The 57,671-nt window shown below is 45.8% G+C and carries 53 protein-coding genes, 5 tRNA genes, 1 rRNA gene and 2 pseudogenes (2 of these 61 cut by a window edge); 10 read left to right on the top strand and 51 right to left on the bottom strand.

All coding sequences use genetic code 11. The features are described 5' to 3' along the window. From AR383_RS09490 to AR383_RS09505, 4 genes are all read right to left on the bottom strand, one after another. Window positions 1–1,300, bottom strand: a 16S ribosomal RNA gene (locus AR383_RS09490) (it extends 241 nt beyond the left edge of the window). Between the two features lie 420 nt (window positions 1,301–1,720). Next, entirely contained in the window at window positions 1,721–2,218 is a 498-nt protein-coding gene (locus tag AR383_RS09495; RefSeq protein ID WP_055732915.1) for an NlpC/P60 family protein, read from the bottom strand. Further along, window positions 2,215–2,829, bottom strand: coding sequence for a flavin reductase family protein (locus AR383_RS09500; RefSeq protein ID WP_055732916.1), 615 nt, complete (start codon window positions 2,827–2,829; stop codon window positions 2,215–2,217). The genes AR383_RS09495 and AR383_RS09500 overlap by 4 nt, the downstream gene beginning before the upstream one ends. A gap of 64 nt (window positions 2,830–2,893) precedes the next feature. Then, window positions 2,894–4,015 (bottom strand): pyridoxal-phosphate-dependent aminotransferase family protein, encoded by a 1,122-nt coding sequence (locus tag AR383_RS09505; RefSeq protein ID WP_055732917.1) that lies wholly within the window; start codon window positions 4,013–4,015, stop codon window positions 2,894–2,896. 756 nt (window positions 4,016–4,771) lie between these two features. Between AR383_RS09505 and AR383_RS09510 the strand changes: the two genes are divergently transcribed. Both AR383_RS09510 and miaA read left to right on the top strand, forming a co-directional pair. Beyond that, window positions 4,772–4,981 carry a DUF1127 domain-containing protein gene (locus tag AR383_RS09510; RefSeq protein ID WP_055732918.1) on the top strand — a complete coding sequence of 70 codons (210 nt, stop codon included), beginning with the start codon at window positions 4,772–4,774 and terminating at the stop codon, window positions 4,979–4,981. Between the two features lie 129 nt (window positions 4,982–5,110). Beyond that, window positions 5,111–6,037 carry a tRNA (adenosine(37)-N6)-dimethylallyltransferase MiaA gene (gene miaA / locus AR383_RS09515; protein ID WP_055735010.1) on the top strand — a complete coding sequence of 309 codons (927 nt, stop codon included), beginning with the start codon at window positions 5,111–5,113 and terminating at the stop codon, window positions 6,035–6,037. Here the strand turns inward: miaA and AR383_RS09520 are convergent. Beyond that, window positions 6,034–6,279, bottom strand: coding sequence for a DUF3624 family protein (locus tag AR383_RS09520; protein ID WP_055732919.1), 246 nt, complete (start codon window positions 6,277–6,279; stop codon window positions 6,034–6,036). The two genes, miaA and AR383_RS09520, sit on opposite strands and share 4 nt — an antisense overlap. A gap of 32 nt (window positions 6,280–6,311) precedes the next feature. Beyond that, on the bottom strand, window positions 6,312–7,706 hold the full coding sequence (locus AR383_RS09525) for an aldehyde dehydrogenase family protein (RefSeq protein ID WP_083481563.1): 1,395 nt from the start codon (window positions 7,704–7,706) through the stop codon (window positions 6,312–6,314). A gap of 86 nt (window positions 7,707–7,792) precedes the next feature. On the opposite strand from AR383_RS09525, the gene AR383_RS09530 reads away from it, so the two are divergent. Genes AR383_RS09530 through AR383_RS09540 form a run of 3 tightly spaced genes read left to right on the top strand, consistent with a single transcriptional unit; the run spans window position 7,793 to window position 9,976 of the window. Beyond that, window positions 7,793–8,824, top strand: coding sequence for a hydrolase (locus AR383_RS09530; protein ID WP_055735011.1), 1,032 nt, complete (start codon window positions 7,793–7,795; stop codon window positions 8,822–8,824). Beyond that, the gene (locus AR383_RS09535) at window positions 8,821–9,069 is read left to right on the top strand and encodes a YheU family protein (protein WP_055732921.1); all 249 of its coding nucleotides are present in this window, start codon (window positions 8,821–8,823) and stop codon (window positions 9,067–9,069) included. The genes AR383_RS09530 and AR383_RS09535 overlap by 4 nt, the downstream gene beginning before the upstream one ends. Before the next feature lie 37 nt (window positions 9,070–9,106). Continuing rightward, window positions 9,107–9,976, top strand: a complete 870-nt coding sequence (locus tag AR383_RS09540; protein ID WP_055732922.1) for a phosphoribulokinase — start codon at window positions 9,107–9,109, stop codon at window positions 9,974–9,976. Here AR383_RS09540 and AR383_RS09545 read toward each other — a convergent pair whose 3' ends face one another. Then, window positions 9,977–10,381: an OsmC family protein gene (locus AR383_RS09545; protein WP_055732923.1), complete on the bottom strand. Its 405-nt coding sequence runs from the start codon at window positions 10,379–10,381 to the stop codon at window positions 9,977–9,979. A 211-nt stretch (window positions 10,382–10,592) separates the two neighbouring features. Between AR383_RS09545 and crp the strand changes: the two genes are divergently transcribed. Beyond that, entirely contained in the window at window positions 10,593–11,231 is a 639-nt protein-coding gene (gene crp / locus AR383_RS09550) for a cAMP-activated global transcriptional regulator CRP (protein WP_016403770.1), read from the top strand. A 49-nt stretch (window positions 11,232–11,280) separates the two neighbouring features. On the opposite strand, the gene AR383_RS09555 is transcribed toward crp, so the two are convergent. From AR383_RS09555 to rpe, 8 genes are all read right to left on the bottom strand, one after another. Then, window positions 11,281–12,075, bottom strand: a complete 795-nt coding sequence (locus AR383_RS09555; protein WP_055732924.1) for a DUF1338 domain-containing protein — start codon at window positions 12,073–12,075, stop codon at window positions 11,281–11,283. Between the two features lie 15 nt (window positions 12,076–12,090). Further along, window positions 12,091–13,560: a succinylglutamate-semialdehyde dehydrogenase gene (astD, locus tag AR383_RS09560; protein WP_055732925.1), complete on the bottom strand. Its 1,470-nt coding sequence runs from the start codon at window positions 13,558–13,560 to the stop codon at window positions 12,091–12,093. Between the two features lie 40 nt (window positions 13,561–13,600). Further along, window positions 13,601–14,629 (bottom strand): arginine N-succinyltransferase, encoded by a 1,029-nt coding sequence (gene astA / locus AR383_RS09565; RefSeq protein ID WP_055732926.1) that lies wholly within the window; start codon window positions 14,627–14,629, stop codon window positions 13,601–13,603. Between the two features lie 108 nt (window positions 14,630–14,737). Next, window positions 14,738–15,949, bottom strand: a complete 1,212-nt coding sequence (locus AR383_RS09570; RefSeq protein ID WP_055732927.1) for an aspartate aminotransferase family protein — start codon at window positions 15,947–15,949, stop codon at window positions 14,738–14,740. A gap of 288 nt (window positions 15,950–16,237) precedes the next feature. After that, on the bottom strand, window positions 16,238–16,822 hold the full coding sequence (locus tag AR383_RS09575) for an anthranilate synthase component II (protein ID WP_055732928.1): 585 nt from the start codon (window positions 16,820–16,822) through the stop codon (window positions 16,238–16,240). A 248-nt stretch (window positions 16,823–17,070) separates the two neighbouring features. Next, window positions 17,071–18,075, bottom strand: coding sequence for a tryptophan--tRNA ligase (gene trpS / locus AR383_RS09580; protein WP_055732929.1), 1,005 nt, complete (start codon window positions 18,073–18,075; stop codon window positions 17,071–17,073). A gap of 30 nt (window positions 18,076–18,105) precedes the next feature. Next, entirely contained in the window at window positions 18,106–18,801 is a 696-nt protein-coding gene (locus AR383_RS09585) for a phosphoglycolate phosphatase (RefSeq protein WP_055732930.1), read from the bottom strand. A gap of 9 nt (window positions 18,802–18,810) precedes the next feature. Next, a complete protein-coding gene (rpe, locus tag AR383_RS09590; protein ID WP_055732931.1) occupies window positions 18,811–19,488 on the bottom strand; it encodes a ribulose-phosphate 3-epimerase in 678 nt (225 codons plus the stop codon). Window positions 19,489–19,617: 129 nt separating this feature from the next. Between rpe and AR383_RS21260 the strand changes: the two genes are divergently transcribed. Continuing rightward, entirely contained in the window at window positions 19,618–19,785 is a 168-nt protein-coding gene (locus AR383_RS21260) for a DUF2970 domain-containing protein (RefSeq protein ID WP_083481564.1), read from the top strand. Here the strand turns inward: AR383_RS21260 and AR383_RS09595 are convergent. From AR383_RS09595 to pilM, 10 genes are all read right to left on the bottom strand, one after another. Next, entirely contained in the window at window positions 19,774–20,601 is an 828-nt protein-coding gene (locus AR383_RS09595; protein WP_055732932.1) for a Dam family site-specific DNA-(adenine-N6)-methyltransferase, read from the bottom strand. The two genes, AR383_RS21260 and AR383_RS09595, sit on opposite strands and share 12 nt — an antisense overlap. Window positions 20,602–20,603: 2 nt before the next feature. After that, window positions 20,604–21,161, bottom strand: a complete 558-nt coding sequence (locus AR383_RS09600) for an SPOR domain-containing protein (RefSeq protein ID WP_055732933.1) — start codon at window positions 21,159–21,161, stop codon at window positions 20,604–20,606. Further along, window positions 21,107–22,069, bottom strand: a complete 963-nt coding sequence (locus AR383_RS09605; protein ID WP_055732934.1) for an ATP-binding protein — start codon at window positions 22,067–22,069, stop codon at window positions 21,107–21,109. The genes AR383_RS09600 and AR383_RS09605 overlap by 55 nt, the downstream gene beginning before the upstream one ends. Before the next feature lie 10 nt (window positions 22,070–22,079). Further along, a complete protein-coding gene (gene aroB, locus AR383_RS09610; protein WP_055732935.1) occupies window positions 22,080–23,156 on the bottom strand; it encodes a 3-dehydroquinate synthase in 1,077 nt (358 codons plus the stop codon). A 7-nt stretch (window positions 23,157–23,163) separates the two neighbouring features. Continuing rightward, window positions 23,164–23,679, bottom strand: a complete 516-nt coding sequence (gene aroK / locus AR383_RS09615) for a shikimate kinase AroK (RefSeq protein ID WP_055732936.1) — start codon at window positions 23,677–23,679, stop codon at window positions 23,164–23,166. A 171-nt stretch (window positions 23,680–23,850) separates the two neighbouring features. After that, complete coding sequence (gene pilQ, locus AR383_RS09620; protein ID WP_055732937.1) at window positions 23,851–25,923, bottom strand: type IV pilus secretin PilQ; 2,073 nt, start codon at window positions 25,921–25,923, stop codon at window positions 23,851–23,853. A gap of 10 nt (window positions 25,924–25,933) precedes the next feature. Further along, window positions 25,934–26,458 carry a pilus assembly protein PilP gene (locus AR383_RS09625; protein WP_055732938.1) on the bottom strand — a complete coding sequence of 175 codons (525 nt, stop codon included), beginning with the start codon at window positions 26,456–26,458 and terminating at the stop codon, window positions 25,934–25,936. Further along, window positions 26,458–27,054 (bottom strand): type IV pilus inner membrane component PilO, encoded by a 597-nt coding sequence (locus tag AR383_RS09630; RefSeq protein ID WP_055732939.1) that lies wholly within the window; start codon window positions 27,052–27,054, stop codon window positions 26,458–26,460. Before AR383_RS09630 ends, AR383_RS09625 begins: the two co-directional genes overlap by 1 nt. Continuing rightward, entirely contained in the window at window positions 27,054–27,629 is a 576-nt protein-coding gene (locus tag AR383_RS09635) for a PilN domain-containing protein (RefSeq protein WP_055732940.1), read from the bottom strand. The genes AR383_RS09630 and AR383_RS09635 overlap by 1 nt, the downstream gene beginning before the upstream one ends. After that, a complete protein-coding gene (gene pilM, locus AR383_RS09640) occupies window positions 27,622–28,698 on the bottom strand; it encodes a type IV pilus assembly protein PilM (protein WP_055732941.1) in 1,077 nt (358 codons plus the stop codon). The genes AR383_RS09635 and pilM overlap by 8 nt, the downstream gene beginning before the upstream one ends. A 158-nt stretch (window positions 28,699–28,856) precedes the next feature. Between pilM and AR383_RS09645 the strand changes: the two are divergent. Next, a pseudogene (locus AR383_RS09645) lies at window positions 28,857–31,420 on the top strand (penicillin-binding protein 1A). On the opposite strand, the gene oxyR reads toward AR383_RS09645, so the two are convergent. Beyond that, window positions 31,417–32,307 carry a DNA-binding transcriptional regulator OxyR gene (gene oxyR / locus AR383_RS09650; RefSeq protein WP_055732942.1) on the bottom strand — a complete coding sequence of 297 codons (891 nt, stop codon included), beginning with the start codon at window positions 32,305–32,307 and terminating at the stop codon, window positions 31,417–31,419. The pseudogene AR383_RS09645 and the gene oxyR sit on opposite strands and share 4 nt — an antisense overlap. A gap of 210 nt (window positions 32,308–32,517) precedes the next feature. On the opposite strand from oxyR, the gene AR383_RS09655 reads away from it, so the two are divergent. Together AR383_RS09655 and AR383_RS09660 are read left to right on the top strand one after the other, a co-directional pair. Further along, window positions 32,518–33,663 carry a hypothetical protein gene (locus tag AR383_RS09655; protein ID WP_055732943.1) on the top strand — a complete coding sequence of 382 codons (1,146 nt, stop codon included), beginning with the start codon at window positions 32,518–32,520 and terminating at the stop codon, window positions 33,661–33,663. Window positions 33,664–33,731: 68 nt separating this feature from the next. Further along, the gene (locus tag AR383_RS09660; RefSeq protein WP_055732944.1) at window positions 33,732–35,063 is read left to right on the top strand and encodes an Ig-like domain-containing protein; all 1,332 of its coding nucleotides are present in this window, start codon (window positions 33,732–33,734) and stop codon (window positions 35,061–35,063) included. 470 nt (window positions 35,064–35,533) lie between these two features. Here the strand turns inward: AR383_RS09660 and tuf (AR383_RS09670) are convergent, their stop codons facing one another. From tuf (AR383_RS09670) to coaA, 25 genes and pseudogenes are all read right to left on the bottom strand, one after another. After that, a complete protein-coding gene (gene tuf, locus AR383_RS09670; protein WP_055732946.1) occupies window positions 35,534–36,718 on the bottom strand; it encodes an elongation factor Tu in 1,185 nt (394 codons plus the stop codon). A gap of 66 nt (window positions 36,719–36,784) precedes the next feature. After that, window positions 36,785–38,878: an elongation factor G gene (gene fusA / locus AR383_RS09675; protein ID WP_055732947.1), complete on the bottom strand. Its 2,094-nt coding sequence runs from the start codon at window positions 38,876–38,878 to the stop codon at window positions 36,785–36,787. 77 nt (window positions 38,879–38,955) lie between these two features. Continuing rightward, entirely contained in the window at window positions 38,956–39,426 is a 471-nt protein-coding gene (rpsG, locus tag AR383_RS09680) for a 30S ribosomal protein S7 (RefSeq protein WP_055732948.1), read from the bottom strand. Between the two features lie 94 nt (window positions 39,427–39,520). Then, window positions 39,521–39,895, bottom strand: a complete 375-nt coding sequence (rpsL, locus tag AR383_RS09685; protein ID WP_016404065.1) for a 30S ribosomal protein S12 — start codon at window positions 39,893–39,895, stop codon at window positions 39,521–39,523. 143 nt (window positions 39,896–40,038) lie between these two features. Beyond that, window positions 40,039–40,314: a sulfurtransferase complex subunit TusB gene (gene tusB / locus AR383_RS09690; protein ID WP_055732949.1), complete on the bottom strand. Its 276-nt coding sequence runs from the start codon at window positions 40,312–40,314 to the stop codon at window positions 40,039–40,041. 1 nt (window position 40,315) lies between these two features. Beyond that, window positions 40,316–40,579, bottom strand: a pseudogene (locus AR383_RS22650) (DsrE family protein); the annotation flags it as partial. A 91-nt stretch (window positions 40,580–40,670) separates the two neighbouring features. Continuing rightward, window positions 40,671–41,060 (bottom strand): sulfurtransferase complex subunit TusD, encoded by a 390-nt coding sequence (gene tusD, locus AR383_RS09700; RefSeq protein WP_055732950.1) that lies wholly within the window; start codon window positions 41,058–41,060, stop codon window positions 40,671–40,673. Window positions 41,061–41,062: 2 nt separating this feature from the next. Then, complete coding sequence (locus AR383_RS09705) at window positions 41,063–41,446, bottom strand: RidA family protein (protein ID WP_055732951.1); 384 nt, start codon at window positions 41,444–41,446, stop codon at window positions 41,063–41,065. Between the two features lie 205 nt (window positions 41,447–41,651). Then, on the bottom strand, window positions 41,652–45,860 hold the full coding sequence (rpoC, locus tag AR383_RS09710; RefSeq protein WP_055732952.1) for a DNA-directed RNA polymerase subunit beta': 4,209 nt from the start codon (window positions 45,858–45,860) through the stop codon (window positions 41,652–41,654). A gap of 81 nt (window positions 45,861–45,941) precedes the next feature. Continuing rightward, window positions 45,942–49,976, bottom strand: coding sequence for a DNA-directed RNA polymerase subunit beta (rpoB, locus tag AR383_RS09715; RefSeq protein ID WP_055732953.1), 4,035 nt, complete (start codon window positions 49,974–49,976; stop codon window positions 45,942–45,944). Window positions 49,977–50,200: 224 nt separating this feature from the next. Further along, complete coding sequence (rplL, locus tag AR383_RS09720) at window positions 50,201–50,566, bottom strand: 50S ribosomal protein L7/L12 (RefSeq protein WP_055732954.1); 366 nt, start codon at window positions 50,564–50,566, stop codon at window positions 50,201–50,203. A gap of 54 nt (window positions 50,567–50,620) precedes the next feature. Beyond that, on the bottom strand, window positions 50,621–51,115 hold the full coding sequence (rplJ, locus tag AR383_RS09725) for a 50S ribosomal protein L10 (RefSeq protein WP_055732955.1): 495 nt from the start codon (window positions 51,113–51,115) through the stop codon (window positions 50,621–50,623). Window positions 51,116–51,355: 240 nt separating this feature from the next. Then, window positions 51,356–52,057: a 50S ribosomal protein L1 gene (gene rplA, locus AR383_RS09730; RefSeq protein WP_055732956.1), complete on the bottom strand. Its 702-nt coding sequence runs from the start codon at window positions 52,055–52,057 to the stop codon at window positions 51,356–51,358. Between the two features lie 4 nt (window positions 52,058–52,061). Then, the gene (gene rplK / locus AR383_RS09735; protein ID WP_055732957.1) at window positions 52,062–52,490 is read right to left on the bottom strand and encodes a 50S ribosomal protein L11; all 429 of its coding nucleotides are present in this window, start codon (window positions 52,488–52,490) and stop codon (window positions 52,062–52,064) included. A gap of 123 nt (window positions 52,491–52,613) precedes the next feature. Then, window positions 52,614–53,159 carry a transcription termination/antitermination protein NusG gene (nusG, locus tag AR383_RS09740; protein ID WP_055732958.1) on the bottom strand — a complete coding sequence of 182 codons (546 nt, stop codon included), beginning with the start codon at window positions 53,157–53,159 and terminating at the stop codon, window positions 52,614–52,616. Next, window positions 53,159–53,536: a preprotein translocase subunit SecE gene (gene secE / locus AR383_RS09745; protein ID WP_055732959.1), complete on the bottom strand. Its 378-nt coding sequence runs from the start codon at window positions 53,534–53,536 to the stop codon at window positions 53,159–53,161. The genes nusG and secE overlap by 1 nt, the downstream gene beginning before the upstream one ends. 53 nt (window positions 53,537–53,589) lie before the next feature. After that, window positions 53,590–53,665, bottom strand: a tRNA-Trp gene (locus AR383_RS09750). Between the two features lie 175 nt (window positions 53,666–53,840). Next, window positions 53,841–55,025: an elongation factor Tu gene (gene tuf, locus AR383_RS09755; RefSeq protein ID WP_055732946.1), complete on the bottom strand. Its 1,185-nt coding sequence runs from the start codon at window positions 55,023–55,025 to the stop codon at window positions 53,841–53,843. 95 nt (window positions 55,026–55,120) lie between these two features. Beyond that, a tRNA-Thr gene (locus AR383_RS09760) sits at window positions 55,121–55,196 on the bottom strand. 4 nt (window positions 55,197–55,200) lie between these two features. After that, a tRNA-Gly gene (locus AR383_RS09765) sits at window positions 55,201–55,275 on the bottom strand. A 36-nt stretch (window positions 55,276–55,311) separates the two neighbouring features. Next, window positions 55,312–55,394 (bottom strand) — tRNA-Tyr (locus AR383_RS09770). Between the two features lie 42 nt (window positions 55,395–55,436). Next, window positions 55,437–55,512, bottom strand: a tRNA-Thr gene (locus tag AR383_RS09775). A gap of 111 nt (window positions 55,513–55,623) precedes the next feature. After that, a complete protein-coding gene (birA, locus tag AR383_RS09780; RefSeq protein WP_055732960.1) occupies window positions 55,624–56,583 on the bottom strand; it encodes a bifunctional biotin--[acetyl-CoA-carboxylase] ligase/biotin operon repressor BirA in 960 nt (319 codons plus the stop codon). Then, window positions 56,570–57,637, bottom strand: a complete 1,068-nt coding sequence (murB, locus tag AR383_RS09785; RefSeq protein WP_055732961.1) for a UDP-N-acetylmuramate dehydrogenase — start codon at window positions 57,635–57,637, stop codon at window positions 56,570–56,572. The genes birA and murB overlap by 14 nt, the downstream gene beginning before the upstream one ends. Further along, on the bottom strand, window positions 57,634–57,671 hold the final stretch of the coding sequence (coaA, locus tag AR383_RS09790; protein WP_055732962.1) for a type I pantothenate kinase. The gene runs 916 nt beyond the window's last position; 38 of the gene's 954 nt are visible here — the last part of the coding sequence; its start codon lies beyond the right edge, outside the window; it ends in the stop codon at window positions 57,634–57,636. Before coaA ends, murB begins: the two co-directional genes overlap by 4 nt.

Raw genomic sequence — 57,671 nt, forward strand, 5'->3', positions numbered from 1 at the left:
ACTACGACATGCTTTTTGGGATCCGCTTGCTCTCGCGAGGTCGCTTCCCTCTGTACATGCCATTGTAGCACGTGTGTAGCCCTGCCCGTAAGGGCCATGATGACTTGACGTCGTCCCCACCTTCCTCCGGTTTATCACCGGCAGTCTCCCTAGAGTTCCCACCATTACGTGCTGGCAAATAAGGATAGGGGTTGCGCTCGTTGCGGGACTTAACCCAACATCTCACGACACGAGCTGACGACAGCCATGCAGCACCTGTATCTGAGCTCCCGAAGGCACCAAGGAATCTCTTCCAAGTTCTCAGTATGTCAAGGGCAGGTAAGGTTCTTCGCGTTGCATCGAATTAAACCACATGCTCCACCGCTTGTGCGGGCCCCCGTCAATTCATTTGAGTTTTAACCTTGCGGCCGTACTCCCCAGGCGGTCTACTTAATGCGTTAGCTGCGTTACCCACGAGTTAAACTCACAGACAACTAGTAGACATCGTTTACGGCGTGGACTACCAGGGTATCTAATCCTGTTTGCTCCCCACGCTTTCGTACATGAGCGTCAGTTCTTGTCCAGGTGGCCGCCTTCGCCACTGGTATTCCTTCAGATCTCTACGCATTTCACCGCTACACCTGAAATTCTACCACCCTCTACAAAACTCTAGCTTCCCAGTTCCAAATGCCATTCCCAGGTTAAGCCCGGGGATTTCACATCTGGCTTAAAAAGCCGCCTGCGTACGCTTTACGCCCAGTAATTCCGATTAACGCTCGCACCCTCCGTATTACCGCGGCTGCTGGCACGGAGTTAGCCGGTGCTTCTTCTGTTGCTAACGTCAAATTATATGGGTATTAACCACACAACCTTCCTCACAACTGAAAGTGCTTTACAACCCGAAGGCCTTCTTCACACACGCGGCATGGCTGCATCAGGCTTGCGCCCATTGTGCAATATTCCCCACTGCTGCCTCCCGTAGGAGTCTGGGCCGTGTCTCAGTCCCAGTGTGGCTGATCATCCTCTCAAACCAGCTAGGGATCGTCGCCATGGTAGGCCATTACCCCACCATCTAGCTAATCCCACTTGGGCACATCTGAAAGCGAAAGGTCCGAAGAGCCCCTCCTTTGGTCCGAAGACATTATGCGGTATTAGCAGTCGTTTCCAACTGTTGTCCCCCACTCTCAGGCAGTTTCCCAAGCATTACTCACCCGTCCGCCGCTCGTCATCTTCTAGCAAGCTAGAAATGTTACCGCTCGACTTGCATGTGTTAAGCCTGCCGCCAGCGTTCAATCTGAGCCATGATCAAACTCTTCAATCAAAAGTTCTTTCGCTCAAGTTAAAAACTGAAATAGTACTGTGTTTTACAGTGCAAGCATCCAGTTCACTTAAGCTTAATTTTTTCGCTTAATGCCCTGTGAGTGCTCACACAGATTGCTTGATAAATTGTTAAAGAGCGTTGCTTCTTGCCGAAGCGAGGTGCGCATTCTACGCCATCCTCTGTGACTGTCAACCGCTTTTTTAAAACATTTTAAAAACCAGTTTGAAAGTCGCCAACTCAGCCCTAGGCCTTGTCAGCCCTGACTTGCATCCTCATCGCTGCGAAGCGCTGTGTGCCGTGTCAGTGGAGGTGCATTATAGGCATCGAATCTTTCGGCGCAAGCGTTTTTTGAAGAAAATCACAAGATTTAGTTCAAGTGCTCAGTTAATAGACAAAACGAGCTTTTGATGACCTTAAACGCTAAATAAACGGTCGTTTTATCAACAAAATCCTAGCAGACCAATAAGGGTTATCTAAACGAGAAAAGATCACGCCTTGAGATGTAGACGCATGCAAGAAGTAATCTTGGTCATAGATTACCCCAACGTGCCTAACTTTATGACTGGTTCTAAAAAAGATTAAATCACCGGTTTGGGCTTCTGCTAACGAAACACTGATACCCAAAGCTAACTGCTGCTCGGTTGTTCGAGGCAGTAAGCTATTATAGAGGCGATCATAAGCATGCTGCACAAAGGCTGAGCAATCGACCCCTTGTTTGTTAGTTCCGCCTAATTTATAAGGAGTACCTTGCCACTCTTGCTGGATCTGCACCAGCAACTGCTGCTGTTGAGCAACTAACTTAGACGTTTGAATAGGTGGGTTTGGAGCAGTGGTTTGACGATTATTGCTGCAGCCGCTCAACACTAAGCAGCCACAAAGCGCGAGATATACAGACCAAAGCTTAAATTGCGACTTCATTTTGGCCGCGTTATGCTAAAACTACTACCATTTGCCCAATACTCTCCTCCCCCTAAGCGCCCTAGTGGATTTAGCTGGTTGCTGTTCACTTCGACTCGCTCTTGTTGCATGGTCACCACACTGTCATCTATATAGAGCTGTAATACTTTCAGCAGGATCATCGCTTGTGGGGTATTACCTACTGCTTGGATCTCATAGAGTTCACAAGCCATGGCAATGGGTGCATCTTTTAGGCGAGGCAGGTGAAAACCAGTAAAAGCACAAGTAGTAAGCTGCTGTGAGTCTAACTCGGACTCACCATGCGCCAAACTTCGCGCAGACTCGGTGACTTGAGGCGCTAGCGCCGCATTAGCAATATGCACTACACAATGCTTACGCTGTTTAATGTTAACGGTGGTGTCTTTATCACTACCATCGTCTTTTTTGCCAATCGACAGCATAATTAAAGGAGGATTAGAGCTGACCGCCGTAAAATAAGAGAAAGGAGCAAGATTATAAGACGCCGCAGTGCCATTATCACTTAGTACCCATGCGATGGGTCTTGGCACAATGGTTTGGGTCATACAGTGATAGACCTGATTAGGACTTAAACCTTCGAAATCTAAGTACATTGCTGTCTCCAAGATAACCATCAGCCCACCGAAGCGGGCGTAATTAAAGATTCATTATATAGGTTTAAGATTTAAGCACATCATTAAGCGCTGCTAAACATAGAGTCACATTTTCTTGGCGCGCAGCATAACCCATTAAACCAATCCGCCAAGCCTTACCGGCAAATTGACCTAAGCCAGCACCAATTTCCAAGTTATAGTCATTCAATAGTCTAGCTCGAAGCGCTGCCTCATCGACCCCTTCAGGCACAGCTACCAAATTGAGCTGAGGTAAGCGGCATGACTCATCAACCATTAACTCAAGGCCTAATTCACTTAATCCTTGAGTAAGTTGCTGATGGAAATCGGCATGACGTTGCCATGATACTTCTAGGCCCTCGTTATAAAGCGACAACAAGGCTTCATGCAAGGCATATAAGGCCGTAACTGGCGCAGTATGGTGATAAGAGCGTTTTTGTTCACCCGACCAATAGCCCATCACTAGGCTTTGATCCAAAAACCAACTCTGCACTTTAGTTTTACGCTTAGTCAACTTATCGATAGCGGCTTGGCTAAAACTCACCGGCGACAAGCCCGGTACACAAGACAAACACTTTTGGCTGCCAGAATAAATAGCGTCAATGCCCCATTCGTCAACCTTAAGAGGAATACCACCGAGTGAGGTCACCGCATCAACAATGCTTAAACAATGGTGCTGTTTAGCTAACGCACATAACGCCTGGGCATCAGAAGCCACGCCGGTTGAGGTTTCGGCGTGTACAAAAGCTAATACTTTTGCATCCGGGTGTTGTTCTAAAGCCTTTTCAACTTTACTGATAGAAACAGGCTCACCCCAGCTATCTTCAACAACAACGGCTTCACCGCCACAACGCTCAACATTTTCCAGCATCCGTTGGCCAAATACGCCATTGATACACACAATGACTTTATCTTCAGGTTCCACCAAGTTAACAAAGCAGGTTTCCATGCCTGCCGACCCCGGTGCAGATACGGCAAAAGTGTGCGGATTGCTTGTTTGAAAGGCGTACTGCAATAAAAACTTTATTTCGTCCATCATGCCAACAAACAAGGGATCTAGATGACCCACAATGGGGCGGCTTTGAGCTTGTAATACTTGAGGGGAAATATCTGAAGGGCCGGGGCCCATTAAAATACGACGAGGCGGGTTAAAGGAAGTGATGTTCATTCTTAATATCCTTTTAAGTGGGTCAATTTAGTCTAAAGACTTATTTTTGTTATAGGTACAGCCCCCACACTCTAACACCGCACCTCTGAAAACTGAATACACAGCCCAATAGGCTACCAATACTGAAAACCAAGCCGAATATATGAGCAAGCAATCGTCACTTCTCAAACATAGAAATAGGATTAAATAAACTAAACCAAAATAACTTAAATAACGCAGAGGTGAATTGTAGAAAACACCACTCTTAATGCAACTCAATGAATAAGATCAAAATCACCCCAAATTAGTAACATTAGATTTACAAAAAAACACAAAAAACCAACTAAAAAGAAAGTAACACCTAAAAAATGACTTAGTAAAATTTGATCAAAAACAATAAAATGTTGGTTTATCAGCCAACCAAAAATAACCGACGAACCCAAGCACAAAAGGCATTCACCCTCTTTAAAAACAAGCAAGAATAATTACTCATTATTGATTTTCACTTCACAAACTATCGCTTAAGAACACCTTCCTGCTCTACACAAGGCATGCATGCTCAATTAAGCAACAGTTATGGTTGTTTTAATGTTTCACCCGCTTAAACACCATTCACCAAAATGAATAATTATTCATGATTATTTTGCCACAAAAACACCGTTCACAAACACCAAATAAAGATTAGTTTTTCTAATCCAAAAATAACGTTTTTACTTGTTTGAGGATCTACCAATAGCGCACTATGATCAAATCATCAATTAAGATGAGGTCAACAACATGAGCATTAACGCAACCACTATTGGCAACCGCAAAAATACGTCTTTCTTCCACTTTTTTGCTGACGCTTACCAACTTTGTAATACTTGGATAAATCGCCAGAAAACTCGCCGTCAATTGGCACAACTTCCAGCTTATTTACTACGCGACATAGGTTTAACTGAGGCCGACCGTTACCAAGAGTCACGCAAGCACTTCTGGGAAGACTAATACCGCTAAAAACGTTGTTTTGCCAAGGACCTCAGGCTTACATTTAAATTGACGGCATGTGCTTTGCACATGCCGTTTTTGTTTTTTCTTGTTACCATTCACGCTTTGTTATCTGAGATGAATCACAGCATGCCAACACTCGCCCCCAACCTTATCGTTGTATTAGGCCCGACAGCCTCGGGTAAAACTCAACTAGGAGTATACCTAGCGCGCCACTACGGAGGGGAAATACTGTCTGCTGATTCTCGTCAGGTATATAAAGGTTTAGATCTGGGTTCTGGCAAAGACTTAGCCGAGTATCAAGAAATTCCTTATCACCTGATTGATATTGTTGAACCCGATAGCGAATACAGCGTATTTCACTTTCAACGCGATTTTTTTGCAGCCTACCAACAGGTTAAACAAGCCAATAGGCTGCCAATCATGGTCGGCGGAACAGGCCTTTACATTGACGCAGTCACCCAGAACTTTCAATTAAGTGAAGTGCCGGTTAATCAGCCGCTCAGAGAACACTTAGCCGAGTTATCGCTGGAACAATTACAACAGCGCTTATTGCAGTTAAAACCACAGCAACATAACAGCACCGATTTAACGGTGAGACCTCGTTTAGTCAGAGCCATTGAGATAGCAGAAGCCGACCAAACTGAGACACAAAACAAGCCCCAATACCCCGAGATTTCTCCGCTGTATCTTGGTATACGCTGGGATAGAGCGATTTTAAGGAAGCGTATCACCCTGCGTTTAAAACAACGTTTAGAAGAAGGCTTAATAGAAGAAGTTCAGCAACTCCACCAAGACGGGGTGAGTTACGAAAAGTTAGAATTCTACGGTTTAGAATACCGAATGGTGGCGCAGTATCTACAACACAAACTTAGCTACAATGACATGTTCCAAAAGCTTAATTCACAAATCCACCAATTCGCCAAACGTCAAGATACTTGGTTTAGAAAAATGGAACGCCGCGGAGAAGTAATCCATTGGTTAGATCCTCAGCATGACTTGGTAGCGCAAGCCCAAAGCATCATTGAGCCCCACTTAGCCAGCTTAACAGCTTAGGTTTTAGGAGGCTTGGCAGCGAACCAGCGGTAATAAAAAAACATTAACCAGTGGGCGAGACTTAGCCCAGCAAAGGCAATAAAACCAGACCACAAGGCGAGGCGATATACAGCAACATCGCCTTGATAAAGCAAACTGGGGATTAACAACGCTAAGCAGCCTAAATTAGCCAACAACATACACTGTTTACAACGCCCTAGTTTTTCAACAAACCAGGCTTTCTGGCAAAACGGACAACTCACAATATATTTCCTAAGTGGCAATGCTCGCTCGATTATCCACGCAGCATAATTTTGATCAAGCGCTTGCTCAGCTTGTTATAAGGCGGGCGCAATAGCTTAAGTGCAGAAAAGCGACTTTGACTAAAGATCGGTAGCATTTTTGAAAACTGCACAAAACCATCATAGCCATGATAGTGCCCCATACCACTGCTCCCCACCCCACCAAAAGGCAGCTCATGTTGGGCCACATGTAACAGTACATCATTAATGCAAACCCCACCGGCTGAAATTTGCTGAATCAATTGTTGCTGAATGGCGCGCTGATAAGAAAAGATATACAAGGCCAAAGGATGACTGTGTTGTTGAACATAAGCGACAGCTTCATCGAGTTGCTGATATTCCATTATCGGCAGCAAGGGACCAAATATTTCTTGCTGCATCACCTCAGCCTCACTCGGCACATTAAGCAGCAAGCGCGGAGCAAACTTACCAGCACAGTCACCGGCAATGAGCTTAAATTCTTCGGCCCCTAGCTCAAGCGCTTGTTCATTCAACGAGTTGAGACGAGCTAAAAACTTCTCTGAAATAATGCTGGAGAAGGCCTCGTCAGCCATGCTTTGATAGTGCTTTTGACAATAGCGAATGCAGGCATCAACAAAGGCTTGGCGGCGTGAGCTGGGCAGCAGCACATAGTCTGGCGCCACACAGGTTTGCCCTGCGTTAAACAATTTACCCATCATAATCCGCTCAGCCGCCAGCTCTATTGGAAAGTCATCGCTAATAATCACCGGAGACTTCCCTCCCAGCTCTAAAGTCAGTGGCGTTAATTGGGTAGCCGCGGCCAGCATCACTTTACGCCCGGTTGCAGTAGAACCGGTAAATAACAAATGGTCGAAAGCCAAAGCCGAAAAAGGCGCGCCTAGCTGGCCATCTTCATCGGCATATACTCGAACCACCTCTTCAGCAAGATATAATGGCATTAAGCGGATTAGCAGTTGGCTTAAGGCGGGACTTAACTCCGACATTTTCAGCATCACTCGGTTGCCCGCGGCTAAGGCATCGGTAAGCGGCCCGAAGGCAAGATATAGGGGATAGTTCCAAGGCACTATCACGCCGACTACCCCCAAGGGCTTAGCCACTACACGATTGCTCGCCCCGGCAAACCAAATGCTGGTTGCCCTTCGCTGAGGCTTTAACCAAGACTTTAAATGTTTTTGAGCATAACGGATCCCCGCAATCGCAGGAAATAACTCCAGTACTCGGGTTTCTTCAGCACAACGTTGGCCAAAGTCGCTCGCAATGGCAGCAATAATGTCCTGCTGATTTTCCAATAACAAGTTCAACAATTGTTGCAAGTAATGCTTGCGCTGCTGCAAGCTTGGTGCCCCTTGCGCCAATGCTAACTGCTTTAAATGACCTAAATCTTGCTGAAGCTTCACGCCAGACATTGTTATTCCTCATCATTACTCACTTTACTCAGGCTAGGTTACTCTGGGTAACTTGTAAACTAAAACAGAAATGCTTGAACATTTTCATGGCAAACAGCATAGTTGAGCGCAACCACCCATGCCGGAGAATTGGTATTAAGCACGCTCCCTTTGTAGCCCCTTGGTGGGCTAGAAACACCCATATTCAAACCTTGTTACCCACCTTTTTAAGGCGTAAACAAAAGCTTAAACTCACTTGGCAACAGCTGAATTTAGCCGACGGTGATTTTGTCGATCTCGCCTGGGTAGATAGCCCGCAGCAAAGCTCGGCTGAACAGCCGATAGTGGTACTTTTTCACGGCTTAGAAGGAAGCGTAGATTCCCCCTACGCCAAAGGCATGTTGCAAGCTAGCCAGCAGCGAGGTTGGCGCGCTGTAGTGATGCATTTTCGAGGTTGTAGTGGTAAACCCAACAAACAATGGCGGGGCTACCACAGTGGCGAAATCGGCGATGCCAGCGCTTGTATTAACTACTTAAATGAACAATTCCCAAACGCACCACTGTTCGCCTTAGGTTATTCCCTAGGTGGCAACATGTTAGTTAACTACTTAGCGAAAACCCCCAACTCACCGATTAAGGCCGCGGCCATAGTGTCGCCGCCGCTAGATTTAGCCGCCTGTTCGGAACGTTTGCAGCAAGGTTTTTCGCGCGTCTACCAGCATCACTTACTCAGCCGAATGAAGCGTAATCTTCGGCATAAAATCGGCCTTATAGACAAGGCTCCACTTAGCGAGGAACAAGTTAAAACTTGGCGTAATTTCACGCAATTCGACGAGCACTATACCGCTAAAGCCCACGGCTTTGCGGGAGCGGCCGATTATTACCAGCGCTGTAGTGGGCTAGCACTGCTAAAAGACATTCGCCACCCCACCTTGTTAATTCACGCGGCGGACGACCCCTTCATGGATCAACGAGTAATCCCCCAAGGCCACCAGCTAAGCCCCTGCGTTGACTACCGCTTGAGCCATCGCGGTGGACATGTGGGATTTGTTAATGGTAGCCTGCTGCGCCCAAATTTCTGGTTAGAAACCACCATACCAGAATGGTTTCAGCAACAACTGGAGCGCCCAGCAAAATGATCATTCCATGGCAACAATTAGAACCCGCAACACTCGACGCTTTATTAGAGAGTTATGTACTGCGCGAAGGCACCGACTATGGCGAACAGGAACTCAGCTTAAGTGACAAACTCGCACAAATTAAGCAACAAATTACTAATGGCACGGTTTTAATCGTATACTCTGAACTTCATGAAACAGTAAACTTAATTGCCAAAGAGCAATTTGATGCCTCTGCCAAGGAAGGGCAGCAGGATGATCAGTAAACCCGGTTTATAGTCATCAGCAACAGATAAGGCCATTATGTCAGCTAAGCATCCCATTATTGCCGTCACCGGTTCCTCAGGAGCAGGCACCTCAACCACCAGCGAAGTCTTCGCTCACTTATTTAGACAGCATAAGCTCAACGCGGCCTTCATCGAAGGCGATAGTTTCCATCGTTATACTCGCCCAGAAATGGACGTAGCCATTCGTAAAGCGCGTGAACACGGCAAGCACATTAGCTACTTTGGCCCTGAAGCCAACGACTTTAATCTGCTCTATGAGTTTTTCCGCCAATACGGCGAAACGGGCGTAGGCCAATACCGACGTTATCTGCATACCTTTGATGAAGCCGTACCCTACAACCAAATGCCGGGCACCTTTACCCCGTGGCAAGATCTACCAGAAGAAACCGACGTGCTGTTTTATGAAGGCTTACATGGCGGGGTGGCTTATGAAGATAAAAGCGTGGCTTCAAAAGTCGACTTACTAATTGGCATGGTGCCGATTGTAAACTTAGAGTGGATCCAAAAATTAGTGCGCGATACCACCGAACGTGGCCATTCTCGCGAAGCGGTGCAAGAATCCATCGTGCGTTCGATGGATGATTACATCAACTACATCACCCCGCAGTTTTCACGCACCCATATCAACTTTCAGCGCGTGCCTACGGTTGATACCTCCAACCCCTTTAGCGCCAAAAGCATTCCTAGCTTAGATGAGAGCATGCTGGTGATCCGTTTTCGCGGTTTAAAAAATGTTGATTTCCCCTACTTGTTGCAGATGATTGATGGCGCTTATATGTCACGGCAAAACACCATTGTGGTTCCGGGCGGAAAAATGGGCTTTGCCATGGAATTGATCCTGTCGCCAATGATCCAACAGTTATTAGAGACAGGAAAAATACGTTAACTAGGCGGCTTCAATTCGGTAGCTGTGGCTAATTTCACAAGCCTTGCCCAACATCAGAGAAACCGAGCAGTACTTGTCCATGCTTAGTTGCACGGCTCTGGCCACATGTTTCTCGCTTAAGTCTGTACCGCTAACCACAAACTCTAAATGGATATGAGTAAAAACACGAGGCGTGCTGTCGGCTCGTTGCGCTTCTAGATTGACCTTACAGTCACTCACTTGTTGTCTGGCTTTGCTCAAAATGGAAATCACATCCACCGAGCTACAACCTCCGGCCGCCATTAGTACATATTCCATAGGGCTAGCCGCAGCTTTTGCACCATCACCATCCATTAATATTTGGTGACCCGAGCTACTTTCACCAATAAATTGCAGTTCTTTAGACCAAGAAACGGTCGCTTTCATGTTAATATCTCCCAAGGAATGTTTCGTGTTGCAGCTTAATCTAGGTCAAGGTGTAAGGCTAGACTATGCCTCATACTAAAGGCGTATAAATGCCTTGCAGCAAAGCCAGAAGCCTTTTATGCTAGAGGCGGAATGGACAACAATTAAAATAAATACAGTTTGTTAGTGTGCAACTAACGACTAATTAAAAAAGACAGAGGATTTCTTTAATATGGTAATTGGCAAACCTCAAGCTGATCCGGTGATGGAATGGTTTCTTTCTCACTGCCACATTCATAAGTACCCTTCAAAAAGTACTTTGATCCATGCTGGTGAAAAAGCAGAAACCCTTTACTACATCGTAAAAGGTTCAGTGGCTGTATTGATCAAAGACGAAGAAGGCAAAGAGATGATCTTGTCTTACTTGAATCAAGGCGACTTCATGGGTGAGCTGGGTCTTTTCGAAGATACTGAAAACCCTATTCGTACCGCTTGGATCCGAGCCAAAAGCCCGTGTGAAGTGGCAGAAATTTCCTACAAGAAATTCCGTCAACTTATTCAAGTCAATCCTGAAATTCTGATGCGTCTGTCTGGTCAAATGGCTAACCGTTTGCAAATCACCAGCCAAAAAGTAGGTGACTTAGCGTTCCTAGATGTAACAGGTCGCATTGCGCAAACCTTGTTAAATCTTGCTAAGCAGCCTGACGCGATGACTCACCCAGATGGCATGCAAATTAAGATCACTCGTCAAGAAATCGGCCAAATTGTAGGCTGTTCTCGTGAGACAGTGGGACGTATTCTTAAGATGCTGGAAGAACAAGAATTGATTACCGCGCACGGTAAAACAATCGTTGTTTACGGCACGCGCTAGTCGCAGCTACACCATCGAAAAAGCCGCTTTGATGCGGCTTTTTTTATGCCTACTGCCGGCTGTCGGTACTACTGAAGATTTTGTCTGCCGACGCTTCAACAAAACCTGAGTACAATTCTCCATCGGCTTGTTTATAACGTAAGGCAAATTCATAAAAGCAGCTAGGGATGGACTGTTTGCAGTCACTAAAACTAACTTCAGCATGGTCCGCCAAAGTCGAAGACTGCTCTAACAACACCTCGGGTGAACCTTTAATTTCTCCACCCACGCTGTTTAAGACAAAACCCGCATCAAGTAGTGCTTGATTGACGTGCTGTAAGCTTTGATAGCCCACGAGTTGATTTACCGATACGGTAAAGTGGTTGGCTCGATAACCATAAGCCGCCAACCAGGCGGCATACTCACTTTCTTGCAATAAGCATTGATAATCAGCATAACTCAGCTGCCACGGCCGACCCGAGAAAAACACTTCAGGACGAAGATACAGTTCTGGGTTAACCTGACTAGCCAAATTTTTCACCAATTGCTGCGCCTGCGGCGATAAGCTCTCAACCTGCAGCTCACTAATAAACACTTTAGGCACACAGGGATCGCTATGTTCAAAATGCGCCGCGTCTAAATGTTTAGCTGCAAAATGATAAGTCCCACCTTGGCGGTAGCCCATGGCCAACAAATGTTGAGCAAAAGCCTCAACGCCGGTTCCCGGCAGATTAAAACTACGCACCGCAATATGGTCGTTAACTATTGGCTGGCCGCCACCCAAGAGTTGATGGATTTTCTCAGCACTGGGGGTTACCGCCAAATACTGTTGCCAAAGCCGCTCAAAAAACAGCGTCACGTTCATCTGCTTATCCTCCACTTAAAAGTGTAAGCCGGGACTTAAGTTTTCGGGTAGCACACTGCTGCTACCTTCCATGGACGCTACCGGGTAAGCACAGTAATCGGCGGCATATTTTGCGCTGGCGCGATGATTTCCCGATGCACCAACACCGCCAAACGGCGCGGCACTAGAGGCGCCAGTAATTGGACGATTCCAATTAACAATGCCAGCTCTAGTACGGTGACGGAAATTTTCCCACTTGGTGGGCTGATTACTTAACAAACCCGCCGATAAGCCATAGCGAGTATTATTGGCTAATGTTATGGCCTGCTCCCAATCATCATAGAACAGCACTTGTAATAGCGGGCCAAAGTATTCCTCATCGGGTAGTTCAGCCACCTTAGAGACGTCGATAATACCGGGAGTGACAAAACCTTTAGTACTGTCGGCTTGAACCAAGGGCAGCAAGGGCTTGCCACCTATAGCTTGCAGCCGCTGCTGAGCTTGCACCATTGCCGCGGCGGCTTTGGCCGAGATCATCGCGCCAATGAAGGGCTGCTGTTCGGCATCGTATTCACCAACTTCAATAGCTTTAGTCACCTCTAACAAGCGCTGCAGAATCAATTCGCCTTGTTCGCTCTTCGGTAGCAATAAACGACGCGCACAAGTACAACGTTGCCCAGCCGAAATAAATGCCGACTGAACGATGTCATGTACCGCCGCGTCTACATCGTCCACCTCGGCCACCAATAAGGGATTATTGCCGCCCATCTCCAAGGCTAAAATCTTATCTGGCTGGCTAGCAAACTGTTGATGCAATACATGACCAGTAGTAGAGCTGCCAGTAAAAAATAGACCGTCGATACCTGGATGCGAGGCCAAGGCTTTGCCGGTTTCAAGCTCACCCTGAACCAGGTTTAATACACCGTTGGGCAAACCCGCCTGCTGCCATAATTGGACGATACGCTCTGAAGTATAAGGGGTGAGCTCCGAGGGCTTTAATACCACACTATTGCCAGCGATGAGAGCCGGTACAATATGCCCATTAGGCAAATGTCCAGGGAAGTTGTAAGGGCCAAACACTGCCACTACACCATGCGGTTTATGACGTAATACTGCGGTGGCGGCGGGCAACTCGGTGCTCGACTCGCCAGTGCGCTCTAAATAGGCTTTCTCAGAAATAGCCACCTTGCCGATCATCGCGGCAATTTCAGTCTGAGTTTCCCATAAGGGTTTGCCGGTCTCAGTGGCGATTAACAAGGCTAACTCTTCTTTATGTGTTTCGAGTAACGAGGCGAATTGTTTGATGGTGGCCATACGCTGCTCTAAGCCGCTCATATACCAAGCAAACTGGCTATGTCTAGCGGCGCTCACGGCACTCTCTACTTGCTCAGGCGAGGCGGTTTTCCCTTGCCAAATCACTTGGTTCTTTGCCGGATCAATGGATTTGAGCAGCGCTCCTTGCCCTGCTAGCCATTGACCATTAATAAACTGATTTAACTCTGCCATTTTTACCTCAATCCTTAGCCGCCAACCGTGGGCTAGCACATTATTCGAAACGCAAAGCGCCTACTCGAAGGCTATCACCCTCACTCACTTGTAGGGCGTTAGCCGTTTGTTGGGAAATCACCGCCCTTGGTTGCTGCCGATGTAGTTCGATCTGGGCAACACAAGCTCGGAAATCTTTTAAGCGCGCATTAGTCAGTAACATCTGTTGCGCATCCTTACTCGGCTCGCCAATGCTTAAGCTCACCTTAAATGATTGCTTAACACTTTCGATGAGTTGTAAGGGACACTCCACGGTGGGTCCAGCGTCAAAAATATCAACATAACCATGCTTACAAAAACCTTCAGCTTCCAGTAAGCGCAAAGCCGGTCGAGTCTTCTGATGCACTTCGCCAATCACCGCCTGCGCCTCTTTACTCAGCAAATTCACATAAATGGGATACTTTGGCATTAATTCGGCAATAAACTCTTTTTTACCCACGCCGGTTAAATAATCGGCGGTAGGAAAATCCATGCTAAAGAAATTGTCTTGTAACCATTGCCAAAAAGGTGAGCGCCCCTGCTCGTCCGACACACCGCGCATTTCAGCAATCACCGAGTCATTAAATCGATGTGGATGCTCAGCCATCAGTAAAAAGCGACATTTAGACAACAAACGGCCATTTTGGCCTTGCCGATGAGATTCTTGCAAAAATAGCGTACACAGCTCGGTGACGCCGGTGTAGTCGTTAGTAAGGGTTAAGGTTTCCACCACGTTGTAGATATTTAAACTGCGCGAAGCATGAACCACCTTACCCAAATGGTAGGTGTAGAAGGGACTATTCAAACCAACTGCCGCATCGATGGCAGTGGTGCCCACCACCTCGCCGCTGTCGGTATCTTCTGCCACCATCAAATAATGCAAATCACCGGGATGGTCGATATCACTGGCAAACGAGCGAATGGAATGAGCGAGTTTTTCTCGCAATAAGGGTTCATCTACCGGTAAGGAGGTAAAACCAATCCCTGAGCTCACAGCCATCTGTAATAACGCAGGATAGTCCGTTTCCTGAATAGGACGGATCACTAACATGGCTATTTCTCCTATGATCAAATAGCACTGAGCAGTGGCTAAGCCTTAGCCACACATACAACTAATAAGCCTGCTAGGCTGGCAGCCTAAGCACCAGCCTGCAAAACCTTATGCCTCTACAACCTTGGCTACTGCGTGTTCAAAACGCTGCATGCCCAGCTCAATATCTTGCTGGGGAATAATCAAAGAAGGAGTAAAACGAATCACGTTGGCTCCGGCAACCAATACCATCAGGCCTTGCTCTGCCGCCGCAGTTAAAAAGTCCCGAGCACGTCCTTGATATTGCTCATTAAGCACCGCGCCTAACAATAGACCCTTACCACGCACTTCAGAAAAAACCTGATATTTTTGATTGATGGCATTAAGCGCATCGCGGAACCATTGTTCGCGTTGCTTCACGCCCGCTAAGACTAGTTCACTGTTCACAATATCAAAGGCCGTCTCGGCAACAGCACAAGCTAGAGGATTACCGCCATAAGTGCTGCCATGAGTACCCACCTTCATCGACGCAGCAATCGCCGTAGTGGTTAGCATGGCACCAATTGGGAAGCCGCCACCTAAGGCTTTCGCAGAACTTAAGATATCAGGAGTCACGCCTAAGCCCATGTAAGCATACAGGTCGCCAGTGCGGCCTACACCGGTTTGCACTTCATCAAAAATCAATAACGCATTGTGCTTATCACACAGCTCTCGCACCTTTTTTGCAAAGGCTAAGTCAGGACTAATAATACCGCCCTCACCTTGCAAGGGCTCCATCATCACCGCACAGGTTTGTTCATCGATAATGGCTTCTAAGGCCGCTAAATCGTTATAAGGAATATGCTCGATATCACCGGGTTTTGGACCGAAGCCATCCGAGTAACTGGCTTGACCGCCCACGGTTACGGTGAAGAAAGTCCGCCCATGGAAGCCTTGTTCAAAGGCAATGATTTTAGTTTTATCGGCTGAGCCATGTTCAATGGCATAACGACGCGCTAACTTCAGTGCGGCTTCGTTGGCCTCGGCACCAGAGTTACAAAAGAACACTTTCTCCGCGAAAGTAGAGTCCACCAACTTTTTAGCTAAGCGTAAGGCTGGCTCGTTAGTCAGAACGTTACTTAAGTGCCACAGAGTTTGGCCTTGTTCGGTTAAGGTTTTAACCAAGGCTGGATGACAGTGCCCTAAACAATTAACTGCAATACCACCAGCAAAATCCACATACTCACGACCTTCTTGGTCCCACAGTCTAGAGCCCTCTCCCTTCACTGGGATAATGGCTGCTGGAGCATAGTTTGGAACCATAACTTCATCAAATAACGCACGAGTAACAGCGTGTGACATAAAGTGTTCTCCTTCCACTTCCTAGCAATCCGTTATTCATAGCCAGAAAGGTTAATAACTTGTAAACAGTTTGGCGATTATGGCAAATCTCAAGAGCCTTGTCTGAGCAATCACCGCGAAGACCATATAAAATATGGCCATTTTTACGCATATTTAGTGCATAGTTCTAAAACAATTTAAGCCCGCAGACTCCGCCACTGGCCAAAAACCGCTCTACCAAGCATAAATATGCATTGTTTATTCATTCTACATAATCAATATATAAGAGAGTATAACAACGAATACGTTCTATTTTTTAGAAGCAACAAAGTTCGCTAATAAGCTTAAACCCTGTTGAGTAAGAATACTTTCCGGATGAAACTGTACTGCATGGATCGGTAGTTCACGGTGCTTAAGCCCCATAATCTCATGCTGTTTTCCCTCATCATCATGGCTCCAAGCCGTCACCTCTAAACACTCCGGCAGACTGTGCTTATCTACTACTAGCGAATGATAACGAGTCACCTTTAGTGGATTATCTAGCTGCTTAAACACCGACTGCTGTTGATGATAAACCGGTCTAAGCTTACCGTGCATCGGCTCAGCCGCGCGAACCACTTGAGCCCCAAAATGCTGTGCAATACACTGATGGCCTAAACACACCCCCAGTATTGGCAAACGCTCGGCAAAGTGGGCGATCACATCCAGTGAAATACCCGCTTCGTTGGGCGAGCAAGGGCCGGGTGAAATCACCAAATGACTGGGCGCCAGTTGTTCAATTTGCTCTAGGCTTATCTGATCATTACGGCGAACTGCAACTTGAATGCCTAACTGAGAGAAGTATTGAAACAAGTTGTAAGTAAAGGAGTCGTAGTTATCGATAATAAGTAGCATCTAGCTCAAATCACCCGTATTGCTTCTAAATAGTAATAGGCAGATATAGTAGCCGATTTCAAAACAATACACAGCGCAAAATCAAGGCTGTTTTCGCTTGCCTTGAGTTATCAAACCGCGCAGCGGAAAGCAACAGAATTATTTGTAGCGAGGTAAGGTATGAGTTCATCCCTACGCCAGCCATTAACACCAGTTTTAGCCTATAAAAAAGCCCAGCATTTAGCTGGGCTCTTAAGCGTTTAATAGGCTTATTTTAAACGAATAAAGCCTAGCACATCATATACCTTACTCAGTGTCTTGCTGGCTTGCTCACTGGCTCGCGCAGCGCCTTTAGCCATAATCGCTTGTAGCGCGGCTTCATCTTCACGTAAGGCTTGGTAACGTTGCTGAATGGGTTCCATCATCGCCACCACCGCATCGGCAGTATCAACTTTAAGATGACCATACATCTTACCTTCGTAACCGGCAACCAGCTCATCGATAGACTTACCAGTAGCTACCGATTGCAAGGTAAGTAAGTTAGACACACCGGGCTTTTCATCGCGGTCAAAGTAAATACGCGCTTGTTCGTCGGAGTCGGTCACTGAAGCTTTAATCTTCTTGGCAATCTGCTTAGGAGTATCGCTAAGCAAAATAAAGGCCTTCGGATTATCATCCGACTTAGACATTTTCTTAGTGGGCTCCTGCAAAGACATTACCCGCGCACCAAACTGAGGAATAAATGGCTCTGGTACGGTAAAGATTTCACCGTAAAGGTTATTAAAACGATTGGCGATATCACGAGTTAACTCTAGGTGTTGCTTTTGATCATCCCCCACCGGTACCGCATTAGCCTGATACAATAAAATATCAGCAGCCATTAAAGCGGGATAAGTATATAAGCCCGCATTGGTATTATTGGCGTACTTGGTCGACTTATCTTTGAACTGAGTCATTCGATTGAGCTCGCCCATTTGGGTGTAGCAGTTTAATGCCCAAGCCAGTTGTGCATGTTCCGGCACTTGAGACTGAACAAAAATGGTGCTTTTTTCTGGGTCTAAACCACAAGCGATGTACATGGCTAAGCCATCTAAGACTTGATTGGTAAACTGCTTAGGCTCTTGGCGAACGGTGATGGCATGTAGATCGGCCAACATGAAATGGCAATCGTAGTCATTCTGCATGTCGATCCATTGGTTAATTGCCCCAATATAATTACCAATGGTTAATGAACCAGATGGCTGAATGCCACTTAATACAATCGGTTTACTCATGATCTTCCTATATAAACTTTTACTATTGGCTTAAGCCGTCACCGAGCCATCAATTAACTCGACCAATTCTACTAGGCTATCTGCCACAAAATCGGGGCCACTAAGGGCGATATCTTCACCGTAGTTATATCCGTAGGTCAAGCCCAGCGAGCGACAACCCACGGCTTTTGCAGCCTGAATATCATTTTTAGAGTCGCCCACCATCATCATTTGCTGATTAGCCAATTGATAATGGTCCAACAGATGCTGCAAAGGCAGCGGATCTGGCTTCTTCCGCGCTAAACTATCACCAGACAACACCACATCAAAATAGTCGGCAATGCCTATTTGCTTTAACAAACCAGGGGTGAACAAACTAGGCTTGTTGGTAACAATGGCCATCGGAATATTACGTTGGCTAAAGGTGGCTAGGCTTTCCGCAACACCGTCATACAAACGGCTAGCAATACACAAGTTTTCGCAATAATGTTGCTCAAACAAGCCTCGAGCTTGGCGATAAAGACTCTCAGGTAATGTGTTGTCCACTGTAGAGCAACCAGACAAGGCCCGCTTAATTAACACTTCGGCGCCGTTGCCAACCCAATGACGAACCGTGAGTTCATCAAAAACTTCACGCCCCAAATCCACTAACATCGCATTAATGGCTAGAGCGAGATCCGGTGCGCTATCAACCAAAGTACCGTCAAGGTCAAAGGCAATCAGTTTTAGTTCGTCTAATGACTTCATTGGCATTCCCTATTGAGCAACTTTAGCTAACTCAGCTCGCATTTTGTCGATCACCGCTTTGTAATCGGGCTGATTAAAGATGGCCGAGCCCGCCACAAACATATCGGCACCCGCTTCTGCTATCTCGGCAATATTATCGGCAGTGACACCACCATCTATTTCTAAGCGAATATCGAAGCCACTTTGGTCTATGCGTTGTCTTACCGCGCGCAATTTATCCAAAGTACTGGGAATAAATTTCTGTCCACCAAAACCGGGGTTCACCGACATCAACAGGATCATATCCAACTTATCCATCACATAATCAAGGCAATGTAGTGGCGTAGCAGGGTTAAGCACTAAGCCGGCTTTACAACCTAACTCTTTAATGAGCTGCAAACTGCGGTCGATATGCTCTGATGCCTCTGAATGAAAGGTAATCATGCTGGCTCCAGCCTTAGCAAATTCGGGAATAAGTGCGTCAACCGGCTTAACCATCAGGTGAACATCAATTGGGGCGCTAATACCGTAATCACGTAAGGCCTTACACACCATTGGACCAATGGTTAAATTGGGCACATAGTGATTATCCATCACATCGAAGTGCACCACATCTGCGCCGGCAGCCAATACGTTCTCAACTTCTTCACCAAGGCGGGCGAAGTCTGCGGCTAAAATAGAAGGGGCGATTAAAAAGGATTTGCTCATTGTGGTAACCATCGGATTTTAAAGTGCGCAATTTTAACGCAGCTTGGGTAGTTATCCAATCTCTGTACAAAGATTGTTTTTGTGCCATGCTCTAGCTAAGAGTTTTACAGCAAAATACAGCAAGCACTTATGTCTTTACTGAAAAGCATACTTGGCGCCTTCTTTGGCGTTCAGTCGGAACAACAACGTCAACATGATTTCCAGCACGGTAAGGCTTGGAAGTTTATTCTATTGGGGATTGTAATGCTGAGCCTATTTGTGCTCAGCATTGTTTTATTAGTGCGTTTAGTTGCTTAGAGAGTGGGCCTGATAATAAGCCAATAGCTCGGCAACCTTTAGACGCTGCTGGCCTTTACGGCTTATCGTACGACGCACCTTTAACTGGCTCAATTCACTGGTTTGATAAATATCACGGGTTAGTGGTAAGTCATGATTACTGATCAATACCGAAGCCCCGCGTTGCTGAGCGTCTAAAGCTAATGCTCCCAAACGCTGCTGATCTGCTAGGTTAAATCCCTTACTGGCGTAATTAGTAAAACTAGCCGTTGGGCTTAACGGCGCATAAGGGGGATCGCAATAAACAATATCCCCAGCCTTTACCTGAGCAAAGGTGTCAACATAACTACAGCAACGGAACTCGGCTTGCTTCGCCTTAACCGCGAAAAACTCCAGTTCAGCCTCAGGAAAATAGGGCCGTTTGTAAGAGCCAAAAGGAACATTAAACCCGCCACTTCGATTATAACGACACAGGCCGTTATAACCATGACGGTTTAGATACAAAAACATCAACGAGCGCTGATATTCATCACTGGTAGCATTAAAGCGCTGGCGCAACTCATAGTAGTAATCACTTTGGTTACACTCTTGATTAAAATAGTGTTTAGCATCGCAAATAAACTGCTGAGGTCGTCGCTGTAAGATTTGATACAAGTTAATCAAATCTGGGTTAATGTCAGTTAATAGATAACGCGAGTAGTTTGTATTGAGAAATACCGAAGCCGCCCCAACGAAGGGTTCAATCAATAAGTCGCCTTCTGGCAGCTGCTGTTGAATATCTTCAATAAGGCCATATTTACCCCCGGCCCACTTTAAAAAAGCACGTGTTTTTTTCATTATTAGCGCGTCAGTTCAAACTGGACCTGTTTAAATTGCTTAATTAAAGAATCCAATTTTTGCTGCTGCAATTGCTTACGCGCCGCTTGGGCGTCTTCGCGACTAACGAAATCACCATAGATGATTTTATAAGGCACATTGGGGTTAGCGCTAGAGCGATATACCCAGACTTCATGTTGCCACTGGCGAGAAGACACAAACTGTTGGGCTTTTTCGCGATTATTTAAAGCCATTAACTGCAGGGTATAATGCTGGCTAGGCTTCGCTTCTAACAAGGTTTTTACGTCAGTCACCTTAATCGGTACCGCCTCGCTAGTTACTGTTTCAGAGGCGCTGGGTTCGGCTTCAGGAGCAACATCTTCGGCGAGTAAGTTCGCGCTGTCTTGGATTTCAGTACTAGTCTGAGCCGACTGTTGCGGCGCATTTTGTTCCGCTAGAAGCTTGTTCACCACGTCATCTTCTACCACTACACGCAGCTCCGATGCAGCCCCTTGGTTATTTAAGGTCAGTTCATCGGGTAAGTCTTGTGAGGGAAGCTCTGCGGTTTCAGGCAGCGGCACACCTGCCCTCCTTGAGTATTAGCAGCTTGAGCAGCATCATCTCCAGCAGCGGAGCCATTAGCCAAGGTAGGCTCTTCCATTAAGGCTAGGGAAATACGGCTATCGTCCGTTTGCTCACCTCCCCAGTCGTTAATCACTTGTACTAATAATCCGGCTACTGCGGCACATAAAATCACCGCGATTACGATATACAGCTTATTTCGATTGCTGGTACTGGTTTCCGTCATGGGGATATCTCCGGTAACAATTTGGTCGACAAACTGGTAAATCAAACGAGGGTTACCTTGTGCCGACGAAATATGCTGTTCAATGGCTTGTTGGTTTTCAAACTCGGCAACATATTCGGCACGATTAAATAGTAACGAGGCCAATTGCAGCGCTTCCCCCTCAGAGAGTGGAGCAACATCAAAATACAATACTTGATTGCTTAAAGCATCTAATTGGGCGTTAAAACCACTATTGGGTTCAGCAAATAATAGTAGCGACATATCATGCTGATAGAGTTGGTTGTAGTGTTGGTAAAACTCCACCAGCTCTGTTAACACCTGCTCACTAAGCGCTTGGGCATCGTCGATCACGATCAACAATGGCGAGTGACTTTCTTTTACATTGCGTTGATAGCTCTCAAATAAGGGGTCGTCTTGGTTAAATAAGGGATCTTTAACTAATTGCTGCAGCAGCTCACGGCGAACACGGCCGTCATCACCTTTAGCGGCACTCAACAAGGCTAAGTGAGCAAATGAAGCATTCTCGAGAACCGCGTTTGCGAGTGAGGACTTACCAGAGCCGGCCTTGCCGCTGACGCAAATCAGCTTGGCCTTAAAACGAATTTGAGTGATGAGTCTGTCGCGCAGGCGCTCTTGGCTCTGTAATTGCGCAAACTCGGCATCGCGCCGCACTCCCACCATTCAAATTGCCTTATTGAAATCGACTGATAACTGTTTTTATATCATTTTCAGTAATTGTATCAACTACTTCTGCTGTACCAATAGAGCTAGGTAGAACTAAACGTAGTTTTCCATCGAGCACTTTCTTATCTCGCATCATATGCGGAATAAACTCAGCTAGGCCCATATTTTCTGGAGGTGCAATTGGCAACCCAGCCCGCTCAATTAATCGGCGCATCCGTTGAACGAGTTCAGCAGAGATCATACCAGCCAATTCGGCGGTTTCGGCTGCCATCACCATGCCAGCGCCCACTGCTTCACCATGCAACCAAACACCGTAACCCTGCTCAGCTTCAATAGCATGACCAAAGGTGTGGCCTAAATTCAGTAAGGCTCTAATCCCTTGCTCCGTTTCGTCTTTAGCGACAACTTCGGCTTTAATCTCACAACAGCGAGCAATGGCGCGGCTCATTAACTGCGCATCAAGCGCCATCAATTGATCAAGATGGCTTTCTAGCCAAGCAAAAAAATCAGCATCATAAATAATGCCATATTTAATTACTTCAGCCATGCCCGCGGCTAACTCTCGTTTATCCAAAGTCGCTAAGCAATTGATATCAATCACCACCGCTTTAGGCTGATAAAACGCGCCTATCATGTTTTTACCTAGTGGGTGATTAACCGCCGTTTTTCCCCCTACCGAAGAATCAACCTGAGATAATAAGGTAGTGGGGACTTGCACAAATGGCACCGCACGTTGGTAACAAGCGGCAGCAAAACCAGCCATATCGCCAATAACCCCGCCACCTAAAGCGACAATAGTGGTATCGCGACTATGTTGTTTTGCCAACAAAGCAGAGAAAATCTGATTAAGGGTATCTAAATTTTTATATTGCTCACCGTCGGGTAGCTCAACTACGTCAACCTGGTACTGATGAAGACAAGTTAATAGTTGCTCTAAATATAAAGGGGCTACCGTAGTATTACTGACTACCATCACCTTTTTACTGGTAATCGCTTTACTAAATAGCTCGGTTTGGCTTAACAAGCCCTGACCAATGCTAATCGGGTAACTACGCTCGCCCAGAGCAACCGTTAAACATTCCATCGTATTTTTAGAATCCTAGTAATTCAATAATTTGATTTGCTACTGCTTTAGCGCTTTGATCGTCAGTTTTAACTGTATAATCGGCCACTTCGGCGTACATAGGATTACGCTCAGCCGCTAGGCTTTCAAGTACTTCTCTTGGCTCTTCTGTTTGTAACAAAGGACGACGCTTGTCGCGCTGAGTTCGAGCAAATTGCTTATCAATTGTTGTTTCTAAGTAAACAACAATGCCACGAGCAGAAAGATGATTGCGGTTTTCTTTACTAATAACCGAGCCACCACCAGTTGCTAATACTATGCCTTGCATCTGAGAAAGGTCGTCGATTACGCCTTCTTCTCGAACTCTAAAACCAGCTTCACCTTCAACATCAAACACCCACGCAATATCTGCACCTGTGCGGCGTTCAATCTCTTGATCTGTATCGTAAAACTGTAAATGTAATTGCTGTGCTAAATGACGACCGATTGTGCTTTTTCCAGCCCCCATCGGTCCTACAAGGAAGATATTTCGTTTCTCAGCCATGCTTCTTCAAATTTGTTTTTTGTCTATTTTCTCCCCGCAATGCGGGCACCTATTGTACCAACCTTAGTAAAAAGATCAGGGCGCGATTATCTCGTTTGAAAGGGAGTTTGGCAACTGCAAAATCACTCCCATACCGAAAGACTCGGCATGGGAGTTGTCAATGAAGAATAATTATAGTGAATCAACCAAGATTCGAGGTGTAACGAAGATCAGTAGCTCGTTCTTGTTAACACTTTCCGTTTTAGTGCGGAATAGGTAACCCAAACCTGGGACATCCCCTAAGATAGGCACTTTTTTCACTCGGTCGATATTTTGCTGCTGGTAGATACCGCCCAACACAATAGTTTCGCCGTTTCTCACCAATACTTGGGTGCCGATCTCTTGTTTATTAATCGCCACCGCTGGGCCAGTTGGCGTGAGCACCGCATCCCCTTCCGAGTCCTGAGAAATCACCAAGTCGAGGATCACGTTTCCATCAGGTGTAATTTGTGGCGTTACTCTTAAGCTCAACACCGCTTTTTTGAAGGTCACCGAAGTGGCGCCACTAGAGGCACTTTCAACATAAGGGATCTCACGACCTTGCTCAATATAGGCCGCTTTTTGGTTAGCGGTAGTAATGCGCGGACTCGCTATCACTTCACCTTTGTTTTCCTGCTCAAGCGCTGATAATTCAAGATCGAGGATCTTGCCGTTAGCCAGTTTAGCAACTTGGAAGGCTATTGAGCCTGCAGGATCAGACACCGGCAAGTTCACATTAAGTCGGTCATCTAAACTTGGCGTATTTCCAGCTAAAACATCGTCGACGCCATCTAAGGTGCCAGAGGTGATACCGGTGCTATTTCCAACCGAACCGGTATTAGTCACGCCCCAGCGAATGCCCAGTTCTTCACTCACATCGTCACTCACCGTTACCATGCGCGCTTCAATCACTACCTGTTTTACCGCAATATCGAGTTTTTCAACCATGGCCTTAATGTTGCTCAAAGATTCTTCGGTATCTTTAATCAGCAAGGTATTGGTGCGCTCGTCCACTGCCACAGAGCCTCGCTCAGATAGCATTGAGGTATTTTCACTCTTCAGCAGGTTAGATAAGTCTGAGGCTTTGGCGTAATTAACTTGAATATACTCAGAATACAAAGGCGCTAGGTCGGCCACTTGCTGGGCGCTTTCTAACTGTTGACGCTCTTGCTCGGCCAATTCTGCTGCTGGGGCAATCAGCAACACATTGTTGTCTAAGCGCTTATCTAAGCCTTTTACCTTAAGAATAATATCTAGGGCCTGTTCCCATGGCACGTCATCCATACGCAAGGTGATATTGCCCTGCACAGAATCGGTAGTCACCAAGTTTAATTCGTTAAAGTCAGCGATTAGCTGCAATACGGTACGAACTGGAATATCTTGGAAATTCAAAGAAATAGGCTTACCTTGATACTCTACTTTAGCCGCTTCTTCGGCTTCGAGTTTTTTCACTTCAACAAGAAATAACTCACCAGACTGGTCATAACGATAGTCGAAGGTACCGTTAATGGTGATTTTTAGCTGCACTCTTGAGTCATGCTTAAATACTTCAACGCTTTCAACAGGAGTGGCGAAGTCGTTTACATCCATCACGTAAACATTTTCATCGCTCACATCGGTATTATAAAAATCCACCAATAAAGTGTTATCGCGTCGTTTAATATCTGCCGCAATCGAGCTGTTATTCAAATCAACCATGATCTGACCAGAACCCGCCTTACCACGGCGAAAATCAATACCTTCGATATGGTTTATTGTGGCATGCTCGACTCGGCTTGCATTATTAAAGGCATCATCAACGGTATTTGAAGAGGTGGCCGCCGCTACAGGCAAGGCACCGAGTTTTACTAATACTCGTTTGGCACTTTGTTCTACCTGATAGGGAACCAAGCGCTCTAGCGCCAATACCAACTGTAAACCCGCTTCGGTTTGTAAACTCTGAAGCTGTTTCACGCCGCCACCGTCGATAGGTAATGGATTCACCTTTAATGCAGAACTTGCGTTTGCAACATCAATCACCAGTTGATTTGGAGAATATTCTAAATGGTCGGCTACAGACTCAATTGGACCGTCAAATAACAGCTCGATTTCTACCGCACCTTTCACCATAGGATTGGTATTCAATTGAATTAACTGGGCTTTCGCCCATACTTGTGTTACGCAACAAAATAAACCAGCTAACAACAAGCCGCTTTTGTATACTCCTTTCAGCATCTTTCCCTTCATGCCTATTTCCCTATTGTTCAGCTTGCGAGAGCGAAAGCTGAGTAGTTCTCTCGTTCCAGCAGCCTTGGCCATCTGAAACAACTTCTTTGATATCTAAACCAGTATCACTGACCTTAACGATGACACCATGGTGTAAGCCTAAGTAATAGCCTTCTTTTACTCGATACATTTCACCACCGGGCACTTCAAGCAAAGCCCATAAACTTGGACCATCACCAAGCACACCGCGCATCTTTAAGCTAGACAGCGAGTACTGTTCCAAGGCTTGCTTTTCGCGATTTGTTTGAGGTGCTAGAGCACATTCTTTTTCATCACTTACCGTAGTGTCTACAGCTTCTGGAGCAGGGCTGGTGAATGGGTTTCGCCCATCACTGGCTTGATAAGCAAGGTGCTCAAAAGGTTTAATTTGAGGTACATCTTCCTGCACTGGAACTTTACGAGCTTTTACTTCCATAACGTATTGCTGCAAATCGTCCTTCGAACCTTCACAGCCAAATAATGCAAGCAGGGTTAATCCTAATACTATGGCTTTCATTATTTCCCCTTCGGCACTTGCTTTTCTTTGTAACGATAGGTTTTTGCCAACATGGCCATACTCAACATGCCATCTTCACCTTGCTTCTTCATAGTGATGTTATCCAAGATGACGATACGAGGTAAGGCTGCCACCCCACTAACAAAAGCGCCGAGCTGATGATATTGACCACTGACTTCTAATTTTATCGGCAGCTCTGTAGAAAACTCATGTTCAACTTCAGGTTCCCAATTAATCCGGCGAAACTCCAAACCGTTATCAATGCCGATAAAACTCAGTTCATCTAACAGACCGGGAATTTCGTGCTTTTCAGGAAGCTGCTTCAATAAAGAAGAAAAGGCTTCGCTCATTTCTTCTACTTGCTTCTGATAAGCGGGAAGGTTTCCGGCTAGAGCGGCTTTTACCTCAAATTTATTACGTAATTCTTGCTCTTTGGCTTCTAACTGAGTCAATTTCTTTTGCTCGTCAGCGACTAAATAGTAATAACTAGCGCCCGCAATCATTGCACAAACAATAATTACAAAAATAACTTTAGCCAACTTAGGCCACGAACCGATATTCTCTAGGTCTAATTCATTGAGCTGTTGTAAATCCATTACTTAGCCCCCTCTGCTTGGCTGGGAACACCAAGTTTGACAGCAAACCCCAACTGAAACTTGCTCAATTCCATATCTGATTGTTGACCCGACAGAGCAACGATAGAGCGAATACTAGGGGTGCCCAACCATTCTAACTGTTCGATGTTACGCATTAGGTTAGCCACCCGATAGTTAGCTTCACTTTTACCGTCTAAATCGATCGAAGAATCTTTAAAAGACAGGCTATCTAAGTAAATTCCGCTCGGGGCAATCGTAGGTAAGCTATTGAAAATTTTAGTGGGTATATTTCGACTTTCTTGAAGCTTTTGAATAAGCGCAATACGCTTTTTAAGACTCTCTTTCTGTTCTTTAATTTTCTTAATTTCACCAATCTGGTGATCTAAAATCGCTGTTTCTTTCTCTAAGAACTGATTACGAGCCTGCTGCTTATGCTGCAAGTTCACATAATAATTTTGCACTAAAAACACCGCCAGAAAAGTAATAGCAGCAGCCGATACCAGCCCCAGCCAAAAATCGCGTTTTTGCTTACTTTTTACCGCTTCACGCCAAGGAAGTAAGTTAATGTTAGACATTATCAAAACTCCTTAAGGCTAAACCTAGAGCAACCATGTACTTACCGCCTTCATGGCGCAGCTTTTCTCGGTCTATAGAGCGATCTACAGCGCAGTCATGGAAAGGCTGAGCCTTAAGCACCGGCATTTCCAAATCGCTTTGCATTTGAAAGACCAGCTCATCAGATAAAGCACTACCACCACTTAATGCAATTGCATCAATAGTCTTATAACCACTTGAACTTAAAAATAGTGAAATTTGCCGGCGCACATTTTGAATAACGCCATTTACAAACTGCGCGAACACATCTATTTCATAGTTCTCGGGTAAGCGCCCACTCACTTTCATTTCCTTTGCTTCTTCCACACTCAGGCTATAGAAGCTAGCTATCTGCTGAGTATATTGCGCCCCACCAAAGTTTTGCGCTCGGTTGTAAACCACTTCTCCTTTGTTGAGAATGGCAAAATTTAAAGTGGTTTCACCAATATCGACTAGCGCAATCACCTTTTGTGGGTCGAATTCCTCATCCTGCTGATGTAACAAGTAGTTCCAAGCACGGCCTAAGGCATGTGACTCTACATCTACAATTTTAGCTTCAAAGTCAGCATTTGCTAAAACCTCCGCCCGAATACTCACCGCCTCGGTGCGGGCAGCACTAAGTAGAACGTTATTTCGAGTGGGTTCACTCTCATTAACACCCAGCACTTCAAAGTCGAGACTGATTTCATCAATTGGAAAGGGGATGGAGTTCTCCGCCTCAAGTTCCACCTGAGTTTCCAACTCCAGCGCCGATAAACTACTATCCATGTAGATTACTTTGGTAATCACATGACTCCCTGCTACCGCTGTTGCTACTTGGCGATTACGAGAAGGTAGCTTGCGCTTCAATTCTCGCAATGACTCAGTAATCTCCTCAGGAGAAACAACTTGGTTATCGACCAGTGCCCCGGTAGGTGTGTCAACTTCTGCCACAGCTTCTACTTTTAAACCCTTTGACGATTTTGAAAGCAGTAGCCCTTTAATTGTGGAAGAACCGAAATCGATACCTAACAACGCAGTCGATGATTTTTTACCTATCCCTAGTACCATGACTCGCCAACTATCTTTTTAAATTAAACAGTTACCTATCAATCCAGAATAACGGGTTATTGACTAGGGCGCTAATAGTTATTCAGAAAGTTGTCGAAACAGGTCACAATTTGACGATATAATCGGCGATTCTTTAGATGCAGAGTGCAAAAATTGTAATGAAATGGCTTAAAAGACTGTTATTTTTAATTTTCTTAGGCGGAAGCCTCGGGGTCGCAGCGATTGCTGGCTTGTATTTTTATTTTGCGCCTCAGTTACCCGATGTAAGCAGTCTACGTGATGTTCAATTGCAAACACCAATGCGGGTGTTTAGTGCCGACGGCGAGCTAATTTCTCAATTCGGCGAAAAGCGCCGTATCCCTTTAGACATCGAGGATATTCCCGAACAGATGTTACACGCATTCTTGGCTACCGAGGATGCACGTTTCTATTCTCATCCGGGTATCGACCCAATTGGTATTACCCGCGCTGCAATTAACCTGATCATTACTGGAGAAAAAAGCCAAGGGGCCAGCACCATTACTCAGCAGGTTGCTCGTAACTTCTTTTTGACCAGAGAAAAAACCTACATTAGGAAAATTAAAGAAATCTTCCTAGCGATAAAGATTGAGCAAGAACTATCCAAAGACGAAATACTTGCCCTCTATCTCAATAAAATTCCACTGGGTTACCGTTCTTTTGGTGTGGGTGCCGCCGCCCAAGTCTATTACGGCAAAACCGTAGACCAGCTTACGCTAGCTCAAATAGCGGTAATTGCAGGCTTACCTAAAGCGCCTTCGGCACTCAACCCGATCCGCTCGCCCGAACGAGCGAGAGACCGACGCCGCGTGGTACTCGGCCGTATGCTTGAGACAGGCTATATCGATCAAACCGCTTTTGATGAAGCAAACCAAGCTCCCATTAGTGCCAGTTACCATGGCGCAGAGATCACCCTTGCCGCCCCATACTTAGCCGAAATGGTTCGCCAACAGATCCTCGAACAATTTGGTGAAGAAGCCTATACCTCTGGTATGGATGTATACACCACCATCAGCGCCAAGCGCCAGAATGCCGCCACCAAGGCACTTCGTGACAACCTTAAGAGCTACGATCAACGCCATGGCTTTCGCGGTGCAATTAAACAACTTTGGCAAGCTGAGCAAAGCCCACTAAGTGAATCAGAGATTATCGAGCAACTAGATGAAATGCCAAACTATGGTTCCTTGCGCGCAGCGGCTGTACTCTCTGTGGAAGAGCAACAAGCCCAAGTATTAGTTAAAGGGGGCACCACGGCACCATCGTATGGGATAATATGAAATGGGCACGCCGTTTTATTACCGATACCCGCCAAGGCCCAGCTCCCAAATCAGCCCATGAAATCCTTAGTTCTGGCGATATCATTTGGGTGGAAAATCTAAGCACTGTGGTTGATGAGCAGCCCAGTGAAAATGACGCGACTGAAGAACCCGCTCCCGAGGAAAACCAATATGCCCTTTCGCAACTTCCCGACGCTGGCGCGGCTTTGGTGGCTATCTCTCCTCTCGATGGCGCCATTGAAGCCCTCGTTGGTGGTTTCAGCTTTAATCAAAGTAAGTTCAACCGTGTAACGCAGGCCAGTCGCCAAGTGGGTTCGAACATCAAACCCTTCCTTTATTCGGCGGCTTTTGAGCACGGAATGACACTAGCCAGCTTAGAAAATGATGCTCCAATCAACCGTTGGGATAAAGCGATGGGGGTTGCATGGCGTCCCAAAAACTCACCTCCTGTCTATGATGGACCAATTCGCTTGAGAGTAGCCTTAGCTAAATCTAAGAACGTAGTGTCGGTTCGCCTAATGCGAGACCTAGGTATAGATACTATGATTCAACATCTCGCTAAATTTGGCTTCCCGGCTAACGAGCTTCCTAGAAACGAATCGCTATCTTTAGGCTCTGCTTCACTGACACCGATGCAAGTGGCTAGTGCCTACGGCTCTTTCGCCAATGGAGGCTACTTAGTGAGTCCTTACTTCATCGACAGAATTGAAGACGGCGAAGGAAATATTCTATTCCAGCAGCTCCCCAAAGTGGCTTGTGACAGTTGCTTTGAAACAATCGCGGCAAGTCCAGAATTAGATGAGCTTACCTCTCAAACAGGCGACGCTTTAAAACAGTGCGCCATTTCCTTTGCCAATGAAGAAGATCTCGCCCCTCGGATTATTAGCGCAGAGAATGCCTTTTTAGTTTCTCAGGCGATGAACAGTGCGATATGGGGGGGTGGAAGCTGGGCTCATAAAACCGGTTGGAACGGCACTGGCTGGCGCGCTGCCCGAGAGCTTAAACGACATGATATTGCAGGGAAAACTGGTACAACTAATGATGCCAAAGACGCTTGGTTTTCTGGTTTTGGTCCCGACTTAGTAGTGACCTCATGGATAGGCTTTGATAGCTTCGATAGAGAACTTGGAGAAGCAGCGTACAACCCCAACCTTGGCAAAGAACAAATCGCGGGTAAAGAATTTGGTGCAAGGACCGCACAACCGGCTTGGATAGACTTTATGAAAGTCGGTCTAGACGGTGTTCCTGAGCAAACGTGGTCTGTGCCTAAAAACATCTCTACCGTTCGAATAGACAGAGCGACAGGCCTTCTCACCAATGCCAGTGACCACACATCTCGTTTTGAATATTTTGTTAAAGGAAGTGAGCCGACGGAGTACGTTAAGCCCTCTTCCGGCTCGGTCTTTGATAGCGAAGAACTCTTCTAATTTAGCACCACATATTGGCTAATCACTTTTGCCAATTGATTAAAACAGGGTCGTCGAACCGAGTTATTGCGATAGAGCAAGCTGATTCGGCGACTCGGTTGTGGCTCGCTAAAACGCCGATAACAAATGCCACTGTGCTCATCTGCTTCAGGAATAGCCAACTGGGGTAATAATGTAATCCCCATGCCCGCCGCTACCATATGACGTAGCGTCTCTAAGCTGGTTGCCTTAAAGCTGGTATCTTCTTTTGCCCCAGCGGTAAAACAATAACCCATGGCTTGGTCGCGTAAACAATGGCCATCTTCTAACATCAACACTTGCTCACCACTAAGATCGGACAACTCAAGCTTTTGCTTATCGTGCCAATGATGAGAGCTAGGCATGGCTAACAATAGCGGTTCATCAAACAAGTCAATGGCACCAAATCGCTCCATTTCAGGTAAATACGCCAGTACTAGGCAATCTAACTCACCCTCTTCTAAACGCTGCAGTAACACGTGAGTTTGCTCTTCATATAAGAACAGTTCCATATCACTGAACTCAGTGCGAATATGCGGTACGATTTTAGGTAGTAAATAAGGAGCAACGGTTGGAATAAGTCCTAAATGCAAAGGGCCTGCCATTGGTGCTTGAAAGCTTTTAGCCATGTCTTTAAGACCTTTCACCTCTAACAAAATGCTTCTAGCTTTGCCAGCCAGCTCGTCGCCAGCATGAGTAAAAATAACTTTTCGAGATGTTCGCTCAATCAACAATAAACCAAGCTCTTCTTCTAACTTGGCTATTTGGCCACTTAAGGTGGGCTGACTAACAAAACACTTCTCCGCAGCTTTACGAAAATGCTTTTGTTCCTGTAAAGCCACTAAATATTCTAAATCGCGTAGGTTCATCGTTTCTCCTAGTTAACCTTGCAATTCTAAAGTTAAGCCTTTGTAAGTGCTACAACAACCCTAGCCAAGATCATGCAATATGCTACGAAGTTTGCTATTTAGCTCTCAATAAAACAATCAGTAATGCCCATCACCGACTAACTATGTTATATAAGCAAGGATATCATGGAATGCGCATACACGGTTGTAGCGGTTAACAAGGAGTAAACGATGGCGTGGTTAAAACACAGCTTATTAATTGCATTAAGTACGATGTTATTTGCCTGCGGAGGAGACGGAAGTGTCGACCTTAGCGGTGGTGGAAATGGTGGTGATAGCGGCGATAGCGGCGGTGATAATGGTGCCACTCCAACAGCAGCTATTGGTATAGGCCTGTATAGCTGTCCTGACGACATTGATACTGCAGTTATTCCTGTGGGCTGTGAGCAAACAAACACCGTCCCTAGCGATAGTGACACCTATGTTGTTGTTACTCTTTCAAACTCGACCAGCATTGTTAACGAACTCGTTAACCTGAGCACCACTAGTGCCGAGTTAGACGCCGAAACCATTTTGATTGGTGCCAATGGCGTCGGCCAAACCACCATGAGGGCACGCAGTGGTGCCACCAACGCCGATGCGGTTACTGCAACGTACAGCTATACCAATAGCGGCGATGACAGTACCACCGTCAGCGCTAGTGAAAACTACCAAGTTCAAATCAATTCAGGAAATGGTGGGCAAAATACTCTGCAACTCGCATTATATGACTGTAATGGAGTGGCTCGAGACCAAATACCTGCGGGATGTAGCACTGCTAACAGCCTTTCTATTGAATCTCCTCTTACTGCTGTAGCGCGCCTGAGCTATACCGGAGGGACCCCCGCTGCTAACGAACTGGTAAGCTTAGCTACAAGTAATGCAGACCTTAGCGCGGAAACTATCTTAACCAATCAGCAGGGCTTAGCGATTGCCACGTTGTTTGCTCAGTTAGAAACAACCGGCGCGGATTCAATCACAGCCAGCAACGATGACCTTGGTGTGAACGCCACAGCTAACTACCAAGTCGGCCAAGCCAACTTGAATATGGAGCTTAGCTCTAGTTTAGCGAATGGAGAAACTTTAGGTTCTGATGCTACCGCCAGCTTTAGCGCCACTATCACCGATGGCGATGGCAACCTATACACAACACCGATTGCGATTGCTTTTAGCTCTAGCTGTTCAACTCAAGACCTTGCCGATATTTCTGATAGCGTAACTACAGTAAATGGTGTAGCAACGGCTATTTATCAAGCGACTGGATGTAGCGGCAGTGATACCATTACGGTAACCCCAGCATCAGCGTTATCGACCCACAAAACTACACCATCGATATAGCAGTAGCTGAAGCTAGCGGTATCACTTTTGCCTCAGCATCACCACAAACTATTTACTTAAAAGAGTCTGTGGGTGAGACCATTTCTGAGTTACGCTTTATCGTTACCGACTCAACTGGCAACCCTAAGGCAGGGCAAGAAGTCGATTTTGCGCTTGATTCAAGCCTGCACGGCGTAACCATTAGCCCCTTAACAGCTCAATCTAACGCAGCCGGTGAAGTGTTGACTCGAGTGACTAGCGGCAGCATGTCGGGTGCGGTAGTGGTTAGCGCCAGCTTTAGCGACCCAGATACCGGTGACATCATTTCCGCTACCTCTAATGCCCTAGCTATTCATACTGGCGTCCCATCTCAACAAAGTATGTCCTTATCGGCCAGTACTTTGGCGTTAGAGGCCTGGGGAGTAGATGGCGTAAACAGTGACATCACCTTACGAGTCAGTGACGAAAACAATAACCCTGTACCCAACGACACCACCATCGTATTTGAAGCCGATGGCGGACAAGTATCAGGTAACTGCAAAACCTCCGGTCAAGACAGCAATAGTGCTTGTACAGTCACTTGGGTAAGCCAAAACCCTCGCCCCAAAGGCCATCTTTACGACCTTCCAGCAGGTCGCTGTAATGCTCCTGGACACATCCCAGGTGATGTAACTAATACTCAAGGTAATAACTTATACGGTGTGGGTCGAGCTAGCGTATTAGCGGTGACCTCAGGCCAAGAATACTATTCAGATGTAAACGGTAACCGTACCTTTGATACAGGTGAGACCTATACCGCACTTGGCGAAGCTTACGTTGATAGCAACGAAAATGGCAGCTACGACACCAACGGCATTTTTAACCATGATAGTGTCAACGTTGAAGAGCGCTTCCGTGACTACAACGAAAATAGTGAGTTCGATGCTTTGTCAGGCGTTAAGGATTCGAGCATTCCAGCTGGCTCGGTTACAGAGCTATTTAACGGCCTGTCCTGTACCATTGCTGCGAATTCGGCTGGCACTTGTACACGGGATCTTGTTGAAGTGCGAGATTCGGTAGTTTTAGTAATGGCAACTTCTGAAGCCAATATCTTAATTTCAGATGCAACTAACAGTGTGCCAATCAGTAGTGTTGACTTAAATGTACTGTCCTCTCAAGGATTAGTGATTACAATTCAAGATCTAAACGGCAATCAAATGCCTGCAGGCACCGAAGTAGCAATTAGCACCAATAATGGGGAATTATCAGGGCAAACCAGCTTTACCGTTTCTGACGGTATTAGGCTATGTGATTTAATGGGGCTTAGCGTGATTCGGGAGACAACACCCAATAACCGCTCTGAAGGTTTGATGACTGTTGTTGTTACCAGCCCTGGCGGCGTAGAAACAGCTCGGTCAATCACCATTATTGACGCAGGCTAAACCTCCTTCCTCTCTCTTAGAATACAAAGCCAGTCTAATGAGGACTGGCTTTTTTATTGCTCGTCAGTACTTATCGCAGCAAAACTAGCTATTTGTAAATTCTTAAACTCGGCAGAAAATTCACTGTGCCACTACATAATAGAATAACTACGACGACTAAATCGGCTACACCCTTTCTAAATAGTTTAGCGCTTAAGCTAAACAAACAGAGTAAGCGATAAAGATTTATAGAAGTATTGTTTGCAAAAACCCATTCGTTATTTCGAGGGTGAGTTTTCAGTGCTAAATGATTGGTAAGGCCTACCAGATAGCCGTTTTCTTTTAAGCCTAGAGTCAAAAATACAAAGGTATCATTCAATGGGCTTACCAGCAAAACTCTTTGGCAATACAGCCCAACAGCGAAGGTTGGTGATTTGGGGGCACAAAAAAAGGCCGCCTAGGCGACCTTTCTTTCTAGCTGAAGCTTAATCTTATTCGAAGATTTTCGCTACAACACCCGCACCTACTGTACGGCCACCTTCACGGATTGCGAAGCGTAAACCTTCGTCCATCGCGATTGGGCAGATTAGCTCTACAACAAATTTCAAGTTGTCGCCTGGCATTACCATTTCTACGCCTTCTGGTAGCTCTACTGAACCAGTTACGTCAGTTGTACGGAAGTAGAACTGTGGACGGTAGCCTTTGAAGAATGGCGTGTGACGGCCACCTTCGTCTTTGCTTAGTACGTATACTTCTGCTTCGAACTTGGTGTGTGGAGTAATTGAACCAGGTACTGCCAATACTTGACCACGTTGTACTTCGTCACGCTTAGTACCACGTAGCAAAATACCACAGTTCTCACCTGCACGACCTTCGTCAAGCAGTTTACGGAACATTTCTACACCAGTACAAGTTGTCTTAGTAGTTTCTTTAATACCTACGATTTCAATTTCGTCAGATACTTTAACGATACCACGCTCTACACGACCTGTTACTACTGTACCACGACCTGAAATTGAGAATACGTCTTCAATTGGTAGTAGGAAAGGCTTGTCGATGTCACGCTCTGGCTCTGGAATGTATGAATCTAGCGCTTCTGCTAGTTCAATGATTTTCGCTTCCCACTCAGCTTCACCTTCTAGGGCTTTAAGTGCTGAACCTTGGATTACTGGAATGTCATCACCAGGGAATTCGTATTCTGATAGAAGTTCACGAACTTCCATTTCTACCAATTCTAGCAATTCTTCGTCGTCTACCATGTCACATTTGTTCATGAATACGATGATGTAAGGTACACCAACCTGACGAGAAAGTAGGATGTGCTCACGTGTTTGTGGCATTGGACCATCGGTAGAAGCTACTACTAGAATAGCGCCGTCCATTTGAGCTGCACCGGTAATCATGTTTTTAACATAGTCGGCGTGTCCAGGACAGTCTACGTGCGCGTAGTGGCGAGTAGGTGTGTCGTATTCTACGTGTGAAGTAGAAATCGTAATACCGCGCTCGCGCTCTTCTGGAGCGTTATCGATTGCTGCGAAATCTTTAGCTTCACCGCCGTAAGTTTTTGCTAATACGTTAGTAATAGCCGCTGTTAAAGTTGTTTTACCGTGGTCAACGTGGCCAATTGTACCAACGTTTACGTGCGGTTTTGAACGTTCAAATTTTTCTTTAGACACGATATGTACCTTCTTTTCCATTCCAATCTGTCCCTAACGAGACAGATCAATCATAGTTGAATTAGTTTATTTTGCTTCAACAATCGCTTCAGCAACATTTTTCGGCGCTTCATTATACTCTAAGAATTCCATAGAGTAAGAGGCACGCCCCTGAGTTGCCGAACGTAGATCTGTAGCATAGCCGAACATCTCGGACAGCGGCACTTTAGACTTAATAATCTTTAAGCCCGCAGCCCCATCGTCCATGCCTTCAATTATGCCACGACGACGATTCAAATCACCCACTACATCTCCCATCCAATCTTCGGGAGTAGTAACTTCGACCTTCATCATCGGCTCAAGCAGCACTGGATCAGCTTCTAATGCGCCTTTCTTAAAGCCCATTGCACCGGCAATTTTAAACGCCATTTCGTTAGAGTCAACATCATGGAAAGATCCATCAAATAAGGTAACTTTAACGTCTAGCATTGGGTAACCTGCCAGTACACCCTGCCCCATCTGCTCTTGACAACCTTTGTCAACGGCTGGAATGTATTCTTTTGGAACTACACCACCAACAATTTCGTTAACAAATTCGTAGCCAGCACCTGGCTCTAAAGGTTCCATACGCAACCAGACATGACCATATTGACCACGGCCACCCGATTGGCGAACGAATTTACCTTCTACTTCAACCTGCTTACGGATAGCTTCGCGATAAGCAACTTGAGGTTTACCAACATTACAATCCACACTGAATTCGCGCTTCATGCGATCTACGATGATATCTAAGTGTAACTCACCCATACCAGAGATAAGGGTTTGTCCAGATTCTTCATTTGTTTCTACGCGGAACGACGGATCCTCAGCGGCCAATTTACCCAAAGCCACGCCCATTTTTTCTTGGTCGGCTTTAGTTCTAGGCTCAACAGCGATTTGAATCACTGGCTCGGGGAAGTCCATGCGCTCAAGGACGACTTTATGGTTCATATCACATAAAGTGTCACCCGTGGTCACGTCTTTAAGACCGATTGCGGCGGCAATGTCACCGGCGCGAACCTCTTTGATCTCTTTACGATCGTTAGAGTGCATCTGCACCATACGACCAAGACGTTCACGTTTTTGTTTTACCGAGTTATACACCGCAGTGCCGGTTTCCACCGTACCCGAATAAACCCGCATAAAGGTCAATGTACCAACGAAGGGGTCGGTGGCAATTTTAAACGCTAATGCTGCAAATGGCGCATCATCGTCTGCCGGACACTCAACTTCATTGTCTCGTTCATCGTGACCTTTAATTGCAGCAACGTGAGTGGGCGCTGGCAAATAATCAACAACAGCATCAAGCACCGCTTGCACACCTTTGTTTTTAAATGCAGAACCACAGGTCGCTAACACGATCTCATTGTTTAGCGTACGAGTACGTAAGCCAAACTTGATTTCGGCTTCAGTTAACTCACCTTCTTCTAGGTACTTTTCCATCAGCTCTTCGGTAGCTTCAGCTGCCGCTTCAACTAGCTCTTCGTGCATAGTTTGGGCATGCTCAAGCAAGTGGCTAGGAATTTCTTCGTAACTAAAAGAGATGCCTTGATCGGCTTCGTTCCAGTTAATCGCCTTCATTTTGATCAGGTCAATTACACCGACAAATTCGTCTTCAGCACCAATGTTCAACTGAATAGGTACACAAGTAGCACCTAAGCGGTCACGGATTTGCTCAATTACTCGCTCAAAGTCAGCACCCGCTCGGTCCATTTTGTTCACGAATACCAATCGTGGAACAGAATATTTGTCGGCCTGGCGCCACACTGTCTCAGATTGAGGTTCAACACCTGATGAACCACAAAATACAACAACAGCACCATCTAATACGCGCAACGAACGTTCTACTTCAATGGTGAAGTCTACGTGTCCGGGAGTATCGATGATATTAATACGGTGTTCTTCGAACTGGGCATCCATACCACGCCAAAAGGTGGTTGTAGCCGCAGAGGTGATGGTAATACCGCGTTCCTGTTCTTGCTCCATCCAGTCCATGGTAGCGGCGCCGTCATGCACCTCACCAATTTTATGCGATAGACCAGTATAGAAAAGGACACGTTCTGTTGTTGTTGTTTTGCCAGCGTCAACATGAGCGACGATACCAATGTTACGGTAGCGCTCAATTGGAGTTGTACGAGCCATTGTTATCCTCTTGCTAAGGGAGAACCCTTAGTCTCACATAGAAAGTAACGCAGCTGCCTAAGCAGCTGCGCAACCAATTACCAGCGGTAATGTGCAAACGCTTTGTTTGCGTCAGCCATACGGTGAACGTCTTCACGTTTCTTAACCGCACTGCCTTTGTTTTCAGCCGCGTCTAGGATTTCACCCGCTAGACGTAAAGCCATAGATTTTTCACCACGTTTACGTGCTGCTTCTACCATCCAACGCATACCTAGGGTATTACGACGAACTGGACGTACTTCAACAGGTACTTGGTAAGTAGAACCACCTACACGGCGAGATTTAACCTCTACCGCTGGGCGCACGTTTTCAAGAGCAACTTCAAAAATTTCTTGGTGAGATTTGCCTGATTTCTCAGCAGCAGCATCTAGTGCACCATAAACAATTTTTTCTGAAATTGATTTCTTACCATCAACCATTACTACGTTGATGAACTTAGCCAGAAGTTCTGATCCGAACTTAGGATCTGGCAAGATTTTGCGTTGACCGATCACTCGACGTCTTGGCATTTTAATATCTCCGATATGCTTCAGGTTTCCCCAAAACGAATTTTAAAAAAACTTCGCTATAACTAAATGTTTGGCCTTACTTAACGGAGAGCCGTTATGATTTAGGACGTTTAGCGCCGTATTTTGAACGTCCTTGACGACGATCACTTACGCCTGCACAGTCTAATGCGCCGCGTACGGTGTGATAACGCACACCCGGTAAATCTTTAACACGACCACCGCGAATAAGAATTACGCTGTGCTCTTGTAGGTTATGACCTTCACCACCGATGTAAGAAGTCACTTCGAATCCGTTAGTTAAACGAACACGAGCTACTTTACGTAGTGCTGAGTTTGGTTTCTTTGGTGTGGTGGTATATACGCGAGTACATACACCACGACGTTGTGGACACGCAGCTAGTGCTGGTACGTTGCTTTTAGCAACCTTGCTTGCACGTGGCTTGCGAACCAACTGGTTAATCGTTGCCATTCGAAATAGCTCCTGAAATTACATTTAAACATGTGAAAAAATCTACCCCAAATTTGGGGAGGCGAAATTTTATGCGCTTGTCGATAAAGAGTCAAGGCTTGCGGTGATCATCAGCATTAATAAAACAGCTAAGAGAAAGGAAACTACCAAGTGACAATAGGAGAATAGACAGCAGTCAGTTTCACCAAACCACTATAGTCAATTTGCATATCACTGGCGATACTCATACCGCGCGCCTCAATATCGGCTTGTACAATATGGAGCCTCTGTTGCTCTTGTAAAGCCTGTAACCGCGGGTCGTGTCGCGTTAATGCATATACTGCATCTTCAATAAGAACCACATGGTCCTTAGTATCTAGCTGTTCTAAACAGCGCTCAAAGGCATCACTTGGGTAGGCTTGTCGAATAATATGTAACACCCTAAAACCTCACTATTGCGTGGGCATTTGCGTGTTTTAAATAGAACTGTTTCGCGTCTATCTCGGTGATTTTAATAGCAAGATGATCTATAGAAAGTTGCCTATCGCGCAGCGCTTGGCGGTCAACAAAGAGCTCTTCAACCTCATAAAGGTCTAAAAGACCATAAGTGGGTAATACGTTACGCTGCATTATCTCTGTCGGAGACTGATCTTTTAGCAGCTGCCATACTCCGTCGCCTTCAAAAAAAACGACGATGTCCTCACAAACAGCTGATGCTGCTAAGACCGCATCTAAACCTTCCCTAGCGCGACTAGAGCCATGGGGGCACTACCAAGAACAAAGACTAGTGAATGACTCATAAATGCACCACCCTGTCAGCACTGAGCATTACGCTAGCCATTTCGGCCAAGCCAGAGACGGTAAATTGACTACTCATGTTGGCGCTAAGACCGAGTTGTTGCGCTTGCTCATGATCAAGAATCCCACGGCGATATGCGGCGGCACTGCAAACCAATAAGTCACAGTTGGCCTGTTGTTTGAGCTCGAGCCACTGTTGATGAATATTAATTTCATCACTGGTCGGGAAACTGGTCGCCAAGGCATTACTCACCCCATCGAGGTAAAAAAACACCGCTTGTAAGCGATGCCCTTCAGCAATCAGCGCCTTGGCAAAATTTAATGCCGTGGCACTGCCTTGCTTACCATAAAGCGGGCTAGTTACAATGAGGCTGTAACGTAAACTCATATTTATTTTATATGCGCAATGGCTTCAACTTCGACCAATACATCTTTTGGTAAGCGAGCTACTTCAACGCAAGAGCGAGCTGGCGGATTTTCCGCAAAGTACTCTGCGTATACTTCATTAAAAGCAGCAAAATTTGCCATATCGCTTAGAAAACAAGTGGTCTTAAAAACTGTAGAGGCATCCGCACCGGCAGCTTCTAATACCGCCATAAGATTCTCCATCACCTGTTTGGTTTGCTCAGCAATACCGCCACTGACCACTTCCATAGTTTTAGGATCTAAAGGGATTTGTCCCGAACTAAATACGAGTTCGTCGATTTTAGTGGCTTGTGAGTAAGGGCCAATAGCAGCTGGAGCCGCTTCTGTTGATACAATTTGTTTGCTCATAGTCTTCTCTAATAATTATTTTAAACAGCGAGTCTGTGATCAAGCGAAGATCTTGTCAAATATTTTCGTCTAGAACACTAGCTCCGAATAATGACCGTAAATCGCGGGTATGCTTTGCTGTAATCGAAGTTCCAAACACGCTGCTGATAAAATAAATGGATAAAAAAAGGCAGCTCTAGGCTGCCTTCTTATTCACGCTGAACCCTTACTCGGCTTCACCGTTACCTGGTGTTGCATTAAGCAATGCGGCCAAGTTGTCAGCTGCCTCATCGGCAGTGATAGGTGCAGGCGCTTCAGCCTTGTTACGACGTTTCTCGTGATAAGCGTAACCAGTACCAGCAGGAATCAAACGACCTACAATTACGTTTTCTTTCAGACCACGTAACTCATCCTGTTTGCCGCCTACGGCCGCTTCAGTAAGTACGCGCGTTGTTTCTTGGAACGACGCTGCTGAAATAAACGATTCAGTAGATAGTGAGGCCTTGGTGATACCTAATAGCTCACGGCGGTATACCGCTGGGCGCTTGCCCTCAGCAATCAATTGACGATTTTCAATGTTTACCCGTGCCACTTCTGCTTGCTCGCCTAGCAAGAAGCTAGAGTCGCCAGCATCGAGAATTAGACACTTACGAAGCATCTGGCGCACGATGGTTTCAATGTGCTTATCGTTAATTTTCACACCTTGTAAACGATATACGTCTTGTACTTCGTTTACGATGTAGTTTGCTACAGGGCTAATACCACGCAGACGCAAAATGTCATGTGGTGATTCTGGACCATCGGCAATAACTTCACCTTTTTGAACTTTCTCACCTTCAAACACGTTCAAGTTACGCCACTTAGGAATCATTTCTTCGTAAGCATCACCTTCCGTAGGAGTGATAACTAAACGACGCTTACCTTTAGTTTCTTTACCGTAACTAATAGTACCGGTAATTTCCGCCAAAATAGCAGGCTCTTTAGGTTGACGCGCTTCAAACAAGTCAGCAACCCTTGGTAGACCACCGGTAATATCTTTAGTACCACTAGACTCTTGAGGAATACGTGCAATCGCATCACCCACGCCTACTTCAGCGTTATCTTCTAGGTTAACAATGGCTTTTGCTGACAAGAAGTATTGAGCAGGAATATCGGTACCTGCAATCAGTACGTCGTTACCAGACTCATCAACCAATTTCACCATTGGGCGCATTTCTTTACCCGCACCAGGACGTTCGTTGGCATCTAGAACGTTGATGCTAGAAAGACCAGTTAGCTCATCTGTTTGGCGGCTAACGGTAACGCCTTCCACCATATCAACGAACTTAATACGACCCGGTACTTCAGTAATAATTGGGTGTGTATGCGGATCCCAGTTTGCAACTGTATCGCCAGAAGTCACAGTGCCGCCGTCAACCACTTCTAAAATACTACCGTATTGTAGTTTGTGGCTTTCTTTGGTTTGACCCATCTCGTCGATAATGGTTAACTCAGTTGAACGAGAAGTCACTACTAACTTGCCGTCGCTATTCGTTACAACCTTAGAGTTGTGTAACTTAATAGTACCTGAGTTCTTAACCTGAATGCTGTTTTCGGCTGCAGCTCTCGATGCGGCACCACCAATGTGGAAAGTACGCATGGTTAACTGAGTGCCTGGCTCACCGATGGATTGAGCAGCAACAACACCCACTGCTTCACCACGGCCAACCAAGTGACCACGAGCCAAATCACGACCATAACATAGTGCACAAACACCAAAGTCATTTTCACAGCTAATCACCGAACGTACCTTAACGGTATCAACCGAGTTTTCTTCTAGAAGATCACAGAGTTTTTCATCCAGTAAGGTCTTAGCCTTCAATAATACTTCGTTTTCAGTACCTGGTTTGATCACATCATCAACCAATACACGGCCCAATACGCGTTCGCGTAATGGCTCAACCACGTCACCACCCTCAATGTGTGGAGTCATGATGATACCTTCTTCGGTACCACAGTCGTGTTCGGTCACCACCAAATCTTGAGCCACGTCTACTAAACGACGAGTTAGGTAACCCGAGTTCGCCGTTTTCAGTGCGGTATCGGCCAAACCTTTACGAGCACCGTGAGTCGAGATGAAGTACTGAAGTACGTTTAGACCTTCGCGGAAGTTAGCTACAATCGGCGTTTCGATAATCGAACCATCCGGTTTCGCCATCAAGCCACGCATACCAGCTAACTGACGGATCTGAGCGGCACTACCACGCGCCCCTGAGTCAGCCATCATGAAGATACTGTTAAACGAGTCTTGAGTCTCTTCTTCGCCGTCTTTGTTGATAACAACTTCAGTAGACAGGTTGTCCATCATCGCTTTCGATACTTTTTCGTTGGCCGAAGCCCAAATATCGATAACTTTGTTGTAACGCTCGCCCGCTGTAACCAGACCGGCTAGGAACTGCTCTTGAATTTCACTTACTTCTTCACTGGCTTCATCAACGATGTCTTTCTTAGCATCTGGAATCACCATGTCGTTGATACCTACAGAGGCACCAGACAAGGTGGCGTAATGGAAACCGGTGTACATTAATTGGTCAGCAAAAATAACTGAATGCTTAAGTCCCAATTTACGGTAACAGGTGTTTAGTAAGCCAGAAATCTGCTTTTTGCCCATCGCTTGGTTAACTAAATCAAACGGTAAACCGTCTGGTACTACTAACCATAAAATGGCACGACCAATAGTGGTTTGTTTGATTTCAGTTTTTTCAATCTTAGAGCCATCTTCAGCTACAGCCACCTCGGTAATACGTACGTTTACTCGAGCGTGAATGCTAGCTTGTTGAGCACGATATAGCTTCTCGGCCTCTTTAGGCCCAGAAAGGTACATGCCTTCACCTTTAGCGTTAACGCGCTCACGGGTCATGTAGTACAGACCCAATACAACGTCTTGCGAAGGTACAATGATTGGCTCACCGTTAGCTGGCGATAGTACGTTGTTGGTTGACATCATCAACGAACGCGCTTCTAGCTGTGCTTCTAGGGTCAACGGTACGTGTACCGCCATTTGGTCACCATCGAAGTCGGCGTTGTAAGCCGCACAGACTAGCGGGTGCAGTTGAATGGCTTTACCTTCAATTAGCACTGGCTCAAACGCTTGAATACCCAAACGGTGCAAGGTAGGTGCACGGTTAAGTAATACTGGGTGTTCACGGATAACTTCTTCCAGAATATCCCATACTTCGCCGCCTTCGCGTTCTACCATTTTCTTAGCAGCTTTAATCGTTGTCGCTAGACCACGAAGCTCTAGTTTGCCGTAGATGAAAGGCTTGAATAGCTCCAGTGCCATTTTCTTAGGCAGACCACACTGGTGTAGACGCAGTGTAGGACCAACGGTAATAACCGAACGACCAGAGTAATCAACACGCTTACCTAGCAAGTTCTGACGGAAACGACCTTGCTTACCTTTGATCATATCGGCCAAAGATTTAAGCGGGCGCTTGTTCGAACCAGTAATCGCACGACCACGACGACCGTTATCTAATAAGGCGTCTACCGCTTCTTGCAACATGCGCTTTTCGTTACGCACGATGATGTCAGGAGCAGCTAAATCTAATAGGCGCTTCAAACGGTTGTTACGGTTAATCACACGACGGTATAAATCGTTCAGATCCGAGGTAGCAAAACGGCCGCCGTCTAGTGGAACTAGCGGACGTAAATCGGGTGGAAGAACCGGTAGAACGGTCATAATCATCCACTCAGGTTTGTTACCTGAATCGCGGAATGCTTCCATAAGCTTAAGACGCTTGGTGGTCTTCTTACGCTTAGTTTCAGAGTTAGTTGACTCCAACTCTTCACGCATTACTTCAATTTCTTGGTCAAGCTCTAAATGACGCAACAAAGCGAGTACCGCTTCTGCACCCATTTTAGCTTCAAACTCATCACCGAACTCTTCAAGCGCGTCAAGGTAGCTTTCTTCAGTCAGCATTTGGCCACGCTCAAGGCTGGTCATGCCAGGCTCGGTAACTACAAATGATTCAAAATAAAGCACTCGCTCGATGTCACGCAAAGTCATATCTAGCAATAAACCAATACGCGATGGTAGTGATTTAAGGAACCAAATATGCGCAACAGGAGAAGCCAGCTCGATATGCCCCATACGGTCACGACGAACTTTAGATTGGGTAACTTCTACGCCACACTTCTCACAAATTACACCACGGTGTTTTAAACGTTTGTATTTACCACACAAACATTCGTAATCTTTTACTGGGCCGAAAATACGGGCACAGAATAGACCGTCGCGCTCAGGCTTAAAGGTACGATAGTTAATCGTCTCTGGTTTTTTCACTTCACCAAATGACCAACTACGGATCTGGTCTGGCGAAGCTAGGCCAATTTTAATGCCTTCAAACTCTTCGGTCTTGCTTTGTTGCTTAAGAAACTTAAGTAAATCTTTCACGTTTCTCTCCAAGTCGGAGTTAAACCTGGGGCGCCTCTAATGAAACGCCCGCCTTGCTTTTAATCAGGTGAAGTCCTGTGCTTACAGCTCGTCTAGCTCAATGTTGATACCCAAAGAGCGGATCTCTTTAAGTAGTACGTTGAACGACTCTGGCATGCCTGGCTCCATCTGATGGTTACCATCAACGATATTTTTGTACATTTTAGTACGACCGTTAACGTCATCAGATTTAACCGTTAGCATTTCCTGCAAGGTGTAAGCTGCACCGTATGCTTCTAGTGCCCACACTTCCATCTCACCGAAGCGCTGACCACCAAACTGTGCTTTACCACCAAGAGGCTGCTGAGTAACCAAGCTGTAAGAACCGGTAGAACGAGCGTGCATCTTGTCATCAACCAAGTGGTTAAGTTTCAACATGTACATGTAACCTACGGTTACTGGACGCTCAAATTCTTGACCAGTTCGACCATCACGTAGCACGATTTGACCTGATTCAGGAAGGTCGGCTAAACGCAATAGCTCTTTAATTTCAGCTTCTTTAGCACCATCAAACGCAGGTGTTGCCATTGGCACACCTTTACGCAAGTTTTGCGCTAAGGTCATGACTTCTTCGTCGGTGAAACTCGCTACGTCCACCTTCAACTTATCGTCGCCTACGTTGTACACTTTTTGGATGAAGTCACGCAGTTTATCCATTTCGATTTCACGCTGAACTTTCAGCATTTCGTCGATTTTCTCGCCCACACCTTTGGCTGCTAAGCCCAAGTGAGTTTCTAGGATCTGACCGATGTTCATCCGCGATGGTACACCTAGTGGGTTCAAGCAGATGTCAACAGGACGACCTGTTTCGTCATAAGGCATATCTTCACGTGGAACAATGGTAGAAATTACACCTTTGTTACCGTGACGACCCGCCATCTTGTCACCAGGCTGAATGCGACGCTTAACGGCCAAGTAAACTTTAACAATTTTCAATACACCAGGCGCTAAGTCATCACCTTGGGTGATCTTGCGACGCTTAATGTCAAACTGCTTGTCAAACTCAGCTTTAATTTCGTCATATTGGGCAGCAATTTGCTCAAGTTGCGTTTGGGCTTCTTCATCGCTTAACGCAGACTCTAACCAATCAACCGGTTGCATACGGTCTAAATCAGCTTCAGACTTGCCAGCGGCAATCAATACCGACTTGGCGCGAGCAAAGATACCGTCTTCAAGGATCTTGAATTCTTCGGTTAAATCTTTCTTCGCTTCTTTAAGCTGCATAGACTCAATTTCTTGAGCACGCTTGTCTTTTTCTACGCCATCGCGAGTAAAGACTTGAACGTCGATTACGGTACCAAATACTGAATTAGGTACCCGTAGTGATGTATCTTTAACATCCGACGCTTTTTCACCGAAGATAGCTCGCAATAGCTTCTCTTCTGGTGTTAATTGCGTTTCACCTTTTGGCGTAACTTTACCAACAAGGATGTCGCCAGGCTTAACTTCCGCACCCACATAAACAATACCTGACTCATCAAGCTTGCTTAGTGCAGATTCGCCTACGTTTGGAATGTCTGCAGAGATTTCTTCGCTGCCTAGCTTAGTATCACGTGCGATACAGCTAAGTTCCTGAATATGAATGGTAGTAAAGCGATCTTCTTTTACTACGTTCTCAGAAATACCGATTGAGTCCTCAAAGTTGTAACCGTTCCAAGGCATGAAGGCTACACGCATGTTCTGACCAAGCGCCAACTCACCTAAATCGGTAGATGGACCATCAGCCAATACGTCGCCTTTAGCTACACGCTCACCAGCTTTCACAACGGGACGTTGGTTAATACAGGTGTTTTGGTTAGAACGGGTGTACTTAGTTAAGCTATAGATATCGATACCCGCTTCACCAGGAAGCATCTCGTCATCATTGACTTTAACTACGATGCGACTCGCATCAGCATAATCTACTGTACCACCACGCTTAGAAACCACGGTTACACCGGAGTCAACCGCTACAGCGCGTTCAATACCGGTTCCCACTAAAGGCTTGTCAGCACGTAGTGTAGGAACAGCTTGACGTTGCATGTTCGAGCCCATCAATGCACGGTTCGCATCATCGTGCTCTAGGAATGGAATCAACGAAGCAGCAACTGAGATAACTTGTTGTGGACTTACATCCATGTACTGAATTTGTTCAGTAGGCATGTAGGTCGCTTCACCTTTATGGCGACAAGGTACTAAATCAGTTTCAACTAACTTGCCTTCAGCATCGGTTTCGGCGTTGGCCTGAGCGATCACATAAGTGCCTTCGTCAATCGCTGACAAGTAATCGACTTCGTCAGTAATTTCGCCATTGATCACTTTGCGGTAAGGCGTTTCCAAGAAACCAAACTCATTGGTTCGCGAGTAAACCGCCAAAGAGTTGATCAGACCAATGTTTGGTCCTTCTGGCGTTTCAATCGGACATAGACGACCGTAGTGAGTTGGGTGTACGTCACGAACCTCAAAACCAGCACGCTCACGAGTCAAACCACCTGGGCCTAAAGCAGAAACACGACGTTTGTGTGTTACTTCTGAAAGCGGGTTGTTTTGGTCCATGAATTGTGACAATTGGCTAGAACCGAAGAACTCTTTAACCGCAGCCGAAATAGGCTTAGCGTTAATCAGATCTTGTGGCATTAAAGCGTCAAGGTCACCCAAGCTTAAACGTTCTTTAACGGCGCGTTCTACACGAACCAAACCAACACGGAATTGGTTTTCAGCCATCTCACCAACGCTACGAATTCGACGGTTACCTAGGTGGTCGATATCATCAACTTCACCGCGACCGTTACGAATTTCGATTAAGGTTTGCATTACCTTGATGATGTCTTCTTTGTCCAACACGCCTTCTACGCGACCGTCTTCACGGCCAACACGGCTGTTAAACTTCATACGACCAACGGTGGACAAATCGTAGCGGTCACTATTAAAGAACAAGTTCTCAAATAAGGCTTCGGCTGCATCTTTTGTTGGTGGCTCACCAGGGCGCATCATGCGGTAGATTTCAACCAAAGCTTCTAAGCGGTTAGTTGAAGAATCAACACGCAAGGTATCTGAAATGAACGAACCATGGTCCAAATCATTGGTGTAAATTGTTTTTATCACCGAGTGACCAGCTTGAGAAAGCTTAGCAATTAGCTCTAAGTTTAACTCGCTGTTCGCCTCTGCAATCACTTCACCAGTGGTTTCGTCAACGTAGTCTTCGGCCAATACCTTATCTGCTAGGTATTCAACAGGGACTTCAATTTGCTCAACCCCGGACTTCTCTAGCTGACGAATATGACGTGCAGTAACACGACGACCAGTTTCGATCAGTACTTCGCCGTCTAATTTCACGTCGAAGGATACTGTGTCGCCACGTAGACGAGATGGAATCAATTCCATCATCACTTTACCGTCTTTCAATTCAAAAGAGGTAGTATCGAAGAAGGTTTCTAATATTTCCTGCGTAGACATTTCTAACGCACGCAAAATAATAGAAGCAGGAAGTTTACGACGGCGATCGATACGAACAAATAAGTTGTCTTTAGGATCGAATTCGAAATCTAACCATGAGCCACGGTAAGGGATAACGCGAGCGTTATATAATACTTTACCTGAAGAGTGCGTTTTACCACGATCGTGATCGTAGAACACACCCGGGCTACGGTGTAATTGCGATACAATAACACGCTCTGTACCGTTAATAACAAACGTACCGTTGCCTGTCATTAATGGGATTTCACCCATATATACTTCTTGCTCTTTGATGTCTTTAACCGTGCCGGCAGGGGCTTCTCGGTCAAACAACACTAAACGCAGTTTAACGCGCAAGGGAGCAGAGTAGGTGACTCCACGAATTTGACATTCTTTAACGTCAAAAACCGGCTCGCCAAGACGATAGCTAACATACTGTAGCTCTGAATATCCTGAATAACTGGCAATCGGGAATACACTGCGGAATGCAGCTTCCAGCCCATATTCGCCTTCAGGATCGATTTCTATGAATTTCTCAAAAGAATCAAGCTGTATTGAAAGCAGATAAGGCGTGTCCACTACTTGAGGACGTTTTCCAAAGTCCTTACGAATGCGTTTTTTCTCTGTATAAGAGTAAACCATATGGTTCCTCAGCTCGCTGATAAGTGACCCACTCTGTCCGCAAAATTTGGGACAGTTCTTACATACCGTTTGTCTTTGTTACAGAGAATACTATCTCTGCTTTTTTGCCGGACGCACCATCTAAAACGGTGATAAAAAAGACGACGTCCTACAGCGCAAAAAGGCCGGTGGTTAAATAACCACCAGCCATAGCCTATAAAGGCTGCAATCTACTTATAGGTAGATTACTTAAGCTCAACAGAAGCACCAGCTTCTTCAAGAGCAGCTTTAAGCGCTTCAGCTTCTTCTTTAGATACTGCTTCTTTAACAGTAGCAGGAGCTGAATCAACTAAGCCTTTAGCTTCTTTCAGGCCTAGACCTGTAGCGCCACGTACTGCTTTAATAGCGGCAACTTTGTTAGAACCAGCACCAGTCAGGATTACGTCAAATTCAGTTTGCTCTTCAGCAGCAGCACCAGCATCGCCAGCAACAGCAACAGCTGCAGCAGCAGATACGCCGAATTTTTCTTCCATAGCTTCGATTAGTTCAACAACGTCCATTACTGACATTTCAGCAACAGCTTCGATAATTTGGTCTTTAGTGATAGACATGACTCAAATTCCTAAAATCAATTAAATTTATAAGATAATGTAGCAACAAGCAAATTATGCTGCTTCTGACTCTTTTTGGTCGCGAAGAGCGGCCAGAGTGCGTACCAGCTTGCCAGCAGAAGCTTCTTTCATCGTTGCCATCAACTTGGCAATTGCTTCTTCGTAAGTTGGTAGTTTTGCAAGAACGTTAACGTCTGCTAATGCACCTTCAAATGCTGCTGCACGTACTTCGAAGTTGCTTTGCTCTTTAGCGAAATCTGTAAACAGACGCGCTGCAGCACCTGGGTGCTCGTTAGAGAAAGCGATCAAAGTAGGACCAACGAATGACTCAGTAAGACATTCTAGGTCAGTGCCAGCTACTGCACGGCGAGCAAGGGTATTACGAACCACTTGCATAGATACGCCAGCTTCACGTGCTTTTGCACGAAGTGAAGTCATCGCATCTACAGTTACGCCACGTGAATCAGCAACTACTGCAGAAAGTGCACCTTTGGCAGCTTCGTTGACGTCAGCGACAATTTGCTTCTTGTCTTCGAGTCTTAATGCCATTGGCTTTACTCCTGGATTCCAATACCAGATAAATCTGGTGTTTACTTCCCTCTAATTTAAAAACTTAGAGGCCTTTACGGTTTGGTTTTCCAGAATAAAAAATTATTCTTGGGTTTCCTCACCATCTACGTAGGAAATTAAGCTAGTGCCTAGCACCTACGGTCTTGGATGAGGGCTGACGCCCTGACCCATAAATACAAAGCGCAAAATTGTAGTACAATTTTTGCGCTTTGTAAATAATTAAGCTTGAGTATCTAAGCTATTTACATCAATAGTCAAACCAGCACCCATAGTGGTTGATAGGCTAACTTTCTTGATGTATTGACCTTTAGATTGAGCAGGTTTGGCTTTTTTAAGAGCAACAACCAATGCTTCAAGGTTTTCTTTTAGCTTGTCTACGTCAAAATCGGCTTTACCAATTGTAGTATGGATAATACCGTTTTTGTCGTTGCGGTAACGGATTTGGCCAGCTTTAGCTAGTTTAACAGCATCAGCAACGTTAGGCGTTACAGTGCCTACTTTAGGGTTAGGCATTAAGCCACGAGGACCTAAGATCTGACCTAGTTGACCAACAACGCGCATTGCATCTGGAGAAGCAATAACCACGTCAAAGTCCATCTCACCCGCTTTAACTTTAGCGGCTAAGTCGTCCATACCAACAACATCAGCACCGGCTTCAGCAGCAGCTTCAGCGTTAGCACCTTGAGTAAATACAGCAACGCGAACGTCACGACCAGTACCGTGAGGTAGCACAGTTGCGCCACGTACGTTTTGGTCAGATTTACGAGGATCTACACCTAGGTTTACAGAAGCGTCAACGCTTTCTAAAAACTTAGCTGAGGCCAATTCTTTAAGCAAAGCAACCGCTTCACTTACTGGATATTCTTTTGTTGAATCAACTTTTTCGTTGATCGCACGCATGCGCTTAGAAAGTTTTGCCATCGTATTAGCCCTCTACAACCAAGCCCATAGAACGGGCAGAACCTTCAATTGAACGAACCATTGCGTCTAAATCTGCACCAGTCATGTCTACAGCTTTAGTATTTGCAATTTCTTCTAGTTGTGCACGAGTAACGGTACCAACTTTAGTTTTGTTTGGAACACCAGAACCAGATTTAATACCAGCTGCTTTTTTCAACAAGTAAGAAGCAGGTGGAGTTTTGGTTTCAAAAGTGAAAGAGCGGTCAGCATATACTGTGATAACTACAGGTACTGGAGCGCCTTTTTCTAATGAATCTGTTTTAGCGTTGAATGCTTTACAGAATTCCATGATGTTTACACCGTGTTGACCTAGAGCAGGACCAACTGGTGGTGACGGGTTTGCGGCACCCGCAGCAACTTGAAGCTTAATATAAGCTTGGACTTTTTTAGCCATTTTTAATTTACCTTAATTTGGGTTCAAACGCCTTCGAGTTAACGAACGGCTTCCCGATAGAACAAAGGGCAGCGGATTATAGACGATCTGCTACCCTAAAAACAACTGATTGTTTATTTTTTATCAGCCTTTTTCGATTTGTCCGAATTCCAATTCTACTGGAGTAGCTCGGCCGAAAATCAATACTGATACTTTTACGCGGCTTTTTTCGTAATCCACTTCTTCGATAGTACCGTTGAAGTCGGCGAATGGGCCATCGGTAACACGAACCACTTCGCCTGGTTCGAACAAGGTTTTTGGTCTTGGCTTATCACTGGTTTCATCCAAGCGATCAAGAATAGCTTGCGCTTCTTTGTCAGAAATAGGCGCCGGGCGTTCTGCAGTACCGCCAATAAAGCCAAGTACGCGTGGTACACTCTTAACCAAGTGCCAGCTTTCATCGTTAAGATCCATTTGAACCAAAACGTAACCAGGGAAGAACTTACGCTCACTCTTACGTTTTTGACCAGCGCGCATCTCTACCACTTCTTCGGTCGGTACTAAGATCTCACCGAAATGATCTTCCATAGAATGGATTTGGATATATTCTTTTAGAGATTTAGCCACACGTGCTTCATAGCCAGAAAATGCTTGAACCACATACCAACGTAATTTGCGCTCTTCAGTCATTAGATACTCACCCCTGTTACAAAGGCCACTAGACGCACCAAAATAGCATCTAGGCCCCACAAAATTAGCGACATGAATGCAGTAGCAGCTAATACAATCATGGTAGTTTGAATGGCTTCTTGACGAGTTGGCCAGATAACCTTACGCACTTCCATACGCGATTCTTTAGCAAATTCGAAGGCCTGCTTACCTTTATTGGTTTGTGATGCAATGCCTAATGCAGCGATAAGGGCAATCACTACACCAATCACACGCACCAATATCGACATATCTGTATACAGGTAATTACCCACTACAGCGGCGATCAAAATAAGAGCAGCTAGTGCCCATTTTAGGCCATCTAACGACCCACTTTGGTTTTCAGTACTGGTACTCATCAAACAACCTACAATAATCCCACAAAATCAAAAATCCCTTTTATAAGGGATAGTGGCAGGGGTGGAGAGATTCGAACTCCCAACATTCGGATTTGGAATCCGACGTTCTGCCATTGGAACTACACCCCTATAGCACGAAGCCCGCCATTATAGGCACTTTGTTCAAAGATTGTAACCCTTGAATGTCGAAAAAACGCGACTCAATAGACAATAAAAAGCGCATTTTTTTAGCCCCTTGGCTTAATCGAGCTTAAAAACAAAAAAGGCCGCCTAGGCGACCTTTCTTTCTAGCTGAAGCTTAATCTTATTCGAAGATTTTCGCTACAACACCCGCACCTACTGTACGGCCACCTTCACGGATTGCGAAGCGTAAACCTTCGTCCATCGCGATTGGGCAGATTAGCTCTACAACAAATTTCAAGTTGTCGCCTGGCATTACCATTTCTACGCCTTCTGGTAGCTCTACTGAACCAGTTACGTCAGTTGTACGGAAGTAGAACTGTGGACGGTAGCCTTTGAAGAATGGCGTGTGACGGCCACCTTCGTCTTTGCTTAGTACGTATACTTCTGCTTCGAACTTGGTGTGTGGAGTAATTGAACCAGGTACTGCCAATACTTGACCACGTTGTACTTCGTCACGCTTAGTACCACGTAGCAAAATACCACAGTTCTCACCTGCACGACCTTCGTCAAGCAGTTTACGGAACATTTCTACACCAGTACAAGTTGTCTTAGTAGTTTCTTTAATACCTACGATTTCAATTTCGTCAGATACTTTAACGATACCACGCTCTACACGACCTGTTACTACTGTACCACGACCTGAAATTGAGAATACGTCTTCAATTGGTAGTAGGAAAGGCTTGTCGATGTCACGCTCTGGCTCTGGAATGTATGAATCTAGCGCTTCTGCTAGTTCAATGATTTTCGCTTCCCACTCAGCTTCACCTTCTAGGGCTTTAAGTGCTGAACCTTGGATTACTGGAATGTCATCACCAGGGAATTCGTATTCTGATAGAAGTTCACGCACTTCCATTTCTACCAATTCTAGCAATTCTTCGTCGTCTACCATGTCACATTTGTTCATGAATACGATGATGTAAGGTACACCAACCTGACGAGAAAGTAGGATGTGCTCACGTGTTTGTGGCATTGGACCATCGGTAGAAGCTACTACTAGAATAGCGCCGTCCATTTGAGCTGCACCGGTAATCATGTTTTTAACATAGTCGGCGTGTCCAGGACAGTCTACGTGCGCATAGTGGCGAGTAGGAGTATCGTATTCTACGTGTGAAGTAGAAATCGTAATACCGCGCTCGCGCTCTTCTGGAGCGTTATCGATTGCTGCGAAATCTTTAGCTTCACCGCCGTAAGTTTTTGCTAATACGTTAGTAATAGCCGCTGTTAAAGTTGTTTTACCGTGGTCAACGTGGCCAATTGTACCAACGTTTACGTGCGGTTTTGAACGTTCAAATTTTTCTTTAGACATAATAGTCCCTCTGGATAAAGGTCATTGGTACAAAGCACCATTGGTTTACGCTTACCGACCGGTAAAAAGGTAATAGGGAGACTAATAAAGGAATGTGGTGCTGATAGGCAGATTTGAACTGCCGACCTCACCCTTACCAAGGGTGCGCTCTACCAACTGAGCTATATCAGCACTGTGGAGCGGGCAGCGGGAATCGAACCCGCATCATCAGCTTGGAAGGCTGAGGTAATAGCCATTATACGATGCCCGCATCAAACCTTTGGAAGACGACCTACTACCAAAATAATGGTGGGGGGGACGGATTCGAACCATCGAAGCTTTCGCGGCAGATTTACAATCTGCTCCCTTTGGCCACTCGGGAACCCCCCCACTGAATCATCTAATACTAGATGAAGCCTTTAACTTAAGAGATGGTGCCGATTGCCGGAGTCGAACTGGCGACCTACTGATTACAAGTCAGTTGCTCTACCAACTGAGCTAAATCGGCATCGCTTAAGTGCTGCGCATTCTATGTAATGCTTTTATTAAATGCAACAAGCAAATCAAAAAAAAAACCTCGGATTGATTTGAACGCGCAAAAATCACCCAGAGGGCTCAATTATTGGCCGCGCAGCGACACTTCTCCGGCCATAAAACGCTGCTCAACGCCGTCTATCTCCAACAATAGCTGGCCTTGCTGATCGACACCTTTGGCGATACCACTTACTTGCTTGTCTTGCGAAAAATGTAAGCTCACCTGCTGGCCACTAAACACATCATAGTGATTCCAGCGCTGTTGCAGTTTGGCAAATCCGTGCGAGCTAAATTGTTCAAACATTTGATTTAAAGCTTGAATCAATGTCACCGCAAGTTGATTGCGGTCTACCACTTCGCCATCGAGTTCCAACTGGGCGAATTTCTGATCAATCAGTGAAGCCTGTTGCTGTTCAACTCGCACATTTAACCCCATCCCCATGACTAAGCTCACTTCACTATCGCTTTGCCCCTGTAATTCAATCAGTACTCCGCCAAGCTTGGCTCCATGCATATAAATGTCATTGGGCCATTTTAAAGCTAGACCGCTGTAACCGAGCTTTTCTAAACTTTCTACAACTGCTAGCCCCACCGCCAAACTCAAGCCCATGGTGGCTTCGATACCATCTTGCAAACGCCACAGCATCGACATACACAACTGGCCTGCATAGGGAGTTTGCCACTGGCGGCCTCGGCGGCCTCGCCCAGCACTTTGGTATTCAGCCAACACCACCTGCCCGTGGTCCAGTTGTTGTTGATGTTGCATTAACCACGCGTTGGTGGAGTCTAGTTGTTCAAATACTTGTAGCGAGTTTTCGGCAAGGCTGGCGGCTAATTGCTCGTTATCTAGTAAAGATAAAGGTTTAGCCAAGCGATAACCCTTACCTTTCACCTTATAGATATCCAAACCTAGCTCACTGTAGTGCTTGATATAACTAGCAATCGTAGTGCGCGATACCCCCAAGGCCTGCGCCAAGGACTCGCCAGAGTAAAACTGGCCATCGGCGATATGCTTTAGCAGCTGATAAGGTTTATTGGCTCGCATCGGGTCTTCCTAGCACAGTATCGGGATTCACCTCTCCATGGGCGCCAATGAAGCGCACTTCTGGTTCCAAAACAAGGGCGAAGTTCTGCCAAACTTGATGACGAATATGTCTGCACACGCTCAAAATATCAGCTGCAGTGGCTTGACCATGATTTACTAGGACCAAGGCTTGTTGTTGATGCACCCCAGCACCGCCATGCTGGAAACCCTTTAAGCCGAGTCGATCGATTAACCAGCCAGCCGCTACTTTACTAGAGCCTGCTGAGGCCGGATATACTGGAATGGCTGGTACCTTAACCATTAGTTGCTGTAATTGCTGCTGATTAAGCACTGGGTTTTTAAAAAAACTACCAGCATTACCCAATACTTTTGGATCGGGTAGTTTTTGTTGTCGCATACCAATCACTTGCTGAAAAATCTGTTGCGCACTTGCCCCCTCGCCCAGTTCACGCAAGCCGCCATAATTCAATTTTGCTTGCCACTGCTTAGTTAACCGAAACTTAACTCGAGTAATTAAGGCCTTGTCTTTTAGAGCGTGCTTAAAAATACTGTCTCTATAGGCAAACTCACACTGTGCGGGTGACAAGCACTGTTGCTGCTGCTCGGCAATTGAGAAAAACTCTACCTGCTGGCAAACATCGGCCAGTTCTACCCCATAAGCACCAATATTTTGCACCGGAGCGGCGCCCACGGTACCGGGGATCAAAGCTAAGTTTTCTAAACCTAAGATCCCTTGCTGAACGCTCCATTCGACTAGACTTGGCCAGTCTTCTCCGGCTGCGACATCTAGGTAGTAGTCACTTTTGGTTTCACTGAGAGTAATTCCTGCTAACTGATTGATAATTACCACACCGGCAAAATCTTCTAGCAACAATACATTAGAGCCACTTCCCAGCACCAGCCAAGGCAAATCGTTGGCATATATCCAGCGGAATAGCTCAGTTAACTGCGCGGGCTCTCGCAGCAAATACAGATAACGCGCCCTAGCCTGCAAGGAAAAACTATTATACGGAGCAAGAGCTGCATCAGAAATAACATCAGAAGGTTGGTTCATTTTCGTAGACGGACTCGACTAACCTCATGGTTGG

It is taken from the genome of Agarivorans gilvus, from assembly GCF_001420915.1.
Taxonomy (GTDB): domain Bacteria; phylum Pseudomonadota; class Gammaproteobacteria; order Enterobacterales; family Celerinatantimonadaceae; genus Agarivorans; species Agarivorans gilvus.

What these genes read in the sequence shown, in the direction of transcription:
- aroB (WP_055732935.1), bottom strand. Translation starts at nt 23,156, where the DNA reads ATGGAATGTTTAACGGTTGCTCTGGGCGAGCGTAGTTACCCGATTAGC.
- AR383_RS09570 (WP_055732927.1), bottom strand. Translation starts at nt 15,949, where the DNA reads ATGTCACACGCTGTTACTCGTGCGTTATTTGATGAAGTTATGGTTCCA.
- AR383_RS09630 (WP_055732939.1), bottom strand. Translation starts at nt 27,054, where the DNA reads ATGGATTTACAACAGCTCAATGAATTAGACCTAGAGAATATCGGTTCG.
- AR383_RS09545 (WP_055732923.1), bottom strand. Translation starts at nt 10,381, where the DNA reads ATGAAAGCGACCGTTTCTTGGTCTAAAGAACTGCAATTTATTGGTGAA.
- rplA (WP_055732956.1), bottom strand. Translation starts at nt 52,057, where the DNA reads ATGGCAAAACTTTCTAAGCGCATGCGTGCGATCAACGAAAAAGTTGAT.
- AR383_RS09495 (WP_055732915.1), bottom strand. Translation starts at nt 2,218, where the DNA reads ATGAAGTCGCAATTTAAGCTTTGGTCTGTATATCTCGCGCTTTGTGGC.
- astA (WP_055732926.1), bottom strand. Translation starts at nt 14,629, where the DNA reads ATGTTAGTGATCCGTCCTATTCAGGAAACGGACTATCCTGCGTTATTA.
- AR383_RS09595 (WP_055732932.1), bottom strand. Translation starts at nt 20,601, where the DNA reads ATGAAAAAAACACGTGCTTTTTTAAAGTGGGCCGGGGGTAAATATGGC.
- AR383_RS09505 (WP_055732917.1), bottom strand. Translation starts at nt 4,015, where the DNA reads ATGAACATCACTTCCTTTAACCCGCCTCGTCGTATTTTAATGGGCCCC.
- AR383_RS09705 (WP_055732951.1), bottom strand. Translation starts at nt 41,446, where the DNA reads ATGAGCAAACAAATTGTATCAACAGAAGCGGCTCCAGCTGCTATTGGC.
- AR383_RS09575 (WP_055732928.1), bottom strand. Translation starts at nt 16,822, where the DNA reads ATGCTACTTATTATCGATAACTACGACTCCTTTACTTACAACTTGTTT.
- AR383_RS09510 (WP_055732918.1), top strand. Translation starts at nt 4,772, where the DNA reads ATGAGCATTAACGCAACCACTATTGGCAACCGCAAAAATACGTCTTTC.
- AR383_RS09635 (WP_055732940.1), bottom strand. Translation starts at nt 27,629, where the DNA reads ATGTCTAACATTAACTTACTTCCTTGGCGTGAAGCGGTAAAAAGTAAG.
- AR383_RS09605 (WP_055732934.1), bottom strand. Translation starts at nt 22,069, where the DNA reads ATGGTGGGAGTGCGGCGCGATGCCGAGTTTGCGCAATTACAGAGCCAA.
- rplK (WP_055732957.1), bottom strand. Translation starts at nt 52,490, where the DNA reads ATGGCTAAAAAAGTCCAAGCTTATATTAAGCTTCAAGTTGCTGCGGGT.
- AR383_RS09655 (WP_055732943.1), top strand. Translation starts at nt 32,518, where the DNA reads ATGGCGTGGTTAAAACACAGCTTATTAATTGCATTAAGTACGATGTTA.
- AR383_RS09525 (WP_083481563.1), bottom strand. Translation starts at nt 7,706, where the DNA reads ATGTCTGGCGTGAAGCTTCAGCAAGATTTAGGTCATTTAAAGCAGTTA.
- rpoB (WP_055732953.1), bottom strand. Translation starts at nt 49,976, where the DNA reads ATGGTTTACTCTTATACAGAGAAAAAACGCATTCGTAAGGACTTTGGA.
- miaA (WP_055735010.1), top strand. Translation starts at nt 5,111, where the DNA reads ATGCCAACACTCGCCCCCAACCTTATCGTTGTATTAGGCCCGACAGCC.
- rplL (WP_055732954.1), bottom strand. Translation starts at nt 50,566, where the DNA reads ATGTCTATCACTAAAGACCAAATTATCGAAGCTGTTGCTGAAATGTCA.
- oxyR (WP_055732942.1), bottom strand. Translation starts at nt 32,307, where the DNA reads ATGAACCTACGCGATTTAGAATATTTAGTGGCTTTACAGGAACAAAAG.
- AR383_RS09535 (WP_055732921.1), top strand. Translation starts at nt 8,821, where the DNA reads ATGATCATTCCATGGCAACAATTAGAACCCGCAACACTCGACGCTTTA.
- AR383_RS09500 (WP_055732916.1), bottom strand. Translation starts at nt 2,829, where the DNA reads ATGTACTTAGATTTCGAAGGTTTAAGTCCTAATCAGGTCTATCACTGT.
- secE (WP_055732959.1), bottom strand. Translation starts at nt 53,536, where the DNA reads ATGAGTACCAGTACTGAAAACCAAAGTGGGTCGTTAGATGGCCTAAAA.
- crp (WP_016403770.1), top strand. Translation starts at nt 10,593, where the DNA reads ATGGTAATTGGCAAACCTCAAGCTGATCCGGTGATGGAATGGTTTCTT.
- AR383_RS09530 (WP_055735011.1), top strand. Translation starts at nt 7,793, where the DNA reads ATGGCAAACAGCATAGTTGAGCGCAACCACCCATGCCGGAGAATTGGT.
- AR383_RS09555 (WP_055732924.1), bottom strand. Translation starts at nt 12,075, where the DNA reads ATGAACGTGACGCTGTTTTTTGAGCGGCTTTGGCAACAGTATTTGGCG.
- murB (WP_055732961.1), bottom strand. Translation starts at nt 57,637, where the DNA reads ATGAACCAACCTTCTGATGTTATTTCTGATGCAGCTCTTGCTCCGTAT.
- astD (WP_055732925.1), bottom strand. Translation starts at nt 13,560, where the DNA reads ATGGCAGAGTTAAATCAGTTTATTAATGGTCAATGGCTAGCAGGGCAA.
- trpS (WP_055732929.1), bottom strand. Translation starts at nt 18,075, where the DNA reads ATGAGTAAACCGATTGTATTAAGTGGCATTCAGCCATCTGGTTCATTA.
- aroK (WP_055732936.1), bottom strand. Translation starts at nt 23,679, where the DNA reads ATGGCTGAGAAACGAAATATCTTCCTTGTAGGACCGATGGGGGCTGGA.
- AR383_RS09540 (WP_055732922.1), top strand. Translation starts at nt 9,107, where the DNA reads ATGTCAGCTAAGCATCCCATTATTGCCGTCACCGGTTCCTCAGGAGCA.
- fusA (WP_055732947.1), bottom strand. Translation starts at nt 38,878, where the DNA reads ATGGCTCGTACAACTCCAATTGAGCGCTACCGTAACATTGGTATCGTC.
- nusG (WP_055732958.1), bottom strand. Translation starts at nt 53,159, where the DNA reads ATGACTGAAGAGCGCAAATTACGTTGGTATGTGGTTCAAGCATTTTCT.
- AR383_RS09585 (WP_055732930.1), bottom strand. Translation starts at nt 18,801, where the DNA reads ATGAAGTCATTAGACGAACTAAAACTGATTGCCTTTGACCTTGACGGT.
- pilM (WP_055732941.1), bottom strand. Translation starts at nt 28,698, where the DNA reads ATGGTACTAGGGATAGGTAAAAAATCATCGACTGCGTTGTTAGGTATC.
- tusD (WP_055732950.1), bottom strand. Translation starts at nt 41,060, where the DNA reads ATGAGTTTACGTTACAGCCTCATTGTAACTAGCCCGCTTTATGGTAAG.
- pilQ (WP_055732937.1), bottom strand. Translation starts at nt 25,923, where the DNA reads ATGAAGGGAAAGATGCTGAAAGGAGTATACAAAAGCGGCTTGTTGTTA.
- rpe (WP_055732931.1), bottom strand. Translation starts at nt 19,488, where the DNA reads ATGAGCAAATCCTTTTTAATCGCCCCTTCTATTTTAGCCGCAGACTTC.
- rplJ (WP_055732955.1), bottom strand. Translation starts at nt 51,115, where the DNA reads ATGGCATTAAGACTCGAAGACAAGAAGCAAATTGTCGCTGACGTCAAC.
- birA (WP_055732960.1), bottom strand. Translation starts at nt 56,583, where the DNA reads ATGCGAGCCAATAAACCTTATCAGCTGCTAAAGCATATCGCCGATGGC.
- rpsG (WP_055732948.1), bottom strand. Translation starts at nt 39,426, where the DNA reads ATGCCAAGACGTCGAGTGATCGGTCAACGCAAAATCTTGCCAGATCCT.
- tuf (WP_055732946.1), bottom strand. Translation starts at nt 55,025, where the DNA reads ATGTCTAAAGAAAAATTTGAACGTTCAAAACCGCACGTAAACGTTGGT.
- AR383_RS09625 (WP_055732938.1), bottom strand. Translation starts at nt 26,458, where the DNA reads ATGAAAGCCATAGTATTAGGATTAACCCTGCTTGCATTATTTGGCTGT.
- rpsL (WP_016404065.1), bottom strand. Translation starts at nt 39,895, where the DNA reads ATGGCAACGATTAACCAGTTGGTTCGCAAGCCACGTGCAAGCAAGGTT.
- AR383_RS21260 (WP_083481564.1), top strand. Translation starts at nt 19,618, where the DNA reads ATGTCTTTACTGAAAAGCATACTTGGCGCCTTCTTTGGCGTTCAGTCG.